Origin of the sequence: Streptomyces sp. NPDC004134, from assembly GCF_042874195.1 — a bacterium.
Lineage (GTDB): Bacteria > Actinomycetota > Actinomycetes > Streptomycetales > Streptomycetaceae > Streptomyces.
The window spans coordinates 1-56,226 of sequence record NZ_JBIAMS010000026.1 but is presented as its reverse complement, the minus strand read 5'-3'; the positions used below and the strand labels follow the sequence as shown (position 1 = coordinate 56,226).

Annotated in this window: 46 protein-coding genes and 3 pseudogenes (1 of these 49 only partly in view); 23 read left to right on the top strand and 26 right to left on the bottom strand. The window is 75.4% G+C overall.

What is annotated here, in order from left to right; all coding sequences use genetic code 11:
• The 6 genes from ACFYVJ_RS27650 to ACFYVJ_RS27625 form a co-directional block, all read right to left on the bottom strand.
• On the bottom strand, positions 1-587 hold the 5' portion of the coding sequence (locus ACFYVJ_RS27650) for a DUF1963 domain-containing protein (protein WP_388896819.1). 61 nt of this gene lie to the left of the window's left edge; 587 of the gene's 648 nt are visible here — the first part of the coding sequence; its start codon is at positions 585-587; its stop codon lies off the left edge, out of view.
• A gap of 554 nt (positions 588-1,141) precedes the next feature.
• A complete protein-coding gene (locus tag ACFYVJ_RS27645; protein WP_388896816.1) occupies positions 1,142-1,405 on the bottom strand; it encodes a hypothetical protein in 264 nt (87 codons plus the stop codon).
• A 271-nt stretch (positions 1,406-1,676) separates the two neighbouring features.
• Positions 1,677-4,112 (bottom strand): hypothetical protein, encoded by a 2,436-nt coding sequence (locus ACFYVJ_RS27640; protein ID WP_388896813.1) that lies wholly within the window; start codon positions 4,110-4,112, stop codon positions 1,677-1,679.
• A 96-nt stretch (positions 4,113-4,208) separates the two neighbouring features.
• A complete protein-coding gene (locus ACFYVJ_RS27635) occupies positions 4,209-5,633 on the bottom strand; it encodes an SWIM zinc finger family protein (RefSeq protein ID WP_388896811.1) in 1,425 nt (474 codons plus the stop codon).
• Between the two features lie 181 nt (positions 5,634-5,814).
• On the bottom strand, positions 5,815-6,453 hold the full coding sequence (locus ACFYVJ_RS27630; RefSeq protein ID WP_388896808.1) for a hypothetical protein: 639 nt from the start codon (positions 6,451-6,453) through the stop codon (positions 5,815-5,817).
• Positions 6,454-6,608: 155 nt separating this feature from the next.
• Entirely contained in the window at positions 6,609-6,896 is a 288-nt protein-coding gene (locus ACFYVJ_RS27625) for a hypothetical protein (protein ID WP_388896806.1), read from the bottom strand.
• 255 nt (positions 6,897-7,151) lie between these two features.
• Between ACFYVJ_RS27625 and ACFYVJ_RS27620 the strand changes: the two genes are divergently transcribed.
• The gene (locus tag ACFYVJ_RS27620) at positions 7,152-7,958 is read left to right on the top strand and encodes a TrmH family RNA methyltransferase (RefSeq protein ID WP_388896803.1); all 807 of its coding nucleotides are present in this window, start codon (positions 7,152-7,154) and stop codon (positions 7,956-7,958) included.
• 84 nt (positions 7,959-8,042) lie between these two features.
• Here ACFYVJ_RS27620 and ACFYVJ_RS27615 read toward each other — a convergent pair whose 3' ends face one another.
• Positions 8,043-8,603: a hypothetical protein gene (locus ACFYVJ_RS27615; RefSeq protein ID WP_388896800.1), complete on the bottom strand. Its 561-nt coding sequence runs from the start codon at positions 8,601-8,603 to the stop codon at positions 8,043-8,045.
• Between the two features lie 191 nt (positions 8,604-8,794).
• Here ACFYVJ_RS27615 and ACFYVJ_RS27610 point away from each other — a divergent pair, with 191 nt between their 5' ends.
• Positions 8,795-10,351 (top strand): carboxylesterase/lipase family protein, encoded by a 1,557-nt coding sequence (locus ACFYVJ_RS27610; protein WP_388896798.1) that lies wholly within the window; start codon positions 8,795-8,797, stop codon positions 10,349-10,351.
• Positions 10,352-10,367: 16 nt separating this feature from the next.
• Here the strand turns inward: ACFYVJ_RS27610 and ACFYVJ_RS27605 are convergent, their stop codons facing one another.
• Positions 10,368-10,613: a hypothetical protein gene (locus ACFYVJ_RS27605; RefSeq protein ID WP_388896796.1), complete on the bottom strand. Its 246-nt coding sequence runs from the start codon at positions 10,611-10,613 to the stop codon at positions 10,368-10,370.
• A 124-nt stretch (positions 10,614-10,737) separates the two neighbouring features.
• The gene (locus ACFYVJ_RS27600) at positions 10,738-11,151 is read right to left on the bottom strand and encodes a hypothetical protein (RefSeq protein ID WP_388896794.1); all 414 of its coding nucleotides are present in this window, start codon (positions 11,149-11,151) and stop codon (positions 10,738-10,740) included.
• Between the two features lie 198 nt (positions 11,152-11,349).
• Between ACFYVJ_RS27600 and ACFYVJ_RS27595 the strand changes: the two genes are divergently transcribed.
• Positions 11,350-12,078: a carbonic anhydrase family protein gene (locus ACFYVJ_RS27595; protein ID WP_388896792.1), complete on the top strand. Its 729-nt coding sequence runs from the start codon at positions 11,350-11,352 to the stop codon at positions 12,076-12,078.
• Positions 12,079-12,081: 3 nt separating this feature from the next.
• On the opposite strand, the gene ACFYVJ_RS27590 is transcribed toward ACFYVJ_RS27595, so the two are convergent.
• On the bottom strand, positions 12,082-12,849 hold the full coding sequence (locus ACFYVJ_RS27590) for an SDR family oxidoreductase (RefSeq protein WP_388896790.1): 768 nt from the start codon (positions 12,847-12,849) through the stop codon (positions 12,082-12,084).
• A gap of 95 nt (positions 12,850-12,944) precedes the next feature.
• On the opposite strand from ACFYVJ_RS27590, the gene ACFYVJ_RS27585 reads away from it, so the two are divergent.
• Entirely contained in the window at positions 12,945-13,781 is an 837-nt protein-coding gene (locus tag ACFYVJ_RS27585; RefSeq protein ID WP_388896788.1) for a helix-turn-helix domain-containing protein, read from the top strand.
• Between the two features lie 22 nt (positions 13,782-13,803).
• Here the strand turns inward: ACFYVJ_RS27585 and ACFYVJ_RS27580 are convergent, their stop codons facing one another.
• On the bottom strand, positions 13,804-14,805 hold the full coding sequence (locus ACFYVJ_RS27580; RefSeq protein ID WP_388896786.1) for a GNAT family N-acetyltransferase: 1,002 nt from the start codon (positions 14,803-14,805) through the stop codon (positions 13,804-13,806).
• Positions 14,806-15,020: 215 nt separating this feature from the next.
• On the opposite strand from ACFYVJ_RS27580, the gene ACFYVJ_RS27575 reads away from it, so the two are divergent.
• Together ACFYVJ_RS27575 and ACFYVJ_RS27570 are read left to right on the top strand one after the other, a co-directional pair.
• Positions 15,021-15,746 (top strand): SDR family NAD(P)-dependent oxidoreductase, encoded by a 726-nt coding sequence (locus ACFYVJ_RS27575; protein ID WP_388896784.1) that lies wholly within the window; start codon positions 15,021-15,023, stop codon positions 15,744-15,746.
• Positions 15,747-15,829: 83 nt separating this feature from the next.
• The gene (locus ACFYVJ_RS27570) at positions 15,830-16,810 is read left to right on the top strand and encodes a LysR family transcriptional regulator (protein ID WP_388896971.1); all 981 of its coding nucleotides are present in this window, start codon (positions 15,830-15,832) and stop codon (positions 16,808-16,810) included.
• 18 nt (positions 16,811-16,828) lie between these two features.
• Here ACFYVJ_RS27570 and ACFYVJ_RS27565 read toward each other — a convergent pair whose 3' ends face one another.
• Positions 16,829-17,716: a hypothetical protein gene (locus tag ACFYVJ_RS27565; protein WP_388896782.1), complete on the bottom strand. Its 888-nt coding sequence runs from the start codon at positions 17,714-17,716 to the stop codon at positions 16,829-16,831.
• A gap of 134 nt (positions 17,717-17,850) precedes the next feature.
• Positions 17,851-20,730 carry a hypothetical protein gene (locus tag ACFYVJ_RS27560; protein ID WP_388896780.1) on the bottom strand — a complete coding sequence of 960 codons (2,880 nt, stop codon included), beginning with the start codon at positions 20,728-20,730 and terminating at the stop codon, positions 17,851-17,853.
• A 132-nt stretch (positions 20,731-20,862) separates the two neighbouring features.
• Here ACFYVJ_RS27560 and ACFYVJ_RS27555 point away from each other — a divergent pair, with 132 nt between their 5' ends.
• Together ACFYVJ_RS27555 and ACFYVJ_RS27550 are read left to right on the top strand one after the other, a co-directional pair.
• Positions 20,863-22,935 carry a histidine kinase gene (locus tag ACFYVJ_RS27555; RefSeq protein WP_388896778.1) on the top strand — a complete coding sequence of 691 codons (2,073 nt, stop codon included), beginning with the start codon at positions 20,863-20,865 and terminating at the stop codon, positions 22,933-22,935.
• Positions 22,932-23,588, top strand: a complete 657-nt coding sequence (locus ACFYVJ_RS27550; RefSeq protein ID WP_388896776.1) for a response regulator — start codon at positions 22,932-22,934, stop codon at positions 23,586-23,588. The genes ACFYVJ_RS27555 and ACFYVJ_RS27550 overlap by 4 nt, the downstream gene beginning before the upstream one ends.
• 4 nt (positions 23,589-23,592) lie before the next feature.
• On the opposite strand, the gene ACFYVJ_RS27545 is transcribed toward ACFYVJ_RS27550, so the two are convergent.
• Together ACFYVJ_RS27545 and ACFYVJ_RS27540 are read right to left on the bottom strand one after the other, a co-directional pair.
• Positions 23,593-24,390 (bottom strand): DJ-1/PfpI family protein, encoded by a 798-nt coding sequence (locus tag ACFYVJ_RS27545; protein WP_388896774.1) that lies wholly within the window; start codon positions 24,388-24,390, stop codon positions 23,593-23,595.
• Positions 24,387-25,400 (bottom strand): GlxA family transcriptional regulator, encoded by a 1,014-nt coding sequence (locus ACFYVJ_RS27540; protein WP_388896772.1) that lies wholly within the window; start codon positions 25,398-25,400, stop codon positions 24,387-24,389. The genes ACFYVJ_RS27545 and ACFYVJ_RS27540 overlap by 4 nt, the downstream gene beginning before the upstream one ends.
• 84 nt (positions 25,401-25,484) lie before the next feature.
• Between ACFYVJ_RS27540 and ACFYVJ_RS27535 the strand changes: the two genes are divergently transcribed.
• Entirely contained in the window at positions 25,485-25,943 is a 459-nt protein-coding gene (locus tag ACFYVJ_RS27535) for an SRPBCC family protein (protein ID WP_388896770.1), read from the top strand.
• Between the two features lie 7 nt (positions 25,944-25,950).
• Here the strand turns inward: ACFYVJ_RS27535 and ACFYVJ_RS27530 are convergent, their stop codons facing one another.
• The 3 genes and pseudogenes from ACFYVJ_RS27530 to ACFYVJ_RS27520 all read right to left on the bottom strand — a co-directional run.
• Positions 25,951-26,952, bottom strand: a complete 1,002-nt coding sequence (locus tag ACFYVJ_RS27530) for a tellurite resistance/C4-dicarboxylate transporter family protein (protein WP_388896768.1) — start codon at positions 26,950-26,952, stop codon at positions 25,951-25,953.
• Positions 26,949-27,173, bottom strand: a pseudogene (locus ACFYVJ_RS27525) (respiratory nitrate reductase subunit gamma); the annotation flags it as partial. The gene ACFYVJ_RS27530 and the pseudogene ACFYVJ_RS27525, both read right to left, overlap by 4 nt.
• A gap of 3 nt (positions 27,174-27,176) precedes the next feature.
• A pseudogene (locus tag ACFYVJ_RS27520) lies at positions 27,177-30,008 on the bottom strand (nitrate reductase subunit alpha); the annotation flags it as partial.
• Positions 30,009-30,415: 407 nt separating this feature from the next.
• Here ACFYVJ_RS27520 and ACFYVJ_RS27515 point away from each other — a divergent pair.
• From ACFYVJ_RS27515 to meaB, 3 genes are read left to right on the top strand one after another with little or no spacing between them, the layout of a single operon-like run.
• The gene (locus ACFYVJ_RS27515; protein ID WP_388896765.1) at positions 30,416-32,227 is read left to right on the top strand and encodes a methylmalonyl-CoA mutase family protein; all 1,812 of its coding nucleotides are present in this window, start codon (positions 30,416-30,418) and stop codon (positions 32,225-32,227) included.
• Positions 32,224-34,401, top strand: a complete 2,178-nt coding sequence (gene scpA, locus ACFYVJ_RS27510; RefSeq protein ID WP_388896761.1) for a methylmalonyl-CoA mutase — start codon at positions 32,224-32,226, stop codon at positions 34,399-34,401. The genes ACFYVJ_RS27515 and scpA overlap by 4 nt, the downstream gene beginning before the upstream one ends.
• Before the next feature lie 12 nt (positions 34,402-34,413).
• Complete coding sequence (gene meaB, locus ACFYVJ_RS27505) at positions 34,414-35,391, top strand: methylmalonyl Co-A mutase-associated GTPase MeaB (protein WP_388896758.1); 978 nt, start codon at positions 34,414-34,416, stop codon at positions 35,389-35,391.
• A 78-nt stretch (positions 35,392-35,469) separates the two neighbouring features.
• Here the strand turns inward: meaB and ACFYVJ_RS27500 are convergent, their stop codons facing one another.
• The 4 genes from ACFYVJ_RS27500 to ACFYVJ_RS27485 form a co-directional block, all read right to left on the bottom strand.
• Positions 35,470-35,670: a hypothetical protein gene (locus ACFYVJ_RS27500; RefSeq protein ID WP_388896755.1), complete on the bottom strand. Its 201-nt coding sequence runs from the start codon at positions 35,668-35,670 to the stop codon at positions 35,470-35,472.
• Positions 35,671-35,779: 109 nt separating this feature from the next.
• A complete protein-coding gene (locus tag ACFYVJ_RS27495) occupies positions 35,780-36,028 on the bottom strand; it encodes an acyl carrier protein (RefSeq protein WP_388896752.1) in 249 nt (82 codons plus the stop codon).
• 71 nt (positions 36,029-36,099) lie between these two features.
• The gene (locus tag ACFYVJ_RS27490) at positions 36,100-37,116 is read right to left on the bottom strand and encodes a beta-ketoacyl-ACP synthase III (RefSeq protein ID WP_388896749.1); all 1,017 of its coding nucleotides are present in this window, start codon (positions 37,114-37,116) and stop codon (positions 36,100-36,102) included.
• Positions 37,117-37,176: 60 nt separating this feature from the next.
• Positions 37,177-38,130, bottom strand: a complete 954-nt coding sequence (locus ACFYVJ_RS27485; RefSeq protein WP_388896746.1) for an AvrD family protein — start codon at positions 38,128-38,130, stop codon at positions 37,177-37,179.
• Positions 38,131-38,490: 360 nt separating this feature from the next.
• Here ACFYVJ_RS27485 and ACFYVJ_RS27480 point away from each other — a divergent pair, with 360 nt between their 5' ends.
• Positions 38,491-39,201, top strand: coding sequence for an AAA family ATPase (locus ACFYVJ_RS27480; protein WP_388896743.1), 711 nt, complete (start codon positions 38,491-38,493; stop codon positions 39,199-39,201).
• A 44-nt stretch (positions 39,202-39,245) separates the two neighbouring features.
• Here ACFYVJ_RS27480 and ACFYVJ_RS27475 read toward each other — a convergent pair whose 3' ends face one another.
• Entirely contained in the window at positions 39,246-40,511 is a 1,266-nt protein-coding gene (locus ACFYVJ_RS27475) for an MFS transporter (protein ID WP_388896739.1), read from the bottom strand.
• 112 nt (positions 40,512-40,623) lie between these two features.
• Between ACFYVJ_RS27475 and ACFYVJ_RS27470 the strand changes: the two genes are divergently transcribed.
• The 4 genes from ACFYVJ_RS27470 to ACFYVJ_RS27455 all read left to right on the top strand — a co-directional run bounded on the left by ACFYVJ_RS27470 (position 40,624) and on the right by ACFYVJ_RS27455 (position 46,959).
• Positions 40,624-41,058, top strand: coding sequence for a winged helix-turn-helix transcriptional regulator (locus ACFYVJ_RS27470; RefSeq protein WP_388896736.1), 435 nt, complete (start codon positions 40,624-40,626; stop codon positions 41,056-41,058).
• A gap of 205 nt (positions 41,059-41,263) precedes the next feature.
• Entirely contained in the window at positions 41,264-44,545 is a 3,282-nt protein-coding gene (locus ACFYVJ_RS27465) for a family 78 glycoside hydrolase catalytic domain (protein WP_388896733.1), read from the top strand.
• A gap of 232 nt (positions 44,546-44,777) precedes the next feature.
• Positions 44,778-46,160, top strand: a complete 1,383-nt coding sequence (locus ACFYVJ_RS27460) for a family 43 glycosylhydrolase (RefSeq protein ID WP_388896730.1) — start codon at positions 44,778-44,780, stop codon at positions 46,158-46,160.
• A 37-nt stretch (positions 46,161-46,197) separates the two neighbouring features.
• Positions 46,198-46,959 carry an aminoglycoside adenylyltransferase family protein gene (locus ACFYVJ_RS27455; RefSeq protein ID WP_388896727.1) on the top strand — a complete coding sequence of 254 codons (762 nt, stop codon included), beginning with the start codon at positions 46,198-46,200 and terminating at the stop codon, positions 46,957-46,959.
• A 16-nt stretch (positions 46,960-46,975) separates the two neighbouring features.
• On the opposite strand, the gene ACFYVJ_RS27450 is transcribed toward ACFYVJ_RS27455, so the two are convergent.
• Positions 46,976-47,734, bottom strand: a complete 759-nt coding sequence (locus ACFYVJ_RS27450) for an AraC family transcriptional regulator (protein ID WP_388896724.1) — start codon at positions 47,732-47,734, stop codon at positions 46,976-46,978.
• Positions 47,735-47,787: 53 nt separating this feature from the next.
• Between ACFYVJ_RS27450 and ACFYVJ_RS27445 the strand changes: the two genes are divergently transcribed.
• From ACFYVJ_RS27445 to ACFYVJ_RS27430, 4 genes are all read left to right on the top strand, one after another.
• Positions 47,788-48,960 (top strand): MFS transporter, encoded by a 1,173-nt coding sequence (locus tag ACFYVJ_RS27445; RefSeq protein WP_388896721.1) that lies wholly within the window; start codon positions 47,788-47,790, stop codon positions 48,958-48,960.
• 130 nt (positions 48,961-49,090) lie between these two features.
• A complete protein-coding gene (locus ACFYVJ_RS27440; protein WP_388896717.1) occupies positions 49,091-50,146 on the top strand; it encodes an ABC transporter substrate-binding protein in 1,056 nt (351 codons plus the stop codon).
• Positions 50,143-50,967, top strand: a complete 825-nt coding sequence (locus tag ACFYVJ_RS27435; RefSeq protein ID WP_388896714.1) for a siderophore-interacting protein — start codon at positions 50,143-50,145, stop codon at positions 50,965-50,967. The genes ACFYVJ_RS27440 and ACFYVJ_RS27435 overlap by 4 nt, the downstream gene beginning before the upstream one ends.
• Before the next feature lie 64 nt (positions 50,968-51,031).
• Positions 51,032-51,415 (top strand): VOC family protein, encoded by a 384-nt coding sequence (locus ACFYVJ_RS27430; RefSeq protein WP_101419952.1) that lies wholly within the window; start codon positions 51,032-51,034, stop codon positions 51,413-51,415.
• Between the two features lie 16 nt (positions 51,416-51,431).
• On the opposite strand, the gene ACFYVJ_RS27425 is transcribed toward ACFYVJ_RS27430, so the two are convergent.
• On the bottom strand, positions 51,432-52,940 hold the full coding sequence (locus ACFYVJ_RS27425) for an MFS transporter (protein WP_388896710.1): 1,509 nt from the start codon (positions 52,938-52,940) through the stop codon (positions 51,432-51,434).
• A 47-nt stretch (positions 52,941-52,987) separates the two neighbouring features.
• On the opposite strand from ACFYVJ_RS27425, the gene ACFYVJ_RS27420 reads away from it, so the two are divergent.
• Both ACFYVJ_RS27420 and ACFYVJ_RS27415 read left to right on the top strand, forming a co-directional pair.
• The gene (locus ACFYVJ_RS27420; RefSeq protein ID WP_388896707.1) at positions 52,988-55,003 is read left to right on the top strand and encodes a BTAD domain-containing putative transcriptional regulator; all 2,016 of its coding nucleotides are present in this window, start codon (positions 52,988-52,990) and stop codon (positions 55,001-55,003) included.
• A gap of 137 nt (positions 55,004-55,140) precedes the next feature.
• Complete coding sequence (locus ACFYVJ_RS27415; protein WP_388896704.1) at positions 55,141-55,833, top strand: SDR family NAD(P)-dependent oxidoreductase; 693 nt, start codon at positions 55,141-55,143, stop codon at positions 55,831-55,833.
• A gap of 15 nt (positions 55,834-55,848) precedes the next feature.
• On the opposite strand, the pseudogene ACFYVJ_RS27410 reads toward ACFYVJ_RS27415, so the two are convergent.
• Positions 55,849-56,226, bottom strand: a pseudogene (locus ACFYVJ_RS27410) (DNA polymerase III subunit alpha); the annotation flags it as partial.

Genomic DNA, 56,226 nt, shown 5'->3' with positions numbered 1-56,226 from the left:
TAGACACCCCCGGCGTCGCCGAGGGACAGCCCGGCGGGGTTGTGAGCGTCGTCCTTCCAGCCCCGGCCACCCGAGGCGTCCTCGCCGGACCGGTCCTCCTCGGGCAGCCACGTACGCCAGGACTCGCCGTCGAACTCCCAGCTCGCCACCGTCAGGAGATGCTCCATCCGGTTGCCGCACCCTTCGCAGCCGGGCCAGACCGGTTCCTGCGCCCAGCCCGGGTAGCCGCCGAGCTTGATCCCCGGGGCCTCCGCCAGGTGGTAGGTGTACAGCAGACCCGTGTCGGCCAGCAGTTCGTCGAAGCGGCCCTGGAGTTCGCGGTGCACCTCGTCCGGAAGGTCCCGGCTCGGGTACTCGGTCACCCGCTCGGGGTGCACGGCGCAGCAAGCCGGGTACCAGTCCTCGGGAAGCTCAGCGGCCGGCACCGGAGTGGGCAGCACCTCGCCGACGGCACCCGAGTCGCGCCAGTGGACCCGGGGCAGGGGGTAGCAGAACTCGCCGTGCTCGTAGGGGCACCACAGGACCTGCAAGAGGTCCGTGCCCTCGGGAAAGGGCACGGACGGCGCGTCGGCACGACGGACCTGCACGACCGGGACCATGGCTACCGACGACGCGGGCTCATGGGTTCCGTCCGGGTCGTGGTGCTCCTCACCGCACACCGGCCAGGGCTCCGCGGCAGGCCACAGCAAGGGGCCTCCCACCGAACTGTCATGACAGGTCGGTGAACCGGGACGTGGATGCAGACGGACGGACTCACGGCGGAAGGGCAGCAGTTCGGGGAAGAGGCTTTCGACGTCGACCGGACGGCCGGGTGTGTGGCGAGGCATGGGCAAGACCCTAGAACCCCGGTACGACAGCCGGCCCGGGGCATGAACCGACGGCCGGTGCCCCAGCCGGTTCGACGTTGAGAGGCCGTCGGCGGATCACAGCAGAGAAGCAGCAGGCCGGCTCGTTCCGGTTCGACCGCCGCCCATACGATGACGCGTTGCGGGTCCTGAGCACGGCGGCGGACCCGGGCGTCGACGACACGTGAGCGCCGGCAGACGCGGCCGGGGATGGAGAAGCGGTTCATGGAGAGGTTCGAGACGGCGAGCCTGGCGCTGATGCCCGGCCAGAAGGTCCGGGCCGAAGTCCTGAGCCATCACCCGTGGGGCGTGAGCGTCGAGATCGCGGGATACGAGGACATCGGTCTGTCGGCCTCGATCGACATGATCCAGCAGTTCTCCTCGACCGCGCGCAGCCATGACGAACTGATCGCGCTCTTTCCACCCGTGGGTTCGCGGCTCGACGCGGTGGTCCAGCAGATAACCCGCTGGTATCCGCCGGTGTCGGTGCGGCTGAGCATCCGGCCTGCCGACCTGGAGTCGCTCGCCTGGAACTGCGACTTCTGTGGCGAGCGGATCACCTTGGGTCCCGGCGGAGACGCCCTCGTCCTGGACTCACGGAGCCACGACGGCCCGGGCAGCCACACCATCGTCTCCCACCGGCACTGCCTGGCCGGCGAATCCGCCCGGAGAACGGCGGGGAGCGGGCGCGGGCGTTGCAGATCGGGCGGATGTGCTGAGGTCGGCAAGGCGCGTACCGACCACCGGCTGACGGTGCCGAGGCGGGCCGGCGCGCCGGGGCACGCGACGATGCCCGGGGGCCGGGGGCACCGCGGTGCCCCCGGGCCGTCCTCACCCGGTCAGGACGCCGCGCAGGCGGCGTGCCTCCTTCACCAGGCGGGACTTCGGCGGCCGGCTCGCCACCTCCGCCAGGCCGGGTATCTCCCCCGTCGTCCCGGCGCGGGTGGCGAGGTCCGTCGCCAGCGCCAGCAGATCACCCAGGCCGTGGATGCCCGCCCCGGACGTCAGCAGCCCCGGCAGGAACCCGGACAGCACGGGCCACACCGCCCTTGCCCCCACGGCCGCCGAGGCGTCCCTCGTCGCGGACGCGATGCGGGACGCCACCGGTACGGTCAGCTCGCCGAGGGCCGTGGCGAGCCGATCGGAGTCCAGCTCCCCGCGGGAGACCAGGACGATCCATGCGTCCACCGCTGCCGCCCGGTCCTCGCGTCGCTCCTCGTCGAGGCCCGCGGCCAGTGCGCGGTGCATCGCCTCGCCCTTGGGGCCGGGCAGCGCCGCGAGCCGCTCCAGGGTCCGGCAGTCCATACGTGCCCCGTTGCGGCGTGCGACGTACCACGCCCACTCGGCCTGGATCTCCGGGTCGCACGGAAGGTCCTCCGGACGGCAGGGGAACACCGAGCGCGTATGGACAGGGCTGCGTCCCTGGGCGGGGAGCGGTCCTGCCAGCAGGGTGGCGAACGGCTCGGGGTAGGCAGCCGGGGGCTTGTCCCGTCCACCCGTACGGAGCCGGTCGGCGAGGCGGCGCCCCGCCGGGGAGGCAAGCGCCTCGGCGGCGGCGCGCACGTCCGGATCGTCCGCCGGCACCACCCGTAGCAGCGCCTGCGCCAGGTCCACCGCGCCGGGTTCGGCATCCAGTCGTTCGTACTCGGCGATCCGGGCGGCGAGTTCGGCCGTCTCGATCGTGCCGTCGTCGTGCGTGGCGGTGGCCAGCGGGAAGGGCGTCGCGACCCCCCTCCGGAGCCGGTCGATCAGTTCGCCGCCCCGGATTTCCACCATGGTGTCGAACATCGACCGGCCGCCCGGGTACGGCACCCCGCACACGACCGCCGCCACCCCCAGGAGGTTCCACGGTTCGTGCCCTGCCTGGGAGAACCAGTCGAGGTGGTCGGCGATCCCCGCCCGCAGCGCGGCCGCGAGTCCCTCGCGGTCCCGGTGGGCGTGGCGAATCAGGCGGTCCAGCAGGGCGTCCTCGAACGGGCCGTCGTCCTGGTGGCGGCGCCACCAGACGCGAAGGGCCGCCACGACGTCCCCGGGATCGTCGTCCACCGGGCCGTCCAGCCGCACCGCCGCCGGCGGCGGGGGCGGTGCGATCTCCGGCTCGCGCTCCGGGAGCGCGGACGGTGCGGGCGCCGTGGCATCCTCCGGCAGATGGCGGGCGATCAGCCGCTCGATCCGCTCCCGCAGGGCCGCGTCCTCCAGTGCGTCCCGTACCTCCGTCAGCACCCCGACCGCGTCGCCCGCGATCGCGGGCTCCTCCCGGACCACCCGGTCCAGCCAGCCCAGTTGCGCCCGGACCAGCTTCTTCTCCGGGCGCAGCAGCGCATCGCGCGACACTTCGACGACCCGGGCCGGCGCCAGGATCCCGGCCAGCACCTGCTGGGCGTGGGCGGCGACGGTGGACGGGCCGTCCAGGAGCAGACGGACGTAGTCGTCCTCATACGTCGCGCACTCCTCCGCCGAGGGCGCGAGCAGCTCCAGCGTCCAGAGCCGGAACCGGACGTCCGCGGCCGCTCCCGTGCCCCTGACCAGGGAAGCGAGCACGGCGTCGTGGAGGCGGCCGGCGTCGAGGGTGCCGTCGGCGGCGAGCGAAGCGAGCGCGGCGGGCCAGGAGTACTCGGGGTCGTCGCGGGAGTACGGGCTCAGATTCGTGTAGCCCGGCACCCCGTCGATCTCGAACAGGCGGTGGGTGAGGGCCTGCAGGAACGGGTTGTCCGCGAGGACGACGGCGAGCGGACGCTCGTCCCAGGTCGGCGGAGTCGTGTCGGTGTCGTAGCGACTCGCCGTCTCCCTGGCCCACGTGAGGACGAACGCGTCGGAGACCGGGACGGGGCAGCCGGAGCGCCGGATGAGCTCGACGACCAGGTGGTAGTAGGGCAGTTCACCCTCGTCGAGACGGCTGTCGGCGATGCGGCGGACGAGTTCGGCCTGGAAGCCGGTGTCGCGGGTGTGGGGTCCGTCGGCGAACAGACAGGCGATGAGGGAGGCGTCGGGCCGCCAGCTCGGTATGGAGGTGACCCGGGTCTTGCCCTTGAGCAGCCAGTCGGCGACGGCGGGGGCGCCGGCGAGGCACCCCGCGCCGGCGAGCTGGACGGCGATGCGGCGCGGGTCGTCGTAGGTCCACAGACTGACCCTGCTGAGCGAGGCACGGGCGGCCTTCAGCTCGGGGACGGCGGCGCGGCGCTCGTCCGCGGTCATGGCGGCCAGGGCATCGGGGACGGCGAGGTAGTCCCCCTTGTCGATGAGCGCGAACAGCGGGTGGTCGGCCATGTGGGGCGGCACTCCTTCGTGCGATGGCGCGGTCGGTACGTCGCGGGAGCAGGGCGATGCGGTGCGCGTCGGGCGCCCCGCGTGGGTGTCGGGTGGTCAGCGGGCTTGGGGCGCTTGGGAGTCGTGCGGGGTGCCGGTCCCGGCGTGGTTCGCGGCGATGCGCGCGGCGAGGGCGTGACTGCAGGGCCCGCGGCGCCCCCGGTGCTCGGCCCACCACAGGCAGGTGCACCCGGGCGCCGTACGGGCGGGTGCGGCGAGGCCCCGCACCCGGTGCGTGCGCCCGTCGGCGGTCGTGACCTCCGCGCTGCCCGCGCCCAGGCTGCGCACTCCGCCCGCGGCGACGATCGCGCGCGCGGCCCGCAGCCGCGGGTTGTGGTCCTCGGCCCGGCCGGGGACGAACGGCAGCTCACGGTGGTAGTACGCGGCGGCGGCGGGGTCGTAGCCCACCCGGCCGTCGACCCCGAGGCGGGTGAGCGCGGCGCGGGTACGCGCGACCGTCAGTCCCGCCCCCGCGGCCAGCTCCGCGGGGTCGATCCGGGAGTCCCAGGCGAGCAGCACGGACAGCAGCTCGGCGTCGGCCTCGACGTCCGGCCCGGCGAGATCGTCCAGCACCGTCCCTTCGCCGGAGAATCCCCGCCCCGTCTCGGGCGAGAGGGTGAGCGTCAGCCGGAGGCCGGCCGGAAGGGAAATCTCCCAGGCTGCGGCCTGCACGGAGCTGCGGGCGGTGGCCGGCGGTCCGTAAAGGCGCAGGCCGCGGGCGTGGCGCAGCACGCGGCGCAGGGAGGTCAGGCGCTGCGGCCCGGGCAGGCACACGGCTCCGGGCGCGGGCCGGGACGTACTGCGCAGTCGCCCGTTGTGGGAGACGACCCACTCCGCACCGCGTGCGGCATTGCCGGAACCGGCCCGCGGGAGGGCGCGCAGGAAGCGGAGGGCCTCGGCGGCCGGCACCTCGGCGCGCAGGTCGAACCGCGAAGCGATGACCGGTGTTTCGGCGAAGCCGCGTATCCAGCGGTCGGGCAGCGGGACCTTCTTCTCCACGATCCGGCCGCCGCCCGTCCGGACGGCGAGTTCGTCGGGCCCGACGGTCAGGCCCAGCGGCTCACGGCCGGTGAGCCGCCCGAGGGCATCCCGCAGCGGGAGGTTGACGTCGACGTTCGTGGTGCCGCGGCCGACCTCCCCGCCGTCCAGTCCTGCGGGGGGCACGTCCAGCCGGGCATGCACGCCGCAGCAGCCCGAGAACGACTCGAACCGCAGCCAGCCGCCCCCCGCGGTGACCACGGGATCCAGACTCGCGGAACCGGTCAGCCCGGGATCGTAGTACCGGGCGGCCGCCACGTCGGCGACGGCGAGCAGCGCGGCGGCGGACGCCTGGGGTTCGGTGAGGGTGCCGTCGAAGAAGCGGGGGTGAGCGGCGGCTCCGGCTGGAGTACGTCCGCCGCTCGTCTGCAGCGCGAGGGCGTGCACGGCGGCATCCAAGACGGACGAGGCGCAGTAGCTGTACGTCGCGGTGGCTGAGGGCATGTGACGGAAGATTAGACCCGGGATCTGACACCCCCGCCGCGAGCCGCCCACCGCCTCGTCCACCGGGCGCCTTCCGCACGCCGGCCGCCCACTGCCGGCCTGGCGATCCTTCGGATCGCGGCCGGGCACCACCACGGTCGCTGGGCGGCGGCTCGACCGAGACCGCCGTGTGCCTCCCGTGTCAGGACCGGGCGATGGCCGTCCGGACGCGGGTCACCGTGTCGGCGAGGCCGGCGAGACCGGTTTGCGGAGTTGCGGAGAGCGACTGGCGCAGCCAGTCGGCCGTGGCGAGAGCGAGCGCCGTGGCCTTCTCGTCCTCCCCGTCCGCGAGGAGGGCCTCGACCCGGTAGCCGAGGTCGGAGAGGGTCTCCGCGTCGGTCTGCGGTACGAGCACATGCTGCAGGCCCGGCGGGTAGGGCTCCCGGCTGCGGGACTCCCGCAGGGCCCGGACCACTTCCGGTGTGCCGCCGTGCTGATCGAGTACGCCGAGGAAGGCGTAGATCCGTGCCGTGAGCCGGGGGCGGCCCGGGTGGGTGTCGAGCCACTTCATCAGCTCCGCCTCGCTGCCCAGGTGCGCGATGATCTCCTGGAGCGCCGCCTTCAGCTTGTAGGGCAGGTCCCAGCCGTGGGGCAGGAGCACGGCCACCTCCCGGGCGAGACCGGCCTCGTCCCGCGGGCCGAGCGTGCCCGCACGCAGTGCGCGTATCTTCGCCGGGTCGAGTACGAGCCCTTCGGTTCCGGTCCTGGCAGTGGCGGAGGGCCTGGCATGGTGGCGGTGGGTGAGCCGGTCGCCTGCTCTGTGGAGCAGCTTCTCGTGCACGACGTCTCCTCGCTGCCGGTAGCCGCAGGTGCAGGTACCAGGACAGATACTCCCTTCCATCATGCGTGCGCCCGCGGTGATCTGCGACTCGGTCTCCCGGCGGCGCGCGGCCCCCCGGCACGGGCCGGCGCCGGGGGGCCGCTCGCTGGCAGGTACTACCCGGCGGGGTGCCAGTCGCCGCTCTCGTCGTCGATGTCGTCCTCCGTCAGCGCGACGACCGACATCGAGCCGTCGTCGTGCATCCGCAGGGCCACGCCGTACGGCATCTCGTCGCCGCCCTCGCCCTCGCCGGCGGTCGCGGTCGCCGCGTACGCGGCAGCCTCGGCGGGCTTCCCGTCGCCGCCGGCGGGTGCGGCCGAGGCCGCGGGGGCGGCGGCCAGCGCGGTGAAGCCGAGCAGTGCCGCCGACGACAGCGCGACGGCGAGAGCACCAGTCCTACGCATGAATCCTCCTGGATCCGGAGAGCGGCCCTGTGCCGCCCTGCCTGAATCAAGAAGAACAAGGCCGTGCGTTCAGCCGGATAAGCGTTCCGGCGGGGAAATCGGCTGCCCGCTTATCTCTCTGCAATCCCGCCGTGAAACGCGTGAAGCGGTGGCCGCGAAGAGGGAATTCGGGGCGGGGTCCGCTTCGTGCGGCCGCTTTGGCGCCTCCCGCCCGCTTCGGTACCCTCACCCGGACCGCGACCACGAAAGAGCACCATGACCGACACCATCACCAGCGCCGCCAACCCGCTCGCGAAGCGGGTGAAGCTGCTCGCCGGCCGCAAGCACAGGCGGCGTGAGGGGGCGTTCGTCGTCGAGGGGCTGCAGCCGGTGTGGTCCGCGATCGAGGCGGGGTGGGAGGTCGAGACCCTTCTCGTCGCGCCCGGGTTGCTCACCCATCAGGCGGCGCTGCGCATGGTCGAGGAGCAGGAGCGGGCGGGCGTGGCCGTGGCGCGGCTGGGGACGGACCTGTTCCAGCGGCTCGTCGACCGTGACGGGCCCAGCGGTATCGCCGCCGTCCTGCGCAGCCGGGACGGCGGACTGGACAGCCTGGGCGCCGGGCCGGGATCGGTCTTCGTCGCCTTGGACCGCATCGCCAACCCGGGCAATCTCGGGACGATCATCCGCACCGTGGACGCGGTCGGCGGAGCCGGGGTGATCCTGATCGGGGACACGGTGGACCCGTACGCCCCGGCGGCGGTCAAGGCCAGCATGGGGTCGCTCTTCGCCGTCGATGTCGTGCACACCCCCGACGCGGCGGAGTTCTTCTCCTGGGCCGCGGAGCGGGGTGTCGCGGTGGTCGCCGCGTCGGGTGCCGCGGACGAGGACCACTGGAGTGCCGCGTACGATCCGCCGCTCGCGTTCCTGCTCGGCAGCGAGCGGGAGGGGCTGCCGGAGTACCTGCTGGCGCGGGCGTCCCGCCGGGTGCGCATTCCCATGGTCGGTACGGTCGACTCGCTGAACATCGGGGTGGCCGCGTCGATCATGCTGTACGAGGCCCGCAGGTACGGCGAGAACAGGTGAGCGGCCCCCGGCCGGTGCGGCACAGGGCCGGGGCGCCGGTGCCGACGCCGGGCAGCCGTCCGCCGTACGGGTACCCGCTCCGGGTCAGTCGGCGACGTCCTCCGCCGATGTCGGGCCGAGTTGCGTGGCGTTCGCGTACTCCGGCATCTTCATGGGCTGGTCGAAGAGGAAGAACGACTGGTTCGTCCCGACCGTGAACTCCACGTACGCGCCCGTCGTCGCGTCGAAGCCGAAGTAGGCGTTGCAGGCCGAGCCCGAGTCGTAGGTGCCGTCCATGCCCGGCTGTGCCACCACGACCTTGCCGTTCGAGGAGGAGTCGACCGCCTCGGTCGGCGTGAGCTTCTTGCAGCGGGGCACGGGCAGGCCCTTCATGACGAAGTACCCGTACTCGCCCTTGCCGTTCTGGATGTAGACGTACGACAGCTTCCCGCGCTTGCCCCAGGTCTCCACCCACTCGTTGATCGCCTCGCGGGTCGGCGAGTAGGTCATCTTCCCGGCCGGCTGGTTCGCCACCAGGGCGTCGTAGTTGCTCTGCTTGGCGGCGTTCTCCTTGCCCTGGCTGGAGTCGTCCTCGCAGGCGGCGAGGCCGAGGACCGCGATGAGCGCCAGCACGGACGTCATGGCGATACGGGCGATCGTCTTCATGGTGCCGTCCCCTTCCTGGATGCCGACGTCGTCGGCGCGGGCCGCGGTGCCGCCGGCGGCCCGCCGGCTCCTACTTTGCGGCCCCGCGCCCGGGAGGGGTCCCGCGGGCGGGCGGCTACGCCACAGGGAGTAGCGGCGGAGCCGTCCGGCGGGGGACGCGGGCGGGCGCGGCGCGGCCGATGCTGTGGGGCATGTCCTTACGTGCCCGTGTCACCGCGCTCTGCCTGGCCGTCGTCTCCCTGCTGTCCCCGCTGGCCGTGGCGGCCGCCGCCGACGTGCCCGATCCCGCTCTCGTACGGGTGGACGGAGGGCTGCTGCGCGGCGTGCGCGACGGCGGCGTCCTGCGGTTCCGGGGCGTGCCGTACGCGCGGCCGCCGGTCGGCGAGCTGCGCTGGCGTGCGCCCCGGCCGCCGCGCCCGTGGTCCGGCGTGCGCGACGCCGGCGCCGCGGGGCAGAAGTGCGCGCAGCCCTCCGGCGGCGGCGAGGACTGCCTGTACGCCGACGTCACCGCGCCGCTGCGGCCGGAGCGGTCCGGGCCGCTGCCGGTGATCGTCTGGCTGCACGGCGGCGGGCTGACCACCGGCGCGGGATCCGACTACGACGCCGGACGGCTGGCCGCGACCGGCGACGTGATCGTGGTGAGCGTCAACTACCGCCTCGGTGCGCTGGGGTTCCTCTCCCACCCGGCGCTGGACGACCGGGGCGCCGTCTCGGGCAACCACGGGCTGATGGACCAGACCCGGGCGCTCGGCTGGGTCCGGGCCAACGCCGCGGCGTTCGGCGGGGATCCCGGGCGCGTCACGCTGGCCGGGCAGTCGGCCGGGGCCCGCAGCGTCTGCGCGCACCTGGCCTCGCCCGCCTCCCGCGGCCTCTTCCAGCGAGCCGCCGTGCAGAGCGGCGCCTGCGCCAACCCGGTCCTGACGAAGGCCGCCGCCGACGCCAGGGGTGCGCGGGCGGCCCGTGCCGTCGGCTGCGCCCGGGCCGCGGACGTCGCGGCCTGCCTGCGCCGGGCGCCGGTCGCCGACCTGCTCGAGGCGCTGGGGGACATGGCGGCGCCGGTCACCGGGACGACCACCGACGACGCCTGGGGGCCGGTCGCCGGCACGCCGTTCCTGCCGCGGCAGCCGGGGACCGCGCTGCGGCGCGGCTCGGCGGCCGGGATCCCGCTGCTCATCGGCAGCACCCGGGACGAGATGCGCTCCTTCGTCCCGGACGCGTACGACCTCGGCGGCCGCCCGCTCACCGCGCGCGGCTACGCCGACGTCGTCACCGCGACGTTCGGCGACGACGCCCCCGCCGTGCTGCGGCGCTACCCGGCCGCCGGCGACCCGAGCCCGGTGCTCGCGCTGTCGCGGCTGCTGACCGACCGGGGCGCCCGGATCGGCGCCTGCCCGACGCTGGCCACCGCCGCCTCCGCCGCCCGGCACGCACCCGTGTACGCGTACGAACTGCGCCAGGACAGCGGCACGGTGGTCGAGGGCTTCCCCTACGGTGCGCACCACGGCTCCGATCTGCCCTACCTGTTCGGCCTGCCGTGGGCGGAGCCGGGCCCCAAGGACCTGACCGCGGCGATGACCGGCTACTGGGCCGCCTTCGCCCACCGCGGCGACCCCAACCGCGCCGGCCTGCCCCGGTGGCGTCCGGTGCGGGCGGAGGGCGGGACCACGGTGCTGGGGCTGGCCGACGGCGCCATCGGGCCCACCCCGTTCGCGGCGGACCACCGGTGCGGCTTCTGGACCGGCCGGTGACTTCCGCGGCCGCGTGCTACGTCGGTGCGGGCCCGGGCGCCGGGGTCGGGAGCGCCGTCACGCTGCGCACGACGGCGAAGAACCGCGGCTCGTTCCCGGCGAGGCCGGCGGCCGCCAGCGCCCGGTCGGCGTCGGCCAGCGGTCCGGCCAGCACCGCCGCGGCCAGCCCGGGCGCGCCGGGCTCGGCCAGCGCCGCCTGCGCGCTGCGCACCAGCCGGCGGTATGCCTGGGCCGCGGTCACCTCGGCGGTGTCGTCCGCCATCGTCGCCTCCGTTCGTCGGACGTGTCTCACGCCCTCATTCTGCCGAGGGGCACTGACATCGGCCCGTGCCGAACTCCCCTGCCGCCGGGGCCGGTTGGCCCTGGGGCAAGGCGGAGGCAGGGTTCTACGGGGTGAGGTACGCGGCGAGCGCGTCGGCTTCGCGGCGCAGGCGGTCCGCGGCGTCGGCCCGGCCGGCCGTCTCGTAGCCCCCGGCCTCGGTGCGGCGCTCGGTGATCTGCTCGCGCAGCAGGGCGCGTACGTCCTCGGCGGAGAGCACCCGGCGGACCGCCTCCGCCGAGCCGACGCCGGACCGGGCGCCGGCGACGTGCTCGCTCCCCTGGTCCGCCGGGGCGGCGGCGGGGGCCTCGACCGCTTCGGCGTTGTCGATGGCGGCGAGGGCGGTGCGCAGCGCGGAGACGACCTCGCGGTCGCGCGCCTTCATCGCGGCGCGGAGGTCCGCGCGCATGAGGGACCGCAGTGCCTGCGCGTCCTCGGTCGTCCCCGGATCCGTGGGCGGTCCTGCCGCAGCCGCTGTCATGCGCCCAAAGTACCGTTCCCCTGCCGCGATGCCGCATCCCGGAGGCGGTAGGAGGTCAACACGGCGGCGCCGACTGCACACTTCCGGACGATCACGGAGGGCCGGAGAACGGGAAGGACTGGGCCGTACGCGACGAAGCCGTACGCCGCGACGGGCGGTAGCAACCCGGGCGGCCGCCCAGCCATCGAAAGCGCCTCCATGACCACACTCCCCCGCCTGCCCGCCGACGAGTCGTCCACCTATTACCAGAGCCCCGTCGACATCCGTCCCCAGGCCGTGGACACCGGGCCGCTGCCCGCGCTGCGGTTCGACCACCCCGCTCGGACGGACCTGTCCGTGCGCTACAGCGAGCCGGACCGGTCCCGGCGCGCACCCACAGAAGCGACCGTGCGGGCAGAGCCGCCGCCCGGCCGGGACTTCCTGCTGACCGTCGGGGCCGGCACCTACCGGCTGGCGGACGTCCACTGGCACACGCCGTCCGAGCACACCGTGGGCGGTGTGACCTTTCCCCTCGAACAGCATATGAAGTACGTACGGGCCGACGACGGCGACCAGGTCCCGCCGGAGGGGGAGCCGGACGGAGGCGGGCACTACGCCGTCGTCGCCGCTTTCGTCCACCCGGGCGATCCGAACCCGGCGCTGGACCGGCTGCTGTGCGCGGCATCCAAGGACACCTCCCCCCACCCGGTGCCCGACGTGGAGTTCGACGCGCTGCTGCCGGCCTGCACCGAGTCGTACCGCTACACCGGCTCCACCACCGCCTACCCGTATCTGCCCGGCGTCCGCTGGCACCTTCTCACCCACCCGGTGCAGGCCACCGCCGCCGCCATCGCCCACTACCGCAGCATCTTTCCCGACGGCGACGCCCGCGCGGTGCAGCCGCTCGGCAGGCGGCGGATCCACGGTGACCGGCACCGGTGGTGGTGAGCGTCAGCGCTGGTGGGCCGGGCGGACGACGATCTCGTTGACGTCCACCTCCGGGGGCTGGGACAGGGCGTAGGAGACGGCGGCGGCGATGGCGCCGGGGGCGATCGCGTGCGCGCGGTAGGTGCGCATGGCCTCGGCGGCGCCGGGGTCGGTGATGGAGTCGGCGAGTTCGGAGGTGACGACGCCGGGCGAGACGGTCGTCACCCGTACCGAGGGGTCGGCCTCCAGTCGCAGGCCCTCGGTGATCGCCCACGCCGCGTGCTTGGTGGCGGAGTACACGGCGCTGGTGGGGACGACCTCGTGGGCGCCGACGCTGGCGACCGTGACGAAGTGCCCGGCGCCCTGGGCGCCGAACACGGGCAGCACCGCGGCGATGCCGTGGAGCAGCCCGCGGACGTTCACGTCGATCATCCGGTCCCACTCGCCGACGAGCAGGGAGTCCAGCCGGGACAGCGGCATCACCCCGGCGTTGGCGACGAACACGTCGACGCGGCCGTGGCGGGCGCGGGCGTCGGAGACGAAGCCCAGGACGTCGGCGCGGTCCGTCACGTCGAGCCGTACGGGCTCCAGCGTGCCGCCGGTGCGGGCGGCCGCGTCGGCGGTGCGCTCCGCCAGGGCCTTGAGGCGGCCGGTGCGGCGGGCGCCGGCCACCACCCGGTGGCCCTCGGCGGCGAGCCGGGCGGCGACGGCCTCGCCGATGCCGCTGCTGGCGCCGGTGACGAGGACGGTCTTCGAAACGGCGGGGGTCTGCTCTGCGTGCTGTGTGGTCATGGCTACGAGGCTGGGCCGCCCGCGGCGCCCGCGGGAGAGCCGGCGTCCTCCTGGGTGCGGCGCACCCAGGCACGTCCGCCGGCGCGGTGCCTAGCATGGCGGGCATGGCACGTACCGAGCTGGGCGCCTTCCTCACCGCGCGCCGCGCCGGCGTCACCCCGGCCGCGGCGAACCTTCCGGTCACCGGCCACCGCCGGGTGCCAGGGCTGCGGCGCGAGGAGGTCGCCCTGCTCGCGGGGGTCAGCGCCGACTACTACGTACGGCTGGAGCAGGGCCGGGAGAACTCGCCGTCCGCGCAGGTCCTCGACGCGCTCGCCGCCGCGCTGCGGCTGGACGAGGACGCCAGGCTGCACCTGTTCCGGCTGGCGGGACTCGGACCGCGCGCCCGCGCCGCGGCGGTGCAGGACCGGGTGGAGCCGAGCCTGCTCGCGCTCATGGACGCCTGGCCGCACAACCCGGCGGTCGTCCACAACCGCGCGTACGACGTACTCGCCTCGAACGCCATCGCCGACGCGCTCTTCCTGGGCTGGCCGCACTCGCGCAACCTGATGGAGATCGTGTTCGCCGACCCCGCCGCCCGCTCCTTCTACCGCGACTGGCACGACGTGGCGCGCAACTCCGTGGCCGGCTTCCGCCTCGGGCACGGCGCGGCGCCCGGCGATCCGCGGGTGCGGCAGGTGCTCGCCGGACTGCTGGAGTCGAGCCCGGAGTTCGCGGAGCTGTGGGCCCGGCACGACGCCCGCGGCAAGGCGCTGGAGCACAAGCGCTTCGCGCACCCCGCCGTGGGTCCGCTGACGCTGACGATGCAGACGTTCGGCGTACGCGCCGCCCCGGGGCAAGAGCTGGTCGTCTACCACGCGGAGCCGGGCTCGCCCGGCGCCGAGGCGCTCGCGCTCCTCGGCTCGCTCACCGCCGCCCCGGGCCCCGGCTGACCGGCCGGCACCGGGCGGGCGCTCAGCCGGGCAGGCGCAGCCGGTAGTCGTGCGTGCGGCGGTACGGGCGGAAGCCGAGCTGCTCGCCGAGGGCGAGGACCGCCGTGTCGCCGTCGGCGGCGGCGGTCTCCACCTCGCTGATCTGCGGGTGCTCGGCGTGCAGCCGGCGCAGCACCTCGGCGGTGACCCAGCGGCCCAGGCCGCGGCGGCGGTGGGCCGGCACCACGGCCAGGTGGGAGTGCTGGGCGCGCGGGGCGGGGGCGGGCGGGATGAGCACTTCGGTGTAGCCCGCGACGGCGCCGGTGCCGGTGTGCAGCGCGGCCACCGTCAGCAGCCGGCCGCTGCCGGGCTCGGGCGCACCCGAGGCGGTGCCGAAGGCGAAGCCGGGGACGGCCGCGGCGAGCCCTTCGGGGTCGTCGGCGGCGGCCGGTGCGGGTCCGGTACGGGCCGGGGCGGGCGGCCCGGGCGCGGGGATGGCGGGGGCGTACCAGGTGGTGAGGCGGTAGCCCGGGTGGTCGGCGTAGACCAGCTCCGCCAGCCAGGCGCGGTGCACCTCGGCCAGCGGCAGCAGCAGGTGGTGGACGACGCGCTCGCGGACGAAGCCGTGGCGCAGGCAGAAGACGTCCGCCGGTGTGCACGCGGGGGCGGCCGCCCGCAGGGCGGTCCAGCCGTCCTCCCGGGCCGCGGCGGCGACGGCGGCCAGCAGCAGGGTGCCGGTGCCGCGGCGGCGGGCGGCGGGGCGGACGTAGAGCTGGAGGTCCGCGGTGGTGCGGGCCGGGCCGGGCGAGGCCGGCCGCACCCCCGCGACGGCCGTCACCTCGCCCTCCGCCCCCGTGGCCGCCCACGCCGGCGGCATCCTGCCGCCGGCGTGGGCGTCCCCCCGCAGTCCGGCGAGGACCTCTTCCCGTACCGGCCCGGGCACGCCGGGCAGGTCCGCCGCCCGCGCAGCGGCGACGACCGCGCGCCATGCGGCGGCGGCCGGCGCGGCGTCGCGTACGACGGTGATCTCCACCGGTGAACTCATGGCTCCAGCCTCGCCGCGGCGCGCCCGGCGAACAACGGCCGATCCGGGAACGTGCCATAACCCGTCGGTTATCGATGGGGGCGGGGGATTCATAACCGACGGGTTATCCGTCGTTGCCGGATCGGCCGTTGTTCGCCGGGCGCCCCGGGCGGAGGCTGGTCCACGCAGACGAAAAGGCAGAAGCACACGCAGCCACCGAAGGGGGCGCAAGGTCCATGACCGCCACCGCACGTACGGGCAGGGTCTGGTTCGTCACCACGGCAGGACACGGCGCGGGCCGGGCCGTCACCGCGGCCGCGCTGGCCCGCGGCGACCGGGTCGCCGCCGTCGTACCGGACGAGGCCGCCAGGGACCGGCTGCTGGCGCGGCACGACGAGCACCGGCGCAGGCTGTTCGTACGGGCGCTGGACGTGTCCGACAACTGGTCGGTGAACGCGACGGTGTGCGCGGCGGCCGACCGGTTCGGCCGCCTCGACGCGGTCGTCAACGACGCCCGCCCGCCGCGCCCCTCCCCCGGCGACGCCGCCGGGGACGCGGCCGCGCCGGTCGGGTGGATACCCGAGCCGGCGGCGCGGGCGCGGCTGGAGTCGGCGTTCTTCGGCCCGCTGTGGGTGGCGCAGGCCGTGCTGCCGCTGCTGTACGAGCAGCGCTCAGGACATCTGCTGCAGCTCTGCGGCTCCGTCGCCCCGACCGGTGCCCCGGGCACCGCGCTGGACCGGGCCGGCACCTGCGCGGTGGTGGCGCTGAGCCGGGCGGCGGCGTGCGAGGCGGCGCGCGTCGGCGTCGACATCAGCGTCGTCGGCGGGCGGCCGGACGCCGGGGCGCTGCTGCGGCTCGTCGACGGCGCCGCGGCCCGCCGCCGGGACGCCACCGCCGCCGCGGCCCACCCCGCCGCCACCCCCGCGTCCGCCTCCGCCGCAGGTCACGGCGCGGCGGCCTGAGGGTGACGGCGGCGGGGCAGGCGGGATACGCTCCGGTGACGGAGCCGGTTTCCGGCCACGGCCAGGCGATACGGGGGTGCGGGATGGAGCTGCGGGACATAGAGATATTCCTCGCGCTCGCCGAGGAGCTGCACTTCGGCAGGACCGCGGAGCGGCTGCACGTCTCGCAGGCACGCGTCAGCCAGTCGATCGCCAAGCAGGAGCGCCGCATCGGTGCGCCGCTCTTCGAGCGCACCAGCCGCCGGGTGGAGCTGACGGCCATCGGGGCCCGGCTCCACGACGATCTGAAGGCGGGCTATCAGCGGATCCAGGACGGCATCGAGTCCGCGGCCGCGGCGGCCCGCGGCACGACCGGGGTGCTGACGCTGGGGCTGATGTGCGCCCAGGCGTTCGACCAGGCGTCGATCCTCGCGCGTTTCAAGGACCGTTACCCGGGCGTCGAGCTGCGCTTCCGCGAGGTGGTCTTCAGCGACCCGTTCGGGATGCTGCGGGCGGGCGAGGTCGACCTGGAGGTCACCTGGCTCCCGGTGCGCGAGCCCGACCTGACGGTCGGCCCGGTGCTGGCCCGCGAGCCGCACGTGCTGATGGTCGCGGAAGGACACCCCTTCGCCGCCCGCGGGTCCGTGAGCCTCGAAGACCTCGCGGACTGCTCGTTCCCGCAGCCGGTGAACCCGGTCCCGGCGTACTGGATGGAGGCCCTGATGCCGGCGCGTACGCCGTCGGGGCGGCCGATCCCCGCGGACGGGCCGAAGATCGCCACGTTCCAGGAGGCGCAGGCGGTCGTCGCGGCCGGGGACGCGGTGTGCGTGGTGCAGGGCGAGGCGGCGCGGCACTTCCCGCGGCCGGGCATCGCGTACGTGCCGATCACGGAGCAGCCGCTGGGCGTCTGGGGGCTGATCTGGCGTACGGCGCACGAGACGCCGCTGGTACGGGCCTTCGTGCAGTCCGCCGTCGACACCCTCGCCGAGGCGGCGCAGGCGGCACCCGGCGCCGGCGCCCCCGAGGTGCCTCAGGCCCCGGAGCCGGCGCGCGCCGTTCCCGAGCCGGCCGCCGCCCGCGGCTGAGCCCCGCGCGAAGGCGGCTCAGAGCAGGGAGTTCTGCTTCAGCACCGCCACCGCGCCGACCGTACGGTAGCCGCGCCACTCCAGCGCGGCGGCGGGCGAGAACGAGCCGAAGTCGACCAGCCAGCCGCCGTCTTCCTGCTGCCCCGCGGCCAGCCGCAGCAGTTCGGCGGCGACCACCTCGGGGGCGTACAGCGTGCGCGCCGGGCGACCGGGCTCGGGCGCGACGTCGAGCGGCCGGATCGCCTCGCCCTCCGAGCCGCCCGCGACGGGCAGCACCCCGTCGCCGGGGATGAGCGGGCGCAGCCGTTCCAGCAGGGCGGTGGCCTGCGGGCGGGTGTCGGCGGCGGCGTCGAGGAAGCGGATGGCGAAGGACAGCTCGATGGCGTGCGGCTCGTCGCCGATGTTCTCGATGGCGGCAAGGCAGTAGCTCGTGGCCCGCTCCAGCCAGGGGTGGGCGGCGACGGCGGCGTCGTGCGCGGCCAGCCGCAGCGCGGTGCCGGCGGCGAACGCGGTGCTCTGCAGCGCGGAGGCCGCCGGGTCGGCCTGCGTCCAGAACGGCGCGCAGCCGGCCGGGTCGGCCACGGGCAGCGCGAAGGGCAGCCCGCCGTCGGGCAGCGTGACGGACAGCAGCCAGTCGCAGAGCCGCGCCGCGTGCGGGGTGGTGGCCGGGGCGGCGTCGACGAACGCCTCGAAGGCGTGCAGCGCGCCGCCGGGCTGGCTCTCCGGCGCCCGCAGGTCCGGCTCCAGACCCCAGCCGTAGCCGCCGTCGGGGTTGCGGTAGCCGTCGACGGCGGCGAGCACGGCGGCGGGTTCCGTCCCGCCCACCAGCAACTCGAAGCGGCGGCGGTCGAGGAGGCGCGCGTGGGTGGCCATGAAGGAGGCGGCGGCGGCGAGGTCTGCGGTCATACGCCCACGATGGCAGCGGCGCGGGCGGCGGTCTTGAAGGTTTCGGACGTGTCCGCGTGCCGCGACCGGATCGGGGGACGGCCGCCGCGGCACCGGCGCCGTCCCCTCCCCCGCTCCCCCGGCCGGCGCCCCGGTCAGGCGCCCTCGCGGACCGTGAACGTCGTCGTGGCCAGCGCCGCCGCGTGCGCCGCGTTCCGCGCGCGGATACGTACCGTGTGCCGCCCCGGCCGCAGTACCAGCGACGCCGTGAGCCGGCCGGTGGCCGGGTCGAAGCGGTGCGGCACCGGGCGGCCGTCGACCTCGACCTCGGTACCGTCCGCACCGACGCCCGACAGGCGGTCGGTGACCCGGGCGCGCAGCCGGACCCCGGGTCCCGCGGCCGTCGCGCCGTCCTTCGGGGAGAGCCGGTCGACGCGCGGCGCCAGGGGGACCGCACGGCCCGGGCGGCGGCGGGTCGCGTACTGGATGCGGGAGACGGACGGCGGCACCGGCAGCGGGTCCGGGCCGGCCGCGAGGGCGGCCTCGAAGGCCAGCGGGTAGTCGACGCCACGCCGTACCCCGGGGCCCGCCGTGACGGTGAACTCCACGCTCTCGCGGCCCATCGGCCCGACCGTCACCTCCGCCGTGCCCGCGGGCGCGACGGACCAGCCGCCGAAGGCGCGGCCGGTGACCGCGACGGTCCGGATCGCGTCGCCGAAGTTGTAGACGTCGACCGACATGCGGGTGGTGGCGGTCAGCCGGTAGCCCAGCGGCGGCGGGGCGTCCCCGTCCGCCTTGCCCGGCGCGGCGTTGGCGGCGGCGAACCGCTGGCCGAGCACGATGTGTTCGGCTGCCGACAGCGGTGCCCGGCGGTTGCGGACGACCGCCGGACCCGGCGCGGCGGCGGCCTCCGGGGTCTGGCTCACCAGGTAGTACGGGTCGGGCGCCGCCGGGACCCGGACCGTACCGGCGGCGGAGCGGACGTGGGTGCCGCGGTGGGCGCCCATGATGTCGTAGCGCTCGGCCCGTCCGTCCGCACCGGCGGGCACCGGCACGTCGGCGGGCCCCGGGCCCGGTGCGTACACGACGGTGACGGTCCGCGGCCCGTCGCGGAAGACGAAACCGGCTGCCGCGGGCAGCAGTTCGGTGAGCGTGCGGACGTAGTCCGCCGCGCCGAGCAGCGAGGTCAGGGCCGCGTACGCGCTGTACGAGGGCCACGGCTGGAACTCCCGGTCGAGCAGCGCGAAGGAGACGCCGTCGTCGGTGCAGGGCGGGGCGCAGAACCAGAAGTGCCGCGCGGTGCCCTCGGCAAGGCTCTCCACGGTGGACAGCACGAGGTAGCGGGCCTGGACGAGCTGCCGTTCGTGGGTGAGGTCGCGGCCGGGTTCCGCCGGCAGCATCGCGCCGCACTCCGTCATCCACAGCGGCAGCCCTGGCCCGTAGGTGTCGCGCAGCGCCCGCTGTTCCTCGGCCGCGGCGGGGAACTCGGGGTCCTCGCCGGGCACCGGGTAGCCGTGGAAGCTCCAGGCGTCGGCGTAGCGGGCGACGTCGTTCTGCAGCATGAGGTCCTGGAACGGCCCGGCGGTGGCGATGCCGGGGAGGACCACCGGTGGCCGGTGCGGGCGGCCGGCGATGCCGAGGGCGGCGGCTTTGACGTACGCCGCGTGCTGGTCGCCGGTACTGGCGGTGTCGTCGACGTCGGGCTCGTTGGACAGGTGCAGGGCGTCGGCCACCGTGGCGTTGCCGCGGCCGGCGAGGTGGGCGGCGTAGCGGTAGGCGTCGCGCAGGTCGGCGGGCAGCGGGACGGAGGTCCCGGTCATCGCCCAGGCGGGCGGCGGGGAGACGACCTCCAGCACCTGGAGGCCGTGGCGGTGGAAGGCGCGCACCGTACGGCCGTAGAGGCCGCTGTCGTACGGGCCGCGCGGCGCGCGCTGGGCCGCGGGCCAGGAGCTGCCGTCGCGTACCCAGCCGGCGCCCATCTCCCGCATCCCGGCGGCGAAGGCGTCGAGCCGGGCGGGCGGCACGAGCGCGAAGGTCGCGACGTTGACGCCGAAGCGGCTTGCCCGCCCTGCGGCGGGCCGCCGCTCGGGCAGCCGGGCGAAGTGGCCGGTGACGGTGTCGGCGGGGGCGGTGTCCAGGGCCGCCCGGACGCGGTAGTTGCCGGGCGGCAGGTCCGGGGGCAGCGGTGCGGTGGCGCTCGCGGCGCCGGCGGGGACGGTCGCGGTGCCGGAAGTGACGGTGGCTGAGTGGTAGTCGAGGAGCGTGTACGTGACCGTACGTGCCTGGCGTGCCCTGCCACCGAGGCCGAAGTGCAGTTCCGCGGGGCCGTCGCCGCGCCAGAGGCCGAGGCCGGCGGCCGGGTCGCCGAGGTGGACGGTGCACAGGGCGAGGCCGGTGGGCGTGAGGGTGAACTCGTCGAGGAGGAAGCGGTATCCGGTGAAGTCCTCCAGGACGGTGGGCTGGTCGACGGTGAAGGTGATGAGGTTGCGGCCGCGGCGCAGCTCGACGTCACCGAGCGTGAGGCGGGCCAGGTCGCCCCAGGCGGGCGGGGATTCGTACCAGTGCGGCTGGGCGCCGGCGAGCGTCCTGCGCGGGGCGTCGCCCGCGGTGAGGTCGGCGTACGACCCCGGCTCCGCGGCGTGCGGCTGCTCGACCGGGGCGGTGGCGACGGCCGTCAGCCGGTGGACGCCGGCGGCGGGGACGTCGACGGCGTAGGTGGCGAACCAGCCGTGCGCGGGCGGGGGTTCGGCGGTGGCGAGGGCGAGGTAGGCGCCGCCGGCGGCCCTGGGGTCGCGGGCGACGGGGATGTTGGTGCGCAGCGGGCGCTCGCCGGGAACGGTGATCACGTCTGCCTCCGGGGCGGATTCCCGCGCGCGGGCGAGGCCGCCGCCGGCCGCGAGCACCGAGCCGCCCGCGAGGGCGGCGGTCACGGCGAGACCGCCGCGTACGAGGGTGCGGCGGTCGGGCTCGGCCGCGCCGTGGCGGGCCTGGTCGTGGTGCGCCGCGGCTGCGGGCCTCTGGTCGTCGTCCGTCATACGGCCAGCAGAACGCGGCAACGGGGGCGGGCGCGTCGTGCCCGGGTACGCACCGGGGTCGGTCAGCCGGCGGGGGCCGTCTCCGCCTCCGGGGGGAGACGGTGTCCTGGCGGGCGGCTCTACGCTGGCGGGATGGAGCGGACGGGGGGCCGGACGTGGCCGGTTGCCGCGGACGTCGCGGTACCGGCGGTGCTGGCGGGCGGGCAGGCGGTCGTGTTCGCGGTGTGGGCTTCCGGTGGTGCGGAGGCCGGCTGGGCGGCGGTGTGCGGGCTGTCGGCGGTGGTCGCGGCGGCGGGCGCGCTGGTGTGGCGGCGGCGGGCGCCCGCGGTGGTGCTGGCCGCGGTGCTGCTGCTCGACGGCGGCGCGGAGGCGCTGGGCCCGGAGGCGGCGGTGGCGCCGGCGCTGCCGCTGGCGGTGTGGGTGGCCCTGTTCTCGCTGGCCGTGCACGGCGGCGTACGGGGGATGTCGGCCGGTGCGGCGGTGGCGACGGCGGTCGTGGGAGCGCCGGTGGCGGGTGCTTCGTCGGCGTGGGCGCTGCTCGACGAGCTGCTGGCCGGGGCGGCGGCGCATCTGCTGATCGTGCTGTGCGGGCGGCTGCGGTGGCACCGGGTGGCGCGGCGGGCGCGGGTCGCGGTGCGGCTGGCCGGGGTGGCGCGGGAGCGGGACGCCGCCGCCGCCGCGGAACGGGAGCGGCTGACGCGCGAGTTGCACGACGCGGCCGGGCATCATCTGAGTGCGGTCGCGGTGCAGAGTGCCGCCGCGCTGCGGCTGGTCGACAGCCGCCCGGAGCTGGCGGGCGAGGCGCTGGCGGGGGCGGCGGCCACGGGCCGGGTGGCCCTGGCGACGCTGGCGCGGCTGGTGGATGCCGCGGCAGACGAGGCGGACGACGGCCCGCTCGACCGGCGGCTCGCCGCCCTCTGCGGCAGGCTCGCGGACCTGGGTTTCCCGGTGACGCTGGCGGTGACGGGCCGGGCCACGGCGCTGCCGGGGGGGGTCGGGGCGGCCGCGTACGGGGTGGCGCAGGAGTCGCTGACGAACGCGATCCGGCACGCGGCGGGCGCCGCCGTGACCGTACGACTGCATTACGGGGCGGAGGAGTTGGTCCTCACCGTGGCCAACAGGCGCGCGACGGGGGGTGACCGGGCTGCGGCGGTGCGCTCCGGCGGGCGCGGTCTCGCGGGGATGCGGCGGCGGGTCGAGGCGGCGGGCGGTCGCCTGACGGCGGGGCCGGGCGGTCGGGAGGCGGCGCCCGGGGGCGGCGGCCGTGGAGGTCGTACGGCGAACGACGCGCAGCCTGCGAGGCGTTCGGCGAGCAGCCGGCGTCCCATGATCCGCATGACCGGCGACCCGCTTACGAGTGGCGGTGGCGGTGACTGGTGCGTACGTGCCGTCCTTCCTGTCCGCGAACGCGACCGCGACCGGGCCCGCCCGGTCCGCGCGGCGGCGCCGGCCGCGTTCGCCGGCTGTGCCCTCGTGCCGCTCGCCGCGAGCCCCGCGGCCGGGGTCGCGCTGCTGCTGGTGCTGCACGCCGCCCCGCTGCTGTGGCTGCGCCGGGCGCCCGGGCGGGCGCTGGGCGCCATGGTGGCCGTCGCGCTCGGCTGGTCGGCGGCGTCGGCGGCCGGACTGCCGGTCCCCGCGGCCCTGGCGCCCCTGACCGTCGCCGCGGCCGGCGAGCTGATCGCCCTCTATGCCGTCGCCGCCCGGCACCCGCCGCACCGCTCGTGGCCCGCGCCCTTCGCGCTCGGCGCCGCGGCGGGGACCGTGCTCGGGCTGGCCCTCGCCGCTGACCCCGCGGAACCGGCCGGCAGCGGCGCGGTCGTGCTCATGGCGGCGCTGGGCCTCGCCGCCGCGCCGTGGCTGCTGCCCGTGTGGGCGCTCGGCTTGCTGGCCCGGGCCCGCCGCGGCGAGGGCGGCCGGTGGGAGCGGCGGACGCTGGACGCGGTGGCGGCCCGCGTCGGCAAGGCGGTGGCCGCGGAGCGGCGACGCGTCGCGGCCGGGCTGCAGGGTGCCGTGGCCGAGCGCACGGCGCGGCTCGTCCGCGGGGCCGAATCGGGACTCGCGGGCCGCGTCGGGCATGCCGCCGCGCTGGCCGAGGTCACCGCCGAGGCGCGGCGGGCGCTGGCGGCGCTGCGCGAGTTGCTGGACATGATGGACGCCGCCGGCGCGAGCACGCCCGCGGGCCGGGTGGCGGAGGTGCGGGGATGAGCGTGCGGGTGCTGGTGGTGGACGACCAGGCGGTGGTACGGGCCGGCTTCGCGGCGGTCATCGGCGCCGAGCAGGACCTGACGGTCGCCGGCGAGGCCGGCGACGGCGCGGAGGCGCTGCGGCTGGCCCGTACGACCGCGCCCGACGTGGTGCTGATGGACATCCGGATGCCGGGCATGGACGGCCTGGCCGCCACCCGGGAGCTCACCGCGCTCGCCCCGCCGGCGCGGGTGCTGATCCTGACCACGTTCCGGCGGGACGACTACGTCTTCGAGGCGCTGCGCGCGGGCGCGTCCGGCTTCCTGCTCAAGGACTGCTACCCGCAGGACCTTCTGGACGCCATCCGCACCGTCGCGGCCGGCGAAGCGCTGCTGGCGCCCGCGGTCGTGCGCGGGCTGATCGACGCCTTCGTGTCCGGCGCGGTCGTCCCGCGCGCGGCGCGGGACGACCGGCTGGACGCGCTGACGGAACGGGAGGCCGAGGTGCTGCGGCAGGTGGCGAAGGGGCTGAGCAACCCGGAGATCGCCGCCGTCCTCGGCATCGGCAGGTCGACCGTGAAGACCCATGTGACGGCGGTCCTCGCGAAGCTGGGCCTGCGCGACCGTACGCAAGCCGTCATCTACGCGCACGAGACCGGCCTCGCCTCCCGCTAGGTCTCTACGTCTGCGAGTCCGCGAGCAGGCGCAGCGCCAGCTCCTTCAGCTCCGGGCTCGCCTCGGCCGCGTTGCCCGAGTCGTACGGGGGCTGCGGGTCGTACTCGACGGCGAGCTGGACCGCGCGCGCCGTCAGCTCGTCGGTGAGCAGGGCAGCCAGGTAGACCGACATGTCGATGCCCGCGGAGACGCCCGCGGCGGTGATCACCTTGCCGTCGCGGACGTAGCGTTCGGGCACGTAGGTGACGCCGAAGGTCGCCTCCAGGTACTCCTTCGACGCCCAGTAGGTGGTGGCGCGGGTGCCGAGCAGGCCGGCGGCGCCGAGGACGAGGGAGCCGGTGCACACCGAGGTGGTGAAGCGGGTGCGGCGGTGGGCCCGGCGCAGGAAGTCCAGGATGGCCGGGTTCTCCATGGCGGCGATGGTGCCGCAGTTGCCGGCGCCCGGTACGAGGACCACGTCCAGCTCGCCGGTCTCGGCGAACGACCGGTCGGCGACGACCGCGGTGTGGCCCGTGTCGGTGCGGACGGGGCCGCGGCGCTCGGCGATCATCGTGACGTCCGCGCCGGGCAGCCGGGACAGCACCTCGACCGGGCCCGTCGGGTCGAGCAGGCTGAAGCCGTCGTAGAGCATGACCCCGATCCGCGGGCCGCTCCGTCCGGCGGTGGTCCCCTTCGTGCCGGCGGCGTGGGCCGTTCCGGCCGGGAGTCCGGCCGCCAGGCCCGCCGCCGCGAGCGCCATCGCGCCGCCGAGGGCGGCCCTGCGCGTGGTCTTCCTGTCGGTCTCCGTGTGGCTGTTCGTCATGCTCGGGGAGTCTGCCGGTCGGGCAGGGAGCGGGCCCGCGGCATGTCCGGCATCCTGCGAATCGTGTCCCCCGTGGCCCCGTAGTGCTCAAGGAACGCCTGCCGCAGCGTCTCGGCGGAACGGAACCCGCAGCGACGCGCGATGGCGGCGAGCGTCAGCCCGCTGGAGCGGACGAGGTGGGCGGCGCCCTCGGTACGGGCGGCGCGCACCGCGCGCGCCGGGGTGGTGCCGAGGTGCCGGGCGAACAGCCGGGTGAGGTGGCGGGTGCTGACGCCCGCGCGGGCGGCGAGCGCGCCCGGTCCGAGGTCGTCGGCGAGGTGTGCCGAGACGTACCCGAGGAGGTCGCGGACGAGGCGGTCGCCGCCGGGCGGGGCGGCGAGGAACATGCTGATCTGCGCCTGGTCGGCGGGGCGGTGCAGGTACGTCACCAGCTCGCGGGCGACGGCGCGCGCGAGGGTGGGGCCGTGGTCGTCCTCGACGAGCGCGAGCGTCAGGTCCAGCGCGCTGGTCACCCCGGCGGAGGTGTAGACGTGCCCGTCACGTACGTAGAGCGGGGCCGGGTCGACGGCGACGGCCGGGTGGCGGGCGGCGAGTTCGGCGCCGTAGCGCCAGTGGGTGGTCACCCGGCGCTGGTCCACGAGCCCCGCGGCGGCCAGCACGAACACCCCGGTGCACACCGCCGCGACCCGGCGGGCGCCGGTGGCGAGCCTGCGTACCTGCCGGACCAGTTCCCCGTCCACGGCGGCCCGCTCGTGCCCGATGCCGCCGACGACCATGAGGGTGTCGGGCCGCGCCGGCACGTCGGCGAGGCGCTGCCCGCCGCCGAGGCCGATGCCGGCGGAGCTGAGCACGCCGCGTCCGGTGGCGGTGGCGAGCCCGATGCCGTACGGGGGCGCCGCGCCGAACCGGTTCGCGGCGTCCAGGGCGCCGCTTGGGCAGGCGATGTCGAGTATCTGCGCGTCGTCGTACGCGACGAGCACCACCCGGCGTACCGCGTCCGCCACCCGCACCCCGCCTCTCCGGCCCGCGGCGGCCCGTGCCGCTCCGGCCTCCGGCCTCCGGCAGGTTATCCGGCGGCGGCCTAGCCTTGGGGCATGGCCCTGTTCGAGGTGGAGCGTACGGTGCGGGCGCCCGCGGTGGCGGTCTGGGAGCGGCTGACGGACTGGCCGGCCCACGGCGGGCGGGTGCCGCTGACCCGCGTCGTCGGGGTGTCCGCACCCGCGGAGGGCGTCGGGGCGCGGTTCACGGCACGCACCGGCGTTGGCCGGGTGGGCTTCGACGATCCGATGGAGGTCGTCGAGTGGTCCCCGCCGGGTGCCGGGCGGGCGGTGGGGCGGTGCCGGCTCGTCAAGCGGGGGCGGGTGGTGCTCGGTTGGGCCGAGATCGAGGTGTACGGGCCCCGGGCGGGCACCGGCGACGCGGGGGCGGCACGGGTGGTGTGGCGGGAGGAACTGGGCGTGCGGGGTCTGCCGCGGGCGCTGGATCCGGTGGTGGCGTGGACCGCGCGCCGGGTCTTCGGCCGCGTCCTCGACGGCCTGCTCCGCGCGCCCTGACCCGGGCCTAGGGGCGTACCGCCAGCCGTGCGGGAGCCGTGGCGCGGTGGTGCAGCAGCAGCGCGGTGACCCCCGTCCAGGCGGCCAGGGCGCAGGCGGTGGCGGCGCGGGTGAGGGGGTGCGGGAGGGGATCGAGCGCGCTGGTGGCGGTGGCGTACATGCCGGCCGGGAAGACGATGCACCACAGCGCCGGCTCGTAGCGCAGCGGCTGCCGGCGGTGGAGGTGGCGCCAGGCGCCCGCGGCGAGGAGTACGGGGATCAGCGCGGTTGCCCAGAGCCACAGCGCGGGGAGCAGGACGTGGCCGGGGTCGTGGCGCAACAGGCCGACGCGGTACTGGAGTCGGGCACCGGCGAGCAGCGAGATGGCGACGGCGCCCATGGTGATCCAGTACGCCGGGCCGAGGCCAGCCGCGCCCGGCGGGTGGTGGCGCAGGCGGTGCGCGACGGCGGCCAGCGTGAGCCCGTACAGGACGAGCCCGGTGAGCCAGAGCGCGCACGCGAGCCCGGCCGCGGCCGGGCCGCGGAGGGTGGCGGTGACGGTCAGCGTCAGCGACTGGAGTCCCACGGTCGCCAGGAACCAGGTGCCGTCGGTACGCGCGAGCGCGGCGCGGCCTCGGCGGCGGAGCATGCGCAGCACGCCGGCGGCGGCGAGCGCCCAGCCCGGCGCGGCGACCGCCAGCAGGGCGAGGGCCACGGGCCGGGCACCCTCGTCGGCGAGGCGGGTGGCGAGGACGCCGGCCGCCGCGGTGAGGGTGAAGGCGCCGAACGCGCGGGCGGGGTGGGCGAGATCGGCGGCGAGGCGGTCGCGGTGGTGGACGGCCCGCAGCACCGTCCCCGCGAGCAGGGGTACGAACGCGGCCGCGGCCACCGCCAGCAGGAGCACGGCGGGGCGGTGGGCGCCGGCCGCGTCCAGGGCGCGGGAGACGATGCCGGTGGCCATGACCGGGGCGAAGCAGCCCGGCGCCAGCCCCGCGGTGCGCGCGCGGATCCGGGCCGCCGCCCCGGTCAACGCCGCAGCGCGCGGGCTCGGGCGCGGGCGCGCGGGGCGGGGAGGGGCCGCGGCTCCGGCGGCTGGACCGTGCCGCCGCGCGGGGCGCGCGAACGGTAGACGACATACGGGCGGTTGAGGTAGCCCAGCGGCGCGGTGAAGGCGTGCACGAGGCGGCTGAACGGCCAGAGCGCGAAGAGCGCCATGCCGAACAGGGTGTGCAACTGGAAGACCAGTGGCGCGTCGGTGCCGGACAGGGCGAGGATGCCCTCGCAGAACTTGACGTCGGTGTCGAGCAGTGGCCGCCCGCGGGCCGCCCCGGTGGCGGCGGTGCCGCAGCGCTCGGCGAGCCACGCGGCCTCCGGGCCCGCGTGCACGGTGACGCCCTTGACCTGCATGCCGTCCTGCTCCGGCAGCGGCCCGAGGGCGGCGAGCCGGTCGGCGAGCGCGGTGTAGTCGCGGTGGACGAGGGTGTACGCGGGGGTGGTGGGCCCGTCGGCGGGGACCTCGCCCGGGGTGTCGTGCTGGAGCGGGGTGGCCACCAGGTCGTACGCGGCCTCCAGCCGCCCGTGCGCGAGCCTGCTCACCTCGGCGGCGAGACCGTGGAAGATCTCGAAGTCGGTGCGTGCCTGCCAGGGCGGGCTGATGGCGGGCGAGAAGGCGTGCACGTAGGGGTGCATGTCCGTGCTGGACAGGTCGTGCTTCTCGTACCAGGTGGCGGCGGGCAGCACGAGGTCGGCGAAGAGGGTGGTGGAGGTCATGCGGAAGTCGAGGGCGAGGAGCAGGTCGAGCTTGCCGCGGGGCGACTCGGCGCGCCAGGTGACGTCGCGCGGGCGGTGCTCGGGCGGGGTCTCGGCGGCGGTGGCGCTGTCGTCGGCGCCCAGGAGGTGGCGCAGGAAGAACTCGTTGCCCTTGGCGGAGGAGCCGATGAGGTTGGCGCGCCAGACGGTCAGCACCCGCGGCCAGTTGGCGGGGTCGTCGGGATCGTCGACGGCGAACGAGAGCCTGCCGGCGCGCAGTTCCTCCGCCACCCAGGCGGCGGGTTCCGCGCCGGCGTCGTGCACGCGGCGGCCGAGGTCGAGGGGGTTGGCGGAGAAGGCGGGTGCGGCGGGCATCCAGCCGCGGCGGGCGGACTCGGCGACGAGGTCGGCGGTGTGCCGGCCGGCGAACGTGCCGCGGGCGGTGGGCGAGGACAGCGCGTCGGCGGGGGCGCGGTCGTAGCGCCACTGGCCGGTGTGCAGGTACCAGTACGGGGTGCCGGCCATCTGCCGCGACGGGCGGACCCAGTCGGCGGCGGTGGCGAGCTGCTGCCAGCCGCCGTACGGGCGGACCTTCTCCTGGCCGACGTAGTGCGCCCAGCCGCCGCCGTTGACGCCCTGGCAGCCCGTGAGCAGGAGCAGGGACAGGAAGGCGCGGTAGATCGTGTCGGAGTGGAACCAGTGGTTGGTGCCCGCGCCCATCACGATCATGCAGCGGCCGCGGGTCTGCTCGGCGGTACGGGCCCACTCGCGGGCGGCGCGGACGGCGGCCCGGGCGGGCACGGAGGTGATCGCCTCCTGCCAGGCGGGGGTGCAGGGCACGCCGGCGTCGTCGTACGAGGCGGGCCACCGGCCGCCGAGGCCGGGGCGCCGGACGCCGTAGCGCGCGAGCAGCAGGTCGAAGACGGTCGTCACCCGGCGCCCGCCGACCTCCCGGACGGGGACGGCGCGGCGCACGGTGGCGCCCGGCTCGTCGAACCGGCCGAGGACGACGGCGGCGGTGCGGCCGCCCTGCCCGGCGTAGAGCGTGAGCTGCGGGTCCGTCTCGCCGAGGTCGAGGTGCCAGCGCCCCTCCCCCGGCTTGGACCAGCGGTCGCCGAGCGTGCCGGGCGGCGCGACGACGCGGCCGGTGGCGGCGTCGAGGAGGACGGGGCGGTGGCGGGCGGCGGGGTCCCCGGCGGCGATCCCGGCGTCGGCGGCGGTGACGAACCGGCCCGGGGTGTACGTGCCGTCGCCGGTCTCCTCCAGCTCGACGAGGAACGGCAGGTCGGTGAACTGCTTGACGTAGCCGGTGAAGTAGGGCACCTGACTGTCGACGAAGCACTCCTTGAGGATCACGTGCCCCATCGCCATGGCCAGCGCGCCGTCCGTGCCGGGGTGCGGGTGCAGCCACTCGTCGGCGAACTTGGTGGCGTCGGCGTAGTCGGGCGAGACGACGACGACCTTCTGGCCGCGGTAGCGGGCCTCGGCCATCCAGTGGGCGTCGGGGGTGCGGGTGACCGGGACGTTGGAGCCCCAGAGCATCAGGTAGGCGGCGTCCCACCAGTCGCCGGACTCGGGCACGTCGGTCTGGTCGCCGAAGACCTGCGGGGAGGCGATGGGCAGGTCGGCGTACCAGTCGTAGAAGGACAGCATGGGGGCGCCGATGAGCGCGTGGAAGCGGGCGCCGACGGCGTGCGAGGCCATCGACATGGCGGGGATCGGGGAGAAGCCGGCGATCCGGTCGGGGCCGTACGCCCGCAGGGTGTGCACGTGCGCGGCGGCGGCGATCTCCAGCGCCTCCTCCCAGCCGATGCGCACCAGGCCGCCCTTGCCGCGGGCGCTCTGGTAGTGGCGCCGCCGCTCGGGGTCGCCGGTGATCTCGGCCCAGGCGGTGACCGGGTCGCCGAGGCGGCGTTTGGCGTCGCGGTACATCTGGACGAGAACTCCGCGCGCGTACGGATAACGCACGCGCGTGGGCGAGTACGTGTACCACGAGAATGACGCGCCGCGGGGGCAGCCGCGCGGCTCGTAATCCGGCCGGTCGGGTCCCGTGGACGGATAGTCGGTCGCCTGGGTCTCCCAGGTGATAAGCCCGTCTTTGACGTACACCTGCCATGAACAAGAGCCCGTGCAGTTGACGCCGTGAGTCGAGCGGACGACTTTGTCGTGTGCCCAACGGTCGCGGTACGGCGCGTCGTTGACGTCCTGGTCGGCGCGGAAGACGGCGCGGCCGTCCGGCGTCTCGGCCGATCTGCGCAGTAACTGCCCAGCTCGCAGCAGGCGTTCCGCAGCGGCGTCGGCCGCGCGCTCCGCCCTGGCTCTCGTCCGGCTCCGCACCACGTGGCACCCCTTCCGGGCGACGGGTACGCCGGAAACGCGGAGGCGGCCGGCGCACCACAACTCCGATCGGTCGCAGCGTGCCTCTTTTCCGGGTCCGGCGGGAACCGCATTCCGACCACTTGGTTGCATCGGGAAACTATCTTTACCGGGCATTGGGGGAACGGTGCAATTTCAACCCTGGCCGGGAAAACATTTCACCGGCGAAATAACGCATACTTTCGGCCAGATATCCGTTCGCCGCTTTCCGCGGTACCGGCGGCACGTACGGCCCGGGCGGCGGCGCGCGCGTCCGCCGCCGCGGGCCCGGCCTACGGCGGGGCGGCCCGGCAGGGCCCTGACGAGAAGAAAGTCACAGCCAAGGCTCGCATCGTCTATCCCTTAGCCGACCTGGCTAGCATCCGACCATGACTGTCCTGCCCGATGACGGGCTCTCCCTGGCGGCCGAGTTCGCCGACGCCTCGCACGAGCAGTGGCAGCACCTGGTGGCCGGCGTGCTGCGCAAGTCCGGCAGGGAGGTCCCCGCCGCCGAGGCGGAGTCCCTGCTGTCCACCGCGCTGGAGGACGGGCTGCGCACCCCGCCGCTCTACACCGCGCGCGACCGCGCCCCCGACCCGGGCCTGCCCGGCTTCGCGCCCTTCGTACGCGGCGGCCGGCCCGAGGGGAACGCGGCGGGCGGCTGGGACGTACGCCAGCGGCACGCCGTGGCGGACGCGGCGGCCGTGCTCGGCGACCTGGAGAACGGCGCCACCTCCCTGTGGCTCGCCGTCGGCGACGCCGGCATCCCCGTGGCGGCGCTTGCGGAGGTCCTCAAGGACGTCTACCTCGACCTCGCGCCCGTGGTCCTGGACGCCGGCGCCGGGACCGAGCAGGCCGCGCGGGAACTGCTGCGGCTGTACGAGGAGCGCGGCGTGGCCGCCGGAGCCGCCCGGGGCGGGCTGGGCGCCGACCCGCTCGGCCACGAGGCCCGTACCGGACGACCGGCGGACCCCGGGGTCATGGCCGGACTCGCCCGGCAGTGCGCCGACCGCCACCCGGGCCTGCGGGCGGTCACCGTGGACGCCCTGCCGTACCACGAGGCCGGCGGCTCCGCGGCCGAGGAACTGGGCTGCTCCCTGGCCACCGCGGTCGCCTATCTGCGGGAGCTGACCGCGGCCGGGCTGAGCACCGCGCAGGCGTGCGCCCAACTGGAGTTCCGCTACGCGGCCACCGCCGACCAGTTCCTGACGGTCGCCAAGCTGCGGGCGGCGCGCCGGCTGTTCGCCCGGGTCGCGGAGGTCTGCGGGGCGCCCGCGGCGGGCGCGCAGCTCCAGCACGCGGTGACCTCGCCGGTGATGGCGACGCGCCGCGACCCGTGGGTGAACATGCTGCGCACCACGGTCGCCACCCTGGCCGCCGGGGTCGGCGGCGCGGACGCGGTGACGGTGCTCCCCTTCGACCACGCGATCGGCCTGCCGGACGCCTTCTCCCGGCGCATCGCCCGCAACACCTCGGCCGTCCTGGTCGAGGAGTCCCACCTGGCCCGGGTCATCGACCCGGCGGGCGGCTCCTGGTACGTGGAGGGGCTGACCGACGAACTCGCCCACGCCGGCTGGGCGTTCTTCCAGGAGATCGAGCGGGCCGGCGGCCACGCCGCCGCCCTGCGCTCCGGAATGGTCGGCGAGCGGCTGGCGCGGACCTGGGCGGAGCGCGGGAAGAGGCTCGCCACCCGCCGCGAGCCGGTGACCGGGGTCAGCGAGTTCCCCGATCTGGCGGAGAAGCCCGTCGTCCGCGAGCCCGCGCCCGCGCCGGCGGCCGGCGGCCTGCCCCGGGTGCGCAGGGACGAGGCGTTCGAGGCGCTGCGGGCGCGCTCGGACGCGCATCTGGCCGCGACCGGCGCCCGGCCGCGCGTCTTCCTCGCCGCCCTGGGCCCGGCCGCCGCGCACACCCCGCGGCTGACCTTCGCCGCGAACCTGTTCCAGGCCGGCGGCATCGAGCCCGTCACCGGCGGCACCTTCGCGGAGAGCGGGGCGCGCGAGGCGTGCCTGTGCTCCGGCGACCCGGTGTACGCGGAACAGGGCGCCGCCGCCGCGGCGGAGCTGCGGGCCGCGGGGGCGCGGCACGTGTACCTCGCCGGGCGCCCGGGCGCGTACGACGGCGCCGACACCTACGTCCACGCCGGCTGCGACGCCGTGGCCGTGCTCACCGACGCACTCGACCGCATGGGAGTGGCCCGATGACCGTCCCCGACTTCTCGGACATCGAGCTGGGCACCCCGGCCCCCGCGGCGGGGGCCGACGAGTGGCGTGCCGCGGTCAAGCGCGGCGGCGACGGCGGCGACCTGGGCTGGGAGACACCCGAGGGCATCGCCGTGCGGCCGCTGTACACCGGGCAGGACCTGGCGGACCTGGACTTCCTGGACACCTACCCCGGCGTCGCGCCGTATCTGCGCGGCCCGTATCCGACGATGTACGTCAACCAGCCCTGGACGATCAGGCAGTACGCGGGCTTCTCCACCGCCGAGGAGTCCAACGCCTTCTACCGCCGCAACCTCGCGGCCGGCCAGAAAGGGCTCTCCGTCGCCTTCGACCTGCCGACGCACCGCGGCTACGACAGCGACCACCCGCGGGTGACGGGCGACGTCGGCATGGCGGGCGTGGCGATCGACTCGATCCTCGACATGCGTCAGCTCTTCGACGGCATCCCGCTGGACCGGATGACGGTGTCGATGACGATGAACGGCGCGGTGCTGCCGGTGCTGGCGCTCTACATCGTGGCGGCCGAGGAGCAGGGGGTGCCGCCGGAGAAGCTGGCGGGGACCATCCAGAACGACATCCTCAAGGAGTTCATGGTCCGCAACACCTACATCTACCCGCCGAAGCCGTCGATGCGGATCATCTCCGACATCTTCGCCTTCACCTCGCGGAACATGCCGCGCTACAACTCGATCTCGATCTCCGGCTACCACATCCAGGAGGCCGGCGCGACGGCCGACCTGGAGCTGGCGTACACCCTCGCCGACGGCGTGGAGTACATCCGGGCGGGCCGGGAAGCGGGACTGGACGTCGACGCGTTCGCGCCGCGGCTGTCGTTCTTCTGGGCGATCGGCATGAACTTCTTCATGGAGATCGCGAAGCTGCGCGCGGCACGCCTCCTGTGGGCGAAGCTCGTCAGGCGCTTCGATCCGCAGAATCCCAAGTCGCTGTCCCTGCGCACCCACTCGCAGACCTCCGGCTGGTCGCTGACGGCGCAGGACGTCTACAACAACGTGACGCGCACCTGCGTCGAGGCGATGGCGGCCACCCAGGGCCACACGCAGTCGCTGCACACCAACGCCCTGGACGAGGCGCTGGCGCTGCCGACGGACTTCTCCGCCCGGATCGCCCGCAACACGCAGTTGCTGCTCCAGCAGGAGTCCGGCACGACCCGCGTGATCGACCCGTGGGGCGGCAGCGCGTACGTGGAGCGGCTGACCTACGACCTGGCGCGGCGGGCCTGGCAGCACATCGAGGAGGTCGAGCAGGCCGGCGGGATGGCGCAGGCGATCGACGCGGGCATCCCGAAGCTGCGGGTGGAGGAGGCGGCGGCGCGCACCCAGGCCCGTATCGACTCGGGGCGGCAGCCGGTGATCGGCGTGAACAAGTACCGGGTGGCGTCCGACGAGCAGATCGAGGTGCTGAAGGTCGACAACTCCTCGGTGCGGGCGCAGCAGATCGCGAAGCTGGAGCGGCTGCGCGCGGAGCGCGACGAGGCCGCGTGCCGGGCCGCGCTGGACGACCTGGCGCGGGCGGCCGGCGGCGAGGGCAACCTGCTGGAGCTGGCGGTACGGGCCGCGCGCGCCCGGGCGACGGTGGGCGAGATCTCCTACGCCCTGGAGCAGAGCTACGGGCGGCACGCCGGGCAGATCCGTACGATCTCCGGTGTGTACCGGAACGAGGCGGGCGAGTCGCCGTCGGTGGAGCGGACCAGGGCGCGGGTGGGCGCGTTCGCGGAGGCCGAGGGGCGGCGGCCGCGCATCCTGGTCGCCAAGATGGGCCAGGACGGGCACGACCGCGGGCAGAAGGTGATCGCCACGGCCTTCGCCGACCTCGGCTTCGACGTGGACGTCGGCCCGCTCTTCCAGACCCCGGCGGAGGTGGCGCGGCAGGCCGTGGAGGCGGACGTGCACATCGTGGGGGTGTCGTCGCTGGCGGCCGGGCACCTGACACTCGTACCGGCGCTGCGCGAGGCACTGGCGGAGGAGGGGCGCGAGGACATCATGGTCGTCGTCGGCGGGGTGATCCCGCCGCAGGACGTGGCGACGCTGCTGGAGATGGGCGCGACGGCGGTGTTCCCGCCGGGCACGGTGATCCCGGACGCGGCGTACGACCTGGTGACGCAGTTGGCCGCCGGGCTCGGGCACGGCGCCGCGTGAGCGGGTGAAGCGGTGGCCATCGATCTCGACACGTACGTCAAGGGCGTCCTCGACGGCAAGCGGGCGCTCGTCGCCCGCGCGATCACCCTGGTGGAGTCCACCCGGCCGCAGCACCGGGCGCTGGCCCAGGAGTTGCTGACCGAGCTGCTGCCGCACAGCGGGAAGGCCCGGCGCATCGGGGTCAGCGGGGTGCCGGGGGTGGGCAAGTCGACGTTCGTCGACGCCTTCGGCAGCATGCTGACGGGGCTGGGCCACCGGGTGGCGGTGCTGGCCGTCGACCCGTCGTCCAGCCGCACCGGCGGCTCGATCCTGGGCGACAAGACCCGTATGGAACGGCTGGCCGTGGATCCGGCCGCGTTCGTGCGCCCCTCCCCCACCGCGGGCACGCTCGGCGGGGTCGCGAAGGCGACGCGCGAGTCGATCGTGGTGATGGAGGCCGCCGGCTACGACGTGGTGCTGGTGGAGACCGTCGGCGTCGGCCAGTCCGAGACGTCGGTCGCGAACATGGTCGACTCCTTCCTGCTGCTGACGCTGGCCAGGACCGGGGACCAGTTGCAGGGCATCAAGAAGGGCGTGCTGGAGCTGGCGGACGTCATCGCCGTCAACAAGGCGGACGGGCCGCACGAGCGCGACGCCCGGGCGGCGGCGCGGGAAATGGCGGGCGCGCTGCGGCTGATGCACGGCAGGGGCGCGTTCTGGACGCCGCCGGTGCTGCACTGCAGCGCGCGCGAGGCGACGGGGCTCGACACGGTCTGGGACCGGCTGGAGCGCCACCGCGAACTGCTGGAGAGCACCGGGCGGCTGGCCGCCCTGCGGCGCGATCAGCAGGTGGACTGGACGTGGACGATGGTGCGCGACGAACTGCTGGGCCGGCTGCGCGCCGACCCGGCGGTCGGCGCGCTGGCGCCGGAGCTGGAACGGCAGGTCAGGGACGGCGAGTTGACGGCGACGCGGGCGGCGGAGCGGATCCTGGACGCGTTCGGCGGCTGAGCGGCGCGCGGTGGCGGCGCTACGGTGCGGTCGGCGGCCCGGCGCCGTGGCGGCGCTACGGTGCGGCCCGGCGCGGTGTCAGGTCACCGGCTGCCCGGTGCGCGAGCCGATCGGCGGTTGGACAGCCATGCCGGCGTCGAGGTCGGCGGCGACGGCGGGCAGCGCGACGGTGGTCATGAGGCTGTCCATGCCGACCAGCGACGAGGCCGGCACGCAGGCCGACAGCACGGTCCCCGCCCGCCGTTGGGCGGTCCGCCGGGGCGCGGATCCGGAGGCCATGGCGGCCCTACTCCCGCCGGCCGGGGCCGGCGGGCAACGGGACGGCAGTCCCCGCGGACCCGCCGCGGCGCGCCCGCGCGGTGCGCCTCGAAAGCCTCCCCGGGGCGGATCAGACCGCCACGCCCTTCGATTTCAGTAACTCGACCGTACCGGTGACGTTTCCGGCCTCCTGGACTTCCTCGTGCGAGATTTCCGTGCCGAACCTCCGGCTCAGTTCCACGGCTACTTCCACGAGTACCAGCGAGTCGAACTCCATGATTTCGAACGGCGTTTCTGCCGTGCTTCCCTCGGGTGCCCCGAATTCGGTGGTGAGCAGCTCCAGAAGTTCTGTCGCTGATTGCCGCGTCGACGACGTCACAGGTTTCTCCGTTTCCGTGCATTCTTGCTTCCCTGCATTTTCCACATATGCCGTGGGCCACGGCTCAGTGGTCATACCGCGGTGATTTCCGGCCAGGTGAGCGCGACCGATCCCCACGAGAATCCGCCGCCGAACGCGGCGAGTACGACACGGTCCCCTTCCTTCAGTTCGCCGGACGTGACAGCGTCCGTGAGGGCGAGCGGAATGGAGGCGGCGGAGGTGTTCCCCACGCGGTCGATATTGACCACGAGCCGGTCCACGGGGTAATCCAGCCTGCGCGCCAGGGAAGTGAGGATCCGTATGTTCGCCTGGTGGCCGACGAGCCGGTCCACCTCGCCGGCCTCCCAGCCGACGCGCCCCAGCAGCACCGACACCGAGCCCGCCATCCTGGCGACCGCGTGCGCGAAGACCTTCTCGCCCTGCATCGTCAGCCGGTGGGCCAGGGGGTCGCGTACGGGCCCGGCGGCGGCCTCCCTCGAACCGCCGCCGGGCACGTACGCGAGGTCGAAGCCGGAGCCGTCGGAGCCGAGGTCGGTGCCGAGCAGCACCCCCGGGGCGGCGGCGTCCGGCTCGGCGGCGAGCACGGCCGCGCCGGCGCCGTCGCCGAAGATCACCGCCGTCGTGCGGTCCTCCTTGTCCAGCAGGCTCGACATCGTCTCCGCGCCGATCACCAGCACCCGCCGCGCCTGCCCCGCCGCGATCTGCCCGGCCGCGGCCGCCAGCCCGTAGAGGAAGCCGGAGCACGCGGCGCCCATGTCGTACGCCGCCACCGGGCCGAGACCCAGCCGGGCCGCGACCCGCGGCGCCGTGGCCGGGCAGGGGTGGTCGGGGGTGGTGGTGGCGAGGACCAGGGCGTCGACCGCGCCCGGCTCGCCCGTCAGGCCGGCCGACTTCAGCGCGCGTTCGCCCGCTTCCACGGCGAGGTCGCCGGTGGCCTGGCCCGGGGTGGCCCAGCGGCGGGTGCGGATGCCGGTTCTGGTGCTGATCCACTCGTCGGAGGTGTCGAGGGTGCGGCTGAGGTCGTCGTTGGTCACCTGCCGCGGCGGCAGGTGTGCGCCCAGCCCGATGAGCGCGGCGTGCTGCGTCATGTGTGGTTCCCCTTCGGACGGCGCGGCGCGGTGCCCGCGCGCGGACTGCGTGCTGCGGGGTCAGGGCAGCAGGTGCGCGACGTTGCAGGCGAGCCGCATGCCGGCGGAGGTGCTGCTCAGCCGGCCGACGCGCCAGGTGCCGCGCTCGGTCGTCAGCTTCACGGGGCGGCGGAGCGCCACCCGCAGCCGCCCGTCGCCGGGCGCCGTCCCGCCGCCGGCGGCGGCCGTGTCGTCGAGGGCGATCGAGGTGGAGCGCATCCAGAGCGTGTGCGAGGCGGCCCGCTCGATGCCGTCGTAGCGGTAGAGGAGCACCTGCCCGAGCTGGAGCGCGGCGACGAACAAGTCGATCATCGTGGGCCCGAGTTCGGCTCCGCCGGGTCCGGTTCCCGCGGTGACGGACATGTCCGCGCTCATCACCTCGTCGCCCTCGGCGGCGACGCCGGTGACGAACTGGCTGCGGCCGAAGTGGGACGCGCCGAAGGGGGCGTCGTTCCAGGGGCCCGGCCGCATCTCGGCCGTCGCGTACGTCCCTTCCGTCACGCCGGTCCGGTCGCCCGCGGGGTGCTCCACCTCTACCCGCACCGCCATCGCCCCGACCCGGCAGTCCGCGGTCGTACGCCGCAGCCCGGGCGCGGACCCGGCGGTCACGGCGTCCTCGGTGGCGCCCACCGGGAAGTGGGCGAGGCCGTCCTCGACGGGCTCGCTGCCCGCCTTGACGGACAGCGAGCGGACGGCGAACGGCGCCTCTGCGGGCAGGTCGCGGGTGTGCGCGACGAGCAGTCCCGCCAGCCACGCCCCGTAGACCATGGCGTCGATCGTGGACAGGTGCGGACGCTGCCGGACGGTGCCCTTCCGCGACCAGGTGCCGTCGATGCGTAAGCCCGCGGTCGCGTCGATACGGGCCCGCCCGCCGTCACCCGCGGGCCGGACGGCGATGTCGGTGAGGACGTTGGTGACGCGTTTGAATCCCTCGCCGAGGAATCGCTCGCGCCGGTCCCCCAGAATGTCGTCCACGGAGCCTGCATACAGCTCCCGTGCTGATTGCGCGATGAATTGCATGATCGGGCTCTCCCCCGTGCAGACGCGTTTGTCGGTGGCCTCCGGCCCGTATCGACGTGGGGGTGCATCGGCCCCGTTGCGCCGATCGCGATTCAGGCTGAGAAAACGTTATCGATGGCACTCCACCATAGTCGGCACCGCGTGGGGGAACGCGCCGTGCCCGCGCTTTAGAGCAATATCTTGCTACCGCCGCCCACCCGCTTTCCCGCGGTATCCGAGTAGTACGGTGAACCGGTCCGTGTACGACCATGACCCGGCATTCCGGCCGGTTCGCCCGAACCGCCCGGCACCGCCCGAAGCGAGGACTTCACCGCCATGAAGATCGCCATATCCGGCACCTACTCCGCCGGTAAGACGTCTACCGTGATGGCACTTTCGCACTACACCGGGATTCCGCGTACTCTCGCGCGCACGATCCGGGAGATCATGCCCGAGACCCTGCCGGGCAGGAAGCTGGCGGACGTGACGCCGCCGGAGTTCCTCCAGCTCGTGATGCGCCGGCACACCGGCCGCGCCGTGGCCGAGGCGAAGCTCGGCGACCGCTTCATCTCCGACGGGTCGTCGCTGCAGGAGTGGCTCTACGGCGAGGGCCGCATCCGGTACGGCATGAACCCGAACGCCAGCGCCGGCGACCCGTCGTTCCGCCCGGTCGAGGCCACCCCCGAGATGCGCTTCTTCGCGGAGGTCGTGGAGCAGTACGGCCGGGCGATGCGGCAGCACGTGAAGGCGACGTTCGACGCGTACGTGCACCTGCGCAACGAACTGCCCGTGGCCGCCGACGGCCACCGCCCGATGAACGACAGGTTCCGCGCGACGGTGGACGGGATGCTGCTGGAGACGCTCGACGAGCTGGAGATCCCGTACCACATCGTGAGCGGCACCATGCCCGAGCGGCTGGAGACCATCGCCGGCATCTTCGGCTGGGAGCCGGTGATGGCCGTCGAGGAGGCCATCGAGCTGGCCCGGCGGGACTACGCGGGACAGGACTTCCGCTGGGAGACCGAGCGCGTCCCGGCCGCGGGCTGACACCGTACGCGCCGGCCGCGGGCCGCGCCGCGCGGGCACCGGAGTCACGCCTGCCCGGCCGGCGCCCGGCGCGCGCGCAGCGCCATCTCGCCGCACCACGCCAGCAGGTTGACCGCCGCGAAGGCGGCGCCGGTCAGCACCACGGCGTCCCAGCCGCCGGCCGCGTACGCCGCCGCCGACGCGCTCGATCCGGCGATCGCGCCGCTGAAGTAGGCCACCATGTACGCGGTGGTGATGCGGCTGCGCGCCTCGGGGCGCTGCCGGAAGTTGACCGCGAGGTTGACGACCTGCATGCCCTGCACGCCGAGGTCGAGCACGACGACGCCGAGCAGCAGCGCCCACAGCCACGTGCCGCCGTCCAGGCCCATCAGGCCCCAGCTCGCGAGGATCACCGTGAACAGGACCCCGGTGACCGCGTTGTCCCGGCCCCGGTCGACCTGCGGCCCGGTGATCCGCGCCGCGTACGCGCCGACGACGCCGGCGAGGCCGAACAGGCCGATGACGCCTGCCCCGTAGGAGTAGGGCGGGTCGTCGAGCAGGAACGCGATCGAGGTCCACAGCGCGTTGAAGCCGGCGAAGGACATGAAGCCGTACAGGCAGCGCAGCCGCAGCACCGGCTCCTCGCGGATGATCGTGAAGATGGAGCGCAGCAGCTTCCCGTACGGCATCTGCGCGGCCGGCGGCGCGTCGGGCAGCGCCCGCCTGAGCACCAGCGCGAGCGCGACCATCAGCGCCGCGGCCACCCCGAACACGGTGCGCCAGCCGCCCAGTTCGGCGATGAGCCCGCCGCCGGTGCGGGCCAGCAGCACGCCCATGAGCACGCCGCTCATCACCGAGCCGGTGACCCGGCCGCGCTCCTGCGGGGCGGCGAGCCCGGCGGCGAACGGCACCAGGATCGGCGCGACGACGGCGGTCAGCGACATCACCGCGGAGGCGGCGATCAGCATGGAGACGGAGAACGCCGCCGCGGACAGCGCCTGCATCGCGGCCACGACCAGGAGCAGATTCACCACCAGGCGCTTCTTGTTGACGATGTCGCCCAAGGGCAGCAGCAGCCCGAGCCCGGCGGCGTAGCCGACGGTGCTGGCGATCACGATCAGCGACACGGTGTCGCTGCTGACGTCGAAGGTGTCGGCGATCGCGGTCAGCAGCGGTTGGCAGTAGTAGATGTTGGCGACGGCGAACCCCGCGGCGACCGCGAAGAGCGTGACCATCGCCTTGGAGAGGCCCGGTGCGCCCGGGCCGGGTGCGGGGTCCGGCGACGCGCTGAGCGGCGGCGCCACGCCGTCGGATGACTGTGCCGAACTCACGCTTGTTTGCCTCCCGTTGACGAATCCGGCGCTGACGTGCCACCGGAACCCGCACTACGCTAGGAAGCGCCGTACGAACCATGCGGTACCTACGGACCAGGGGGAGTTCGTCGTGCGTTTCGACCGGCCAGGGGACGTGTTCCTCGCCGACTGCCCGGCCCGGCTGACGCTTGAGGTGATCTCGGACAAGTGGAGCATGGTGACGCTGTACGCGCTCGGCTCCAGACCGTGGCGCCACGGTGAACTGCGCGAACTCATCGGCGGCGTCAGCTCCAAGGTGCTGACGCAGACGCTGCGGCGGCTGGAGCGGTACGGGATGGTGCGCCGGCACGAGTACGCCGAGGTGCCCCGCCGGGTCGAGTACGAGCTGACGGAGCTGGGGCACACCCTGCTGCCGGCGATCGCGGCGCTGACCACCTGGGCGGAGCAGCACGGCGCGGCGGTGATCGAGGCGCTCGACGGCCACGGCGCCCTCGACGGGGACGGCGGTCCGGAGGCGGCCCGCAGGTCCGAGGGAGCGCCGGCCGGCGCCTCCGTCTCCGCGTAGCCCCGGCGCCCCCGGGTAATCCCGGCGCCCGCCGCGCAGCCGGGATCCTCCCCCGCGGCCCGGCCGCGACGGCGATGCCGCCTGCCGCCGTTCGCTGCACGACTCTTGAGCTGTCCGACCCGTCGATCTAGGATTTTCGAAGAGTCCGATTGAAACGTTTCAATCGATCGGGCCGGACACGCCATCCTCAACCAAGGGACGTGCGATGAGCCACGAGCGCGAGACGAACAACGGAAGTGCATGGAACCGGCGGGCCTTTCTGCGCACCTCCGCGGCCGCCGGCGCGACAGCCGGCGTCATCGGCCTCGGCCAGGGCGCCGTCCCCGCCGCCGCGGCCGGCCGGGACGGCGGGGACGGCGGCGGGGAGGGGCTGCGCGTCGAGCGCACCACCGTCGAGTACGCGCCCTCCGTCCTCGGCACCGACGTCGCCGCACCCCGGCTGAGCTGGGAGCTGTCCGCGCCGGGCAGCGGTGCGCGGCAGAGCGCTTACCAGGTCAGGGTGGCGCCGGACACCGAGGGCGACGGCCCGGTGGTGTGGGACTCCGGGCGGGTCGCCTCGGCGCAGACCGTCGGCGTCGCCTACGGCGGCCCCGCACTCAGGACCCGTACCCGCTACCACTGGCAGGTGCGGGTCTGGGACGGCCGGGGCCGGGCGTCCGCCTGGAGCAGATGGAGCTGGTGGGAGACCGCGCTGGCGGACGGCGACTGGCGCGGCCACTGGATCGGCGCCGACGCCGCGCCCGCGCCGCCCGGCTTCGCCGGCGCGTCGTGGATCTGGGCGCCCGGCGCCACCCCGCAGAACGCCCCCGCGGGACCGGTCTGGTTCCGCGCCGCGCTCGAACTGCCCGCCGGGGCCGAGGTGTCGGCAGCCCGGATCGTGGCCACCGCCGACGACGACTTCACCCTCTTCCTCGACGGCACCCAGGTGCTGCACGCCCCGCAGCAGACGGACGGCTGGCGCACCGGCCGGCAGGCCGACGTCACCGACGCCGTCCGCGCCGCGGACGGCCGGGTGGTCGTCGCCGTACGGGCCACCAACCGCGGCGGCGCCTCGGTCAACCCGGGCGGTCTCCTCGTCCGCCTGATGGTGCACCGAGGCGACGACGTCACCGAGCTGGTCACCGGGCCCGGCTGGCGGTGCGCGGGCCAGGAGCAGGACGGCTGGCAGCAGCCCGGCTTCGACGACGGCGCGTGGGAGGCGGCGACGGTCCTCGCGCCGTACGGCCAGGGCCCCTGGGGCAGCGGCGCTGCGGTGCCCGCCGAGGTCCGGCCGGCGCCGCTGCTGCGCCGCGAGTTCACCGTCGGCCGGCCGGTGCGGCGCGCCCGGCTGTACCTCAGCGGACTCGCCTACTACGACGCCGAGATCAACGGCCGCCGCGTCGGCCGCCAGGTCCTCGACCCGGGCTTCACCGACTACGACGAGACCGTGCTGTACGCCGTCCACGACGTCACCGACCTGGTCACGCGCGGCGCCAACGCCATCGGCGTCACCCTGGGCCGCGGCTTCTTCGGCATGACGACGCCCAACGTCTGGAACTGGCACAAGCCGCCGTGGCACGGCGAGCCGCGGCTGCTGGCCCAGTTGGAGATCGAGCACCCGGGCGGGGCACGTACCACCGTGGCGACCGACGGCAGTTGGCGCATCACCGAGGGCCCCACCCGCTCCGACTGCCTCTACGCCGGCGAGACCTACGACGCCCGCAAGCACCCCGCGGGCTGGACCCGGCCGGGCTTCGACGACAGCGCCTGGGCGCGCCCCGGCCGCCAGGACCCGCCCAAGGGCACCCTGCGCGCCCAGCCCCACGACGCGATCCAGGTCATCGACACCGTCCGGCCGGTCGCCGTCACCGCCCACGGCGACACCTGGATCGTCGACATGGGCCGCACCCTGGCCGGCTGGTCGAAGCTGTCGGTACGGGCCCCGGCGGGCACCGTCGTGCGGCTCGTGCACGGCGAGAAGCTGAAGGCCGACGGCAGCGTGCACGCCGAGACCGGGCATGTGCCGGGCCGCTTCCAGACCGACGAGTACGTCTGCGCGGGCGGCGGGTCCGCGGAGGTGTGGGAGCCCAAGTTCTCGTACAAGGGCTTCCGTTACGTGCAGATCAGCGGACTGCCCGCCAAGCCGGAGCCCGGCGACGTCCTCGGCCGCGTCGTGCACACGCCGGTCGCCGACACCGGCACGTTCGGCTGCTCGGAGCCGTTCTACGAGCAGTTGGAGCGCGCCATGCGCCGCACCGTGCAGAACAACCTGCACGGCATCCCCACCGACACCCCGAAGTACGAGAAGAACGGCTGGACCGGCGACGCGCAGGTGGGCGCGCCCGTGATGATGTACGCGCTGGGCATGCACCGGATGCTCGGCAAGTGGCTGGACGACATCCGCGACAGCCAGAACGCCGCCGGCCAGTTGCCGGTGATCGTGCCCAGCGGCGGCTGGGGCTACGGGGACCTCGGCCCCTCGCCGGAGTGGACGACGGTCTACCCGTTCCTGATCCGGGAGATGTACCGCGTGTACGGCGACGAGCGTGTCGTACGCGACCATCTGCCGGCGCTGACGCGCTACCTGGACTGGGAGCTGGACCGGCTGGTGGACGGCCTGGCGGTCACCGCGCTCGGCGACTACCTGCCGCCCGGCTACGGCGGCAACCCGCCCGAGGACACCCGGCTGACCGCCACCTCGTATCTGCACCGGGCGCTCACCGACACCGCGGCGATGGCGGACCTGGCGGGCGAGTCCGGCACCCGGGACCGCTACCTGGCCGCGGCCGACGGCCTCAAGGAGGCGCTGAACGCGGCGTTCCTGGCGCCGGAGGGCCACTACCGCACGGCGAAGGACCCGGGCTACCGGCAGACGAACAACTGCATACCGCTGGCCTTCGGCCTGGTGCCGGCCGGGGCGCGGGCGAGCGTCACCGCGTCGCTGCTCGCCGATATCGAGAAGCGCGGCAACCACCTCAACACCGGCGCGCTGGGCACCAGCGTGCTGCTGCGCGCGCTGACCGCCGAGGGGCACGCCGACGTCGCGCACGCCATCGCGACGCAGCGCACGTACCCGAGCTGGGGCTACTGGTTCGACAACGGCGCCGACACCATGTGGGAGATGTGGCAGCTCGACTCGCGCTCGCGGGACCACTACTTCCAGGGCACGGTGGTCCAGTGGCTGTACGAGAACGTGGCCGGGCTGCGGCCGGGCGACGCCGGCTACCGCACGTTCGCCGTGCGCCCGGACGCCCGCACCGGGGTGGACTGGGCGCGCACGGAGCTGCACACGGTGCGCGGTCCCGCGGCCGTGTCGTGGTCGCGGATCGACGCGACGGTGCGGCTGGCGGTACGGGTTCCGGTGGGGTCGACCGCGGAGGTGCACGTGCCGAGCGGGTCGCGCGCGGACGTACGGGAGCCGGAGGGCGCGGAGTTCGTACGGACCGAGCCCGGCTTCGCGGTGTACCGGGTGCCGCACGGCTCGTGGACGTTCACCGGGAAGCCGTGACCGCGGCGGGAGCCCGCGGGCGTGATTGAAACCATTCAGTAGCCCCGGGCGGCGGCGTCGGACGGGCCGCCGCCCCGGCAGCACCCGCCCCCGCGGGAGTCGTTGACACCTCAGGTGCGGCTCCTTACCGTGTCAGGCGATTACAACGATGTAATAGCGCGCGCAGCTCGCCTCACCGGGCGGCCGGCCCCCGCGGCCGGCCGCCCGGAGTCCGCTCCCGGAAGGAGCTTCCGTGTCCCCGCGCCCCTTCAGATCCGTCACCGCCGCCGCGGCCGTACTCGCCGCCCTCGCCGCCTTCGCCGCCCCCGGCTCGTCCGCCGCCGCCGAGCCGGCCGCCGGGCCCGGCCCCGCACCCGCCGCCGCCCCCGGGCCGCCGGTGCTCGACGTGAACTTCCCCGACCCCGACGTCGTCAAGGCCGGCGGCACGTACCACGCCTACGCCACCAACGGCGCCGGCAAGAACATCCAGCACGCCACCTCCACCGACCTCGCCTCCTGGTCGCCGGACGGCGCCGACGTGCTGCCCCGCCTCGGCGACTGGGCGGTACCGGAGCAGGGTCTGGTCTGGGCGCCCGAAGTCTTCGACAACGGCGCCGGGTTCACGATGCACTACACGGCGCGCGACCGCGCCAGCGACAAGCAGTGCATCGGCGTCGCCCTGGCCGCCACCCCCGAGGGCCCCTTCGAGCCCGCCGGCCGCGGCCCGCTGGTCTGCCCCGAAGACCAGGGCGGCGCCATCGACGCCTCCAGCTACACCGAAGGCGGCCGGCGCTACATGCTCTGGAAGAACGACGGCAACTGCTGCTCCACGGACACCTGGCTGTACGTCCAGCCCATGAACGCGAACGGCACCGTCGTCAAGGGCAGGCCCACGCCGCTCATCCGCCAGGACCGCGCCTGGGAGGGCAACGTCATCGAGGCGCCGACGCTCGTCAGGCGCGGCGGCAGGTACGTACTGCTGTACTCCGCCTCGTTCTACGACGGCAACCGCTACAAGACGGGCTACGCCGTCGCCGACCGCCTCACCGGCCCGTACACCAAGGTGGCCGACCCGCTGCTGAGCACCGACACCTTCGGCGGCGCCGTCCGCGGCCCCGGCGGCCAGGACGTCGTCACCGGCCCCGACGGGCGCGACCGGATCCTCTTCCACGGCTGGAGCGCGGACCGTTCGCGGCGCGCGATGTACGCCACCGGCATCGGCTGGGCGGACGGCCGTCCCGTGGTGGAAGGCAGCAAGGTCCTGTACCAGGCGGAGAACGCCGTCGTGAACAACGCGCGGATCCGCGACTCCGCCGCCGCGCACGACGGCGGTGCCGTCGGGCACATCGACTACGCGAACAGCTACGTGGAGTTCTCCGTCTTCGCCGCCGCCGCCGGCCACCGCACCCTCTCCGTCCGCTACGCCAACGGCTCCCTGGCCGGCTCCGCCCCGGTGACGTCGTCGCACACGCTCACCGTCGGCGGCAAGGCGGCCGGGAGCGTGGACTACCCGTTCACCGGCTGGGAGAAGTGGGCCACGGCCGACCGGCGGGTGCGTCTCGACGCGGGCTGGAACACGGTCCGCCTCGGCCGCGGCACGTACTACGCCGAGCTCGACAGCATCGAAATCACCTGAGGCGCGGCGCCGGCCGCCCATGACCGACACTGGTCCGATGCACGATCAGATGCGCAGGGTCATGACCGTGGTCGACGACGTGCTGGGCCCCCAGGTCGCCGGCGCCTACCTGCACGGCTCCGCCGTCCTCGGCGGGCTGCGCCCCGCCAGCGACGTGGACGTCCTCGTCGTCGCCCGCCGCTCGCTGACAGAAGGCGAGCGGCGGGCGCTGCTCGACGGGCTGCTGCGGGTGTCCGGCTTCACCGGCGGGCTGCGCCCGGTGGAGCTGACCGTGGTCGTGGAGTCCGACATCCGGCCGTGGCGCTACCCGCCGACCGGCGACTTCCTGTACGGGGAGTGGCTGCGCGCGGAGTTCGAGGCGGACGGGCCGCCGCGGCCGGCGCCCATGCCGGACCTGGCGATCGTGCTCACCATGACCCTGGCCGGCGACCACGCGCTCGCGGGGCCGCCGCCCGCGCGGCTGCTGGACCCCGTGCCGCACGAGGACGTGGCCCGGGCCGCGACGGCCGGCATCCCGGAGCTGCTGGCCGAGGCGGACGACGACACCCGCAACGTGCTGCTCACCCTCGCCCGCGTCTGGAGCACGCTGGCCACCGGGGAGATCCGCCCCAAGGACGCCGCCGCCGCGTGGGCGCTGGACCGGCTGCCGCCGGAGCACCGGCCGGTGCTGGAGCACGCACGGGAGCTGTATCTCGGCAGCCGGTACGCGGAGGAGAGCTGGAGCGGGGAGCTGAGGGCGGCGGTGCGTCCGCACACGGAGTACGTGGTCGCCGAGATCGGGAAGCTGTCCGGGCCCTGACCGCACGCCGGCTGTCTCAACTCCGGCGGTGGCTGCCCGGGGTGGTGCCGTAGGCGCGGCGGTAGACGTCGATGAAGGCGCTCGCCGAGGACCAGCCGCAGCGGTGCGCGACCGTCGTCACCGGCACGTCGTCGGCGAGCAGGCGCAGCGCGTGGTAGAGGCGCACCTGCGTGCGCCACTGCGGGAACGTCATGCCCGTCTCGCGGCGGAAGAGTCGGCTGAGCGTCCGCTCCCCCGCGCCCGCGGCGCGGCCGAGGACGGCCAGCGTGCGCTGGTCGGCGGGGTCGGCGTACAGCACGTCGCAGACGGCGGCGAGCCGCGGGTCCGCGGGCGCGGGCAGCGGCACCGGCTGCCCCGCGGCGCCGGCCGCGGCGGCGGCGCGCAGTTGGTCGAGCAGGACGGTGTGCAGCCGCTGCCGCTCGGCGGTCTCGTCGTGCGGGGCGCGGGTGCAGGCGAGGATCAGCTCGCGCAGCAGCGGGCTGACGGCCAGGACGCCGGGCGCGCTGAGCCCGAGGGGGTCGGTGCCGGCGGGCACGCCGATGAGGTGCAGGTCGAGCCGGCCGTACGCGCGGTGGGCGTGGACGCAGCCCGCGGGCACCCACAGCGCGCGGGTGCCGGGCGCGAACCAGGTGCCCGCGTCGGTGGTGACGGCGAGCACGCCGGCGCCGGCGTAGACGAGTTGGTGGTCGTCGTGCCGGTGCGCGTCGATGCGCGCGCCCGCGGCCAGCGTCGTGGCCCGGGTGGGCGCCTCGGGAGTGTGGCGGATATCCGGCATCGATTGGCACTTTATCGGAAGTTCGCCAGGGGCGACTCGGTGACGATCGGGGGATGCCCGAGTCCCGCGCCGCCCGCTTCCGGCCGCTGACCCTCCTGTCCGTGGGCCACGCCTGCGTCGACGTGTACCAGGGGGCGGTGGCGGCGCTGGTGCCGTTCTTCGTCGCCGAGCGGGCGTACTCGTACGCCGCGGCCTCCGGCGTGGTGCTGGCGGCCTCGCTGCTGTCGTCGGTCGTGCAGCCGCTGTTCGGGGTACTGACCGACCGGCGGCCGCTGCCGTGGCTGCTGCCGGTCAGCACGCTGGCGGCCGGCGCCGGGGTGGCGCTTGCCGGGGTCTCCGGCTCGTACGCCGTGACGCTCGCGGTGGTCGCGCTGTCGGGCGTCGGGGTGGCCGCGTACCACCCGGAGGCCGCGCGGGTGGCGCGGCGGGCGAGCGCGGGCAGCCACACGGCGATGGGCTGGTTCTCCCTCGGCGGGAACCTCGGCTTCGCCACCGCTCCCCCGCTGGTGGCCGCCGTCGCCGCGGCCGGCGGGCTGCGGGCCTCGCCGCTGCTGGTGCTGCCGGCGCTGGCCGGGGCGGCGCTGTGCGCCGCGGCGCTGCGCGGGCTGCGGCCGTACGCGCCGGAGAAGGCGGCGGAAGGCGCGGGCCGGTCGGGGATACCCGGGGGCCGGGACGACTGGCCCTCCTTCGCGCGGCTGACCGGGGCGGTGGTGTGCCGTTCCGTGGTGTTCGTGGGGCTGAGCGCGTTCGTCTCGCTGTACGTGCCCGGGCGCACGGCGGGCGGTACGGCGGCGGGCACGGCGGCGCTGTTCGTGCTCTATCTGGGCGGCGCGGTGGGGACGGTGGCGGGCGGGCGGCTGGCCTCGCGGTTCGGGCGGCTGCCGGTGGTGCGGTGGTCGTACGCGCTGTCCTGCCCCGCGGTCGCCGGGGTGGTGTTCGTGCCGGGGCCCGCGGTCTACGTCTTCGTGGCCCTCACCTCCGCCGGGCTGTACGTGCCGTTCTCGCTGCACATCACGCTCGGCCAGGACTACCTGCCCCGGCACGTCGGCACCGCGGGCGGCGTCACGCTGGGTCTCGCGGTGAGCGCGGGCGGGCTGGCGAGCCCGGCCATCGGCGTGCTCGCGGACGCGACGTCGCTGACCGCGGCGCTCAGCCCGCTGATCGCCCTGCCGGCGGTGGGGCTGCTGCTCCTGGGGCCGCTGCGCGAGCCGGAGACACCCCGCTGAACAGCCGTTCTCCGCCGGGCAGTCGGGCGGCCCGCGTCCGCCGGGAGCAGCGGCCGGGAGCGGCGGCCGGGCGGCCGTCACGGGCCGGGCCGCTCCCCCGGCCCGTGACGGTTAGGTTAGCCTAACCTTCATGCTGATACGCGACCGCCGTTTCCGGCCACGCCCCGACGTCGCCCACCCCACCCGCCGCGGCCTGCTCGCCGCCGGCGGCGCGCTCGGCCTCGGCGCCGTACTCGCCGCCTGCGGCGGCGACTCCGGCTCCGGCGGACCGGACTCCGGTGGCGGGGACGGCACTTGGCGCTTCGAGGACGACCGCGGCGAGGTCGCGGAGGCCGGCCGCACCCCCGAGCGCATCGTCGGCTACGTCGCGTCGGCCGCCGCGCTCCACGACTTCGGCATCGAGTGCACCGGCGTCTTCGGCCCCACCACCACGCCAGACGGCGAGCGCGACCTCCAGGCCGGCGACCTCGACGTGGGCGACCTGACCGTCCTCGGCAACGCCTACGGCCAGTTCAGCGTCGAGAGGTACGCCGCGCTGCGGCCGGAGCTGCTGGTCACCAACATGCAGGAGCCGCCGGTGCTCTGGTACGTGCCGGAGGAGAGCACCGAGGAGATCACCTCCCTCGCCCCCGCCGTCGGCATCCGCACCTCCGGCACCTCCCTCAAGTCCGCCATCGAGCGCTACGCGGAGCTGGCCGCCGCACTCGGCGCCGACCTGGAGGCCGAGAAGGTCGTGCGCGCCAAGTCCCGCTTCGAGCAGGCGTCGCAGACGCTGGCCAGGACCGCGGAGGACCGCCGCGGCCTGAAGGTCCTCGCCGTCTCCGCCAGCGCCGAGATGCTCTACGCCGCCGTCGCCCGGGACTTCGGCGACCTGCGCTACTACCAGCAGCTCGGCGTCGAGTTCGTCACCCTCGGCAACCCCGGCGAGCGCGGCTTCTGGGAGGAGTCGAGCTGGGAGACCGTCGACAGGTACCGCGCCGACGTCGTCATGGTCGACCGGCGCACCGGCAACCTCCAGCCGGACCAGCTCACGGAGTCCAAGCCGACCTGGCGCCGGCTGCCCGCGGTCGCCGCCGGGCAGGTGATCCCGTGGCAGAGCGAAGCGCACCACAGCTACGCTGGCCACGCGCCGCTCATCGAAGAGCTGGCCGCCGCCCTGCGCGACGCGAAGCAGGTGGTCCGGTGAGCACCGCGACCGTCGCCCCGTTCCGCTTCTTCGACATCGTGGTGGCCGGCGTCGAGCGCCTGTCGCCCACCATGATCCGGGTCGCGTTCGCGGGTCCCGCGCTGGCCGCGATGGAGTCCGCGGGCCGCGACCAGCGCATCAAGCTGTTCTTCCCGCACCCCGGCCAGGACGCGCCGGTGATGCCGGACGACGACGGCACCAACTGGTACCCGGCCTGGCAGGCGCTCGACCCCGCGGTGCGCGGCATCATGCGCACGTACACGACACGCAGCCTCACCCGCGCCCCCGACCGGCTCGTGGTCGACTTCGCCGTGCACGGCGAGACCGGCCCCGGCTCCCGCTGGGCGCTGCGCGCCGCCCCCGGCGACCGGCTCAGCGTGCTGGCCCCGATCGTCGCGGAGAACGTGGCGTACGACTTCCGCCCGCCGGCCGGCACCGACTGGCTGCTGGTCACCGCCGACGAGACCGCGCTGCCCGCCGTCGCGGGCATCTTCGCGGCGCTGCCCGCGGACCTGCCCGTACGCGCCTGGATCGAGGTGGCCGACGCCGGCGACCGGCTGGCGCCTGCGACCGCGGCGGACGCGGAGGTCACCTGGCTCGTACGCGGCGAGGCAGCGCCGGTGACGGAGGCCCTGCGGGCCGCGGAGCTGCCCGGGGGCGCGCCGTACGCCTGGGTCGCGGGAGAGTCGGCGACGGTCAGGGCGGTGCGGCGCCATCTGGTGCGCGAACGGGGCTTCGACCGCCGGGCGGTGACGTTCTCCGGCTACTGGCGCCGCGGCACCACCGAGGACCAGTTGCTGGCCGCGGCCGAGTCCGCCTGACGGCGGCGGGCCGCCGGGGCGTAATCCGGTGGCGGCGTGCGGGGCGCTGAGGCAGGGTGCGTCCATGACCTCGGTGGTGCTGAACATCGCGATCGACTGCGCCGACGCCTACGGGCTGTCGCTCTTCTGGAGCAAGGTGACCGGCAGCCCGGTCCATCCGGAGGACGGACCGGGCTCGCCGGAGACACAGGTGCTCCTGCCGGAGGGGCCGGTGCTGCACTTCAACCAGGTGCCGGAGCGGAAGACCGGCAAGAACCGGATCCATCTGTGCCTGCGCCCGGAGACCGGGCGCGAGGAGGAGGTCGAGCGGCTGCTGGGCCTCGGCGCGTCGTTCGTCGCCGACCACCGCAACCCGGACGGCACCGGCTGGGCCGTCCTCGCCGACCCCGAGGGGAACGAGTTCTGCGTGCTGCGCAGCGCCGCCGAGCGGGCGGCGACGCAGCCCTGACCCGCCGCCGTACGGCTCAGCCGCCGGCGTCCTCCTCACCGATCGGGCGCAGGTGCCGCAGCAGCACGGCCGCCAGCACCGCGAGGCCCGCGCAGACCGCGGCGGCGGCCACGGCGACGGCGGTCATCCCGGAACCAAAGGCCGCGTGGGCGGCGTCGAGCAGCTCGCCGCGGAGGCGCTCCGGCAGCCCGGCGGCCGCCGCGTCGGCGTCGGCCAGGGACTCCCCCGCCCGCTCCGGCGCCCCGGCGGGGAGGTCGAACCCGGAGGCGTAGACGGCGGCGCCGAGGCTGCCGAAGACGGCGATGCCCAGCGAGATGCCCATCTCGCCGCTGCTCTCCGCGGTGGCCGAGACGGAGCCGGCCTTCTCCGGCGGCGCGCTGCCCACGATGAGGTTCAGCCCCAGCGCCCCGACCGGCGCGGCGCCGAGGAAGCCCAGCGTGAACCCGATCACCAGCGGGACGAGGTCGTCGCTGACGGCCACGTACAGGAACCCGGCCGCGGAGACCGCCAGGCCCGCGCCGACCACGACCGCCGGCCGCACCGTCCGCGCCACCACCGGTGCCAGCAGCGAGCCGGCCACCAGCGCCAGCGCCGGCGGCGCCATCCAGAACCCGGCCTTCAGCGGCGAGAGGCCCTCGATCATCTGGAGGTGCTGGCTGAAGAAGAAGTAACTGCCGCCCTGCACGAGCATGGTGAACAGCAGCACCACCAGCGCCGCGGAGAACGACCGGTTGCGGAACAGCCGCAGGTCGAGCAGTGGTTCGGCCAGCCGGAGCTGGCGGCGGGCGAAGGCGAAGCCGAAGGCCAGCCCGGCGGCGACGGCCAGGGCCGCCCGCGCGTCAGGCTCGTCGGCCAGCTCCTTCAGCCCGTACACCAGCGGGATGACCGCCAGCAGCGACAGCCCGACGCTCGCCGGGTCGAGTCGCCCGCCGCCCGTGCCGCCCGACTCCGGCAGCAGCGGCCCGGCCGTGAGCACCAGCAGCAGCGCCACCGGCAGGCCGAGCAGGAAGACCGAGCCCCACCAGAAGTTCTCCAGCATCACCCCGCCGACGACCGGGCCGAGCGCCGCGCCGCCCATGAAGCAGGCGGTGAACACGCCGATGGCCAGGGCGCGCTGGCGGGCGTCGGTGAACATGGTGCCGACCAGGGCCAGGGCGGAGGGGGCGATCGAGGAGGCCGCGATGCCCAGCAGGATGCGGGCCGCGATCAGCATCTCGGCGCTCACGGCGTACGCGGCGAGCACCGAGGCGGCGCCGAAGGCGGCCGCGCCGATGGTCAGCAGCCGGCGGCGGCCGATCCGGTCGCCGAGGGTGCCCATGGTGATGAGGAAGCCGGCCATCATGAACCCGTAGACGTCCATGATCCACAGGACTTGGGTGGGGGACGGCTCCAGATCCGCGGTCAGATGCGGCAGCGCGAGGTAGAGCACGCTGTTGTCGACCGAGGCGAGCAGCATGGGCAGGGCGAGGACGCTCAGGCCGAGCCATGCCCGGGGCCCGGCCTTCGTGGCGGTGGTCGTGGTCATGGGTTCACGGTCGCCGCGCGGTGTTCGGGTTTGCTTATGGTGGTGTCATGCGCTTCGGAGTGCTCGGTCCCGTGCGGGTCTGGACCGACGACGGACGGCCGGTGCGGGTCCCGGAGCTGAAGGTACGCGTGCTGCTGGCCGCGCTGCTCGCCCGCGAGGGGCGGCCGGTGCCGCCGTGGCGGCTGGTCGACGACCTGTGGGACGCCCATCCGCCGGGCAAGCCGACGGGTGCGCTCAGGGCGAAGGTCTCCCAGTTGCGCCGGGCGCTGGGCGACGCCGAGCCGGGCGGGCGGGAACTGGTCGCCTCGGGCGCCTCGGGGTACGTGCTGGACGCCGCCACCGACGCCGGGGACTTCGCGGAGCTGGTCCGGCGGGCCCGTACGGCGCCGGGTCCCGCGGGCGCCGCCGACCTGCTCACCGAGGCGCTGGCGCTGTGGCGCGGGCCGGCCTTCAGCCCGTACGAGGACGCGCCCTTCGCCCGCGCCACCGCCGCGCGGCTGGAGGAGCAGCGGCTGACCGCGCTGGAGGAGCTGGCGCAGGCCCGGCTGGCGCTGGGCGAACACGGGCCGCTGGTGGCCGAGTTGACGGACCTGGTGGGCGCCCACCCGGTGCGCGAGCGGCTGACCGGGCTGCTGATGCGGGCGCTGTACGGCTCCGGCCGGCAGAGCGAGGCGTTGGCCGCCTACCGCGGGCTGCGGGTGCGGCTGCGCGAGGAGGCGGGGCTCGACCCGGGGCCGGAGCTGGCCGGGTTGCAGCAGCGGATCCTGGCGGGCGACGAGGCGCTGGCTGCCGCGCCGCCCGCGGCGCCCCGGCTGCGCCCGCCGCGGCCGCCGGCGCCGCTGACGCCGCTGGTCGGCCGGGCGGCGGAGCTGGCGGAACTCGGGCCGCTGCTCGGCGGGGAGCGGCTGGTGACGCTCACCGGACCGGGCGGCGTGGGCAAGACGCGGCTGGCGCTGGCCGTGCTGGCCGGCCGCCCCGAGCCGGGCTATGTCGCCGAACTGGCGGGCGCCGGCGGCGGGAGCGTCGCCGACGTGGTGGCGACGGCGTTCGGCGTGCCCGACGAGGACCGCGTCGCCGCGGCGCTGGGCGACGCCCCCGCGGTGCTGCTGCTCGACAACGCGGAGCACGTCGTCGAGCAGGCCGCCAAGCTCGCCGACCGGCTGCTGCGCGCGGCGCCCGGGCTGCGCGTGCTGGCCACCGGCCGGGAGCCGCTGGGTGTCGCGGGCGAGGTGGTGCGGGCGGTGGCGCCGCTGGCCGAGGCGGACGCGGTACGGCTCTTCGCCGACCGCGCCGCGGCATCCGCGCCGGGCTTCGCGCTCGGCGCCGGGAACACGGAGGAGGTCGCCGAGGTGTGCCGCCGACTCGACGGCATCCCGCTGGCGCTGGAGCTGGCCGCCTCCCGCGTCCGCGGTCTGGGCGTACGTGGCCTGGCCGCCGGGCTCGACGACCGCTTCCGGCTCCTGGACGACGGCCCGCGCGGCCTGCCGGAGCGGCAGCGGACGCTGCGGGCGGCCCTGGAGTGGAGCTGGCGGCTGCTGGACGACCGGGAGCGCGCGGCGCTGCGGCGTCTTTCGGTGCACGGCGCGGGCTGCACGCTGAGCGGGGCGATCTACGTCTGCGCGGACACCGGCGCGGGCCCGGACGGCGGGGTGTCCATCGAGGCCGGCGGCGAGCAGGCACCGCCCGCGGGGCTGACGGCCGAGGAGGTGCCGGGGCTGCTGGCGCGGCTGGTCGACCGGTCGCTGGTCTCCCGGGACGGCGAGCGCTTCCGGCTGCTGGAGACGGTCGCCGCGTACGCCTGGGAGCGGCTGGAGGAAGCCGGCGAGACGGCGGAGGTGCTGCGGCGCCGCGACGACTACTACGTCCGGCTCGCGGAGTGCGCCGAGGCGGAGCGTGCGGGCCACGCGCGGCAGCGGTGGATCGGCCGGCTGGACGCGGAGATCGCCAACCTGCGCGAGGCTCTCGACGGCGCCACCCGCCGCCGCGAGACGGCCCTGGCCACCCGCATCAGCGGCTCGCTGGCCTGGTACGAGGCCGCCAGCGGCCGCCCGACGCCGCGCTGACGCGGGCAGCGCCCGGGGCAGGTCGCCGGGGACCGGTGTGAAGGTCAAGGGAGAGGACGGGGACGGGATGCGGATCGGTGGCACGCTCTAACGTCGCCGGAGCCGCGGATCATCCGCGGGGAGAGCGAGGAGAGGTCATGGCAGGAGCAGTGGTCATCGGCGCCGGGCCCGGGATCGGCGCGGCGGTCGCCCGCCGCTTCGCCCGGGAGGGCCTGCCCGTGGCGCTGGTGGCGCGTTCGGAACGCACGCTCGCGCCGATCGCCGCGGCGGTCGCCGCGGCGGGTGCGGGCGTCGCGCCGGGGTCCGGGGTGCTGCCGCTGGCCGCCGACGTCACCGACGAGGCGGCGCTGCGCTCCGCGCTCGACACCGCGACCGCCAGGTTCGGGGTGCCCGGCGCAGTCGTCTACAACGCGGCCCTCGTCCGCGCCGAAGCACTCGGCGAGCTGTCCCAGAGCGCCCTGCTCGACGCCTGGGCCGTCAACGTCGGCGGCGCGCTGACCGCGGCCGCGCACCTGGCGCCGGCGATGGTCCGGCGCGGCGGCGGCTCGTTCCTGCTCACCGGCGGCATGCCCGAGCCCAAGGCGCCGTACGTCAGCCTCTCGCTGGGCAAGTCCGGGGTGCGCACGCTGGCGCGGCTGCTCGACCTGGAGTACGGGCCGGGCGGCGTGCACGTCGCGACGGTGACGGTCGACGGTGCGGTGGCGCCCGGCACGGACTTCGACCCGGACCTGATCGCGGAGCACTACTGGCGGCTGCACACCCAGCCGCGGTCGCGCTGGGAGCACGACGTCGCGTATACCGGCGCGGAGGCGACGGCTCCGCCCGCCTGACCGCGGCGGCCCCCGCTAGGCCCCGGGCTCCCGGATGACGGCGACCGCCGCCTTCAGATCCGCCCAGAACTCCGGGCGCGGCGCGATGCGGTGGCCGAGGCGGTAGACCGTCGTACGGGACCGGCCGCGCACCCGCAGGTGCACGTCGGACGGGCCCGGGTGGGCCTGGAGCACGGCCTTGAGGCGGCCCACGGACTCCGGCGTGACCTGGGCCTCGGTGATGTCGAGGCGGACGGGGGCGCGTTCACCCGCGGTGCTGAGGTCGGGGACGGCGAGTTCCATGGCGACCAGCCGCGGCACGTCCTCGCGCTTGTCGAGCCGTCCCTTGACGAAGACGATGGCGTCCTCGACGAGTTGGGTGGAGACCAACTGGTACGTGGCCGGAAAGAACAT

Coding starts and splice junctions, on each gene's coding strand:
- ACFYVJ_RS27640 (WP_388896813.1), bottom strand. CDS start 4,112: ATGGCCGACCACCCGCTGTTCGCGCTCATCGACAAGGGGGACTACCTC.
- ACFYVJ_RS27635 (WP_388896811.1), bottom strand. CDS start 5,633: ATGCCCTCAGCCACCGCGACGTACAGCTACTGCGCCTCGTCCGTCTTG.
- ACFYVJ_RS27625 (WP_388896806.1), bottom strand. CDS start 6,896: ATGCGTAGGACTGGTGCTCTCGCCGTCGCGCTGTCGTCGGCGGCACTG.
- ACFYVJ_RS27620 (WP_388896803.1), top strand. CDS start 7,152: ATGACCGACACCATCACCAGCGCCGCCAACCCGCTCGCGAAGCGGGTG.
- ACFYVJ_RS27615 (WP_388896800.1), bottom strand. CDS start 8,603: ATGAAGACGATCGCCCGTATCGCCATGACGTCCGTGCTGGCGCTCATC.
- ACFYVJ_RS27610 (WP_388896798.1), top strand. CDS start 8,795: ATGTCCTTACGTGCCCGTGTCACCGCGCTCTGCCTGGCCGTCGTCTCC.
- ACFYVJ_RS27605 (WP_388896796.1), bottom strand. CDS start 10,613: ATGGCGGACGACACCGCCGAGGTGACCGCGGCCCAGGCATACCGCCGG.
- ACFYVJ_RS27600 (WP_388896794.1), bottom strand. CDS start 11,151: ATGACAGCGGCTGCGGCAGGACCGCCCACGGATCCGGGGACGACCGAG.
- ACFYVJ_RS27595 (WP_388896792.1), top strand. CDS start 11,350: ATGACCACACTCCCCCGCCTGCCCGCCGACGAGTCGTCCACCTATTAC.
- ACFYVJ_RS27590 (WP_388896790.1), bottom strand. CDS start 12,849: ATGACCACACAGCACGCAGAGCAGACCCCCGCCGTTTCGAAGACCGTC.
- ACFYVJ_RS27585 (WP_388896788.1), top strand. CDS start 12,945: ATGGCGGGCATGGCACGTACCGAGCTGGGCGCCTTCCTCACCGCGCGC.
- ACFYVJ_RS27580 (WP_388896786.1), bottom strand. CDS start 14,805: ATGAGTTCACCGGTGGAGATCACCGTCGTACGCGACGCCGCGCCGGCC.
- ACFYVJ_RS27575 (WP_388896784.1), top strand. CDS start 15,021: ATGACCGCCACCGCACGTACGGGCAGGGTCTGGTTCGTCACCACGGCA.
- ACFYVJ_RS27570 (WP_388896971.1), top strand. CDS start 15,830: ATGGAGCTGCGGGACATAGAGATATTCCTCGCGCTCGCCGAGGAGCTG.
- ACFYVJ_RS27565 (WP_388896782.1), bottom strand. CDS start 17,716: ATGACCGCAGACCTCGCCGCCGCCGCCTCCTTCATGGCCACCCACGCG.
- ACFYVJ_RS27560 (WP_388896780.1), bottom strand. CDS start 20,730: ATGACGGACGACGACCAGAGGCCCGCAGCCGCGGCGCACCACGACCAG.
- ACFYVJ_RS27555 (WP_388896778.1), top strand. CDS start 20,863: ATGGAGCGGACGGGGGGCCGGACGTGGCCGGTTGCCGCGGACGTCGCG.
- ACFYVJ_RS27550 (WP_388896776.1), top strand. CDS start 22,932: ATGAGCGTGCGGGTGCTGGTGGTGGACGACCAGGCGGTGGTACGGGCC.
- ACFYVJ_RS27545 (WP_388896774.1), bottom strand. CDS start 24,390: ATGACGAACAGCCACACGGAGACCGACAGGAAGACCACGCGCAGGGCC.
- ACFYVJ_RS27535 (WP_388896770.1), top strand. CDS start 25,485: ATGGCCCTGTTCGAGGTGGAGCGTACGGTGCGGGCGCCCGCGGTGGCG.
- ACFYVJ_RS27515 (WP_388896765.1), top strand. CDS start 30,416: ATGACTGTCCTGCCCGATGACGGGCTCTCCCTGGCGGCCGAGTTCGCC.
- scpA (WP_388896761.1), top strand. CDS start 32,224: ATGACCGTCCCCGACTTCTCGGACATCGAGCTGGGCACCCCGGCCCCC.
- ACFYVJ_RS27500 (WP_388896755.1), bottom strand. CDS start 35,670: ATGGCCTCCGGATCCGCGCCCCGGCGGACCGCCCAACGGCGGGCGGGG.
- ACFYVJ_RS27490 (WP_388896749.1), bottom strand. CDS start 37,116: ATGACGCAGCACGCCGCGCTCATCGGGCTGGGCGCACACCTGCCGCCG.
- ACFYVJ_RS27480 (WP_388896743.1), top strand. CDS start 38,491: ATGAAGATCGCCATATCCGGCACCTACTCCGCCGGTAAGACGTCTACC.
- ACFYVJ_RS27465 (WP_388896733.1), top strand. CDS start 41,264: ATGAGCCACGAGCGCGAGACGAACAACGGAAGTGCATGGAACCGGCGG.
- ACFYVJ_RS27455 (WP_388896727.1), top strand. CDS start 46,198: ATGCACGATCAGATGCGCAGGGTCATGACCGTGGTCGACGACGTGCTG.
- ACFYVJ_RS27450 (WP_388896724.1), bottom strand. CDS start 47,734: ATGCCGGATATCCGCCACACTCCCGAGGCGCCCACCCGGGCCACGACG.
- ACFYVJ_RS27445 (WP_388896721.1), top strand. CDS start 47,788: ATGCCCGAGTCCCGCGCCGCCCGCTTCCGGCCGCTGACCCTCCTGTCC.
- ACFYVJ_RS27440 (WP_388896717.1), top strand. CDS start 49,091: ATGCTGATACGCGACCGCCGTTTCCGGCCACGCCCCGACGTCGCCCAC.
- ACFYVJ_RS27430 (WP_101419952.1), top strand. CDS start 51,032: ATGACCTCGGTGGTGCTGAACATCGCGATCGACTGCGCCGACGCCTAC.
- ACFYVJ_RS27425 (WP_388896710.1), bottom strand. CDS start 52,940: ATGACCACGACCACCGCCACGAAGGCCGGGCCCCGGGCATGGCTCGGC.
- ACFYVJ_RS27420 (WP_388896707.1), top strand. CDS start 52,988: ATGCGCTTCGGAGTGCTCGGTCCCGTGCGGGTCTGGACCGACGACGGA.
- ACFYVJ_RS27415 (WP_388896704.1), top strand. CDS start 55,141: ATGGCAGGAGCAGTGGTCATCGGCGCCGGGCCCGGGATCGGCGCGGCG.